The organism is Marseilla massiliensis (assembly GCF_016899955.1).
GTDB classification, from domain to species: Bacteria; Bacteroidota; Bacteroidia; order Bacteroidales; family Bacteroidaceae; genus Prevotella; species Prevotella intestinigallinarum.
The window spans coordinates 1-57,671 of the sequence record NZ_JACJJL010000004.1 but is presented as its reverse complement, the minus strand read 5'-3'; the positions used below and the strand labels follow the sequence as shown (position 1 = coordinate 57,671).

Below are 57,671 nucleotides of genomic sequence, written 5' to 3'. Positions count from 1 at the left end.
CGTATCATCGGCAGCGGGTCGTCGTATTCGCGGAACCGCTTGCCGTCGCTCACGAGCACCTCGTTGAATATCCCCCAGAAGCACACCGACGGGTGGTTCATCTTCTGGTAGACCATCTCGTGCAGCGTCTGGCGGGCGTTGTCGGCCACGTTGTTTACGTAGTCCGTATAGTCGTAGCCGCCGGGGCCGCACAGGGCTATCTCGCTCCACAGCACAATGCCCCGCTCGTCGCTCAGGTTGTAGATGGTTTCGCCCTGCGGATAGTGAGACAGCCTCACCATCGTGGCCCCGCTCTCCATGATGAGCTGCATGTCGGTTTCGTGCTGGCTGCGGCCCATGGCGCTGCCGTAGCCCTTGAAGTCTTCGTGGCGGTTGAAGCCGTAGAGGGGGTATGGCCGTCCGTTGAGCATGAAGCCGCGCTCTGCGTCGACGCTGAACGAGCGCAGCCCGGTGTGTTGCGTCACGCAGTCTATCACCTGCTGCCCGCGCATCAGCTCAACCCTGACATCGTATAGATACGGGTTTTCGCGGCCCTGCCACAGGTTGGGCCTGTCGACGGCCAGCCTCTGGCTCACGCTGCTGCCTGTTGCCGCCGTCTCGTCCCGGGCCACTGTGCGCCCGGCGGCGTCGGTGATGGTGGTGCTCAGGCGCAGGCTTGCGTCGCCGGTAGTTATCGACAGCATGGTGGTCACGGTCAGTTCGGCGCGCCCGGCGTCTGCCTTGTCCTGCCTGATGAGCACCCCGGGCGAGCCGTAGAACAGCGGCGAGATGCAGTCGGGGCCGGTGGTGATGAGCCTCATGGGCCGGTGTATGCCGCCATAGACGTTGAAGTCGCCGCTGATGGGCAGCACGTCGGAGCGCAGGGCGTTGCCCGCCCACACCTCAAGTTCGTTGTCGCCGGGGCCAACCATGCCCGTTATCTCTACGCAGAAAGCCGTGTAGCCGCCTTTGTGCGTGCACGCCGAGCGCCGGTTGACATATACGTCGGCCACCGAGTTCACCCCCTCGAAGTAAAGGAAAGCCTCCGCCCCTGCATCTGCGGGGTGACGTCGAGCTTGCGCCTGTACACCATTGTCTCGCGGTTGTAGTGCCGCTTGCCGTCGTCGTAGGCAGCCTTCCATGTGTGGGGCAGCGTCACAGGCGTGCGTTTTGCCTTCATGTTGGTCTCGGCAATGGGCGCCACGGTCCACCTCTCGTTGATTTCTGTGTCTGTGCGGGGCTGAGCCTGTGCCGTGGCGGCTGTAATGGCGGCAAGCAGCAGCATGGCTGCAGTGATGATGTTGCGTTTCATTTGATGTGCTATTTGATGGTTATCTTGCCCACGTCTTGCAGTGTCATCCTCATGGTGGGGGCCTTCACGTTGTCGAGGGTCAGGTTTTCTATTGGCTGCTCGGGCAGCCCCTTGGCGTTGATGAGCGTCTTGCACTCGTCGATGGTGACGTCCTTGAATGTCAGGTTGGCGAATTTCGGCGTGAGCTTTCCTATGGGCCTCGCCGGCAAACGGTCGGCCAGGTTGCCCACCCAGCGCCGCGAGCCGAGCATGTCGAAGTTGATTGCCGTGCCCGAACACGACTTTATGTGCAGCTTCTCAAGCCATATGTTGTCGCATCCGCCCCCTCTGGGCCGCCGTGTCTTGATGTATATTGGGAACTTCGGCGCCTCCATCGTCACGTCGGTGGCGTAGACATTGCGTACCATGCCCGCCGTCTCGCTGCCTATGGTGATACCGCCCACGCCGCGCTTCACGGTGCAGTGGCGTATGACCACGTTCTCGGTAGGGCGCGCTCGGTTCACCCCGTCGTTGCCCCTTCCGGCTTTCAGCGTGAAGCAGTCGTCGCCGCAGTCGAGCGTGGTGTACTCGATGAGCGAGTTGACCGACGAGTCTATGTCTATGCCGTCGGTGCGGCCGTGGCCGTGGCTGCTCACGGTGACACCCCTGATGATGGTGTTCTCGCAGTACACCGGCACGATGTTCCAGAATATGGAGCGCTCAAAGGTGACCCCCTCTACCAGGATGTTCCTGCAGTTGACGGGCCCGAAGAACACCGGCATGAATATGTCGGCCCCGTTGCTGCCGTCGAACACCCTGTCGGCGAGCGGCACTCGGCATATCGAGTCGCTTATTCCCTTGTCCATGCGGCGTGTCAGTTCGCAGTCGTATTCGGGCGCAATGAGCTTCCCCCCGCCTGTCACTGCAATGTTCTCGGCGCCGTTGGCGTAGACCATGGCCCCCATGGAGTAGAGGTCGATGCCCTCGTTGCGCGTGAGAACCGCCGGCTGGTAGTCGTCCACGTTGCCGCTGAAATGCAGTTCGGCGCCCCTTTCCACCCTCAGGTTCACATTGCTTTTCAGTTCTATGCGGCCCGTAAGCCATTTCCCTTCGGGCACAACGACAGTGCCCCCTCCCTGCCCGGCAATGCGGTCGATGGCTTTCTGTATGGCCTTGGTGGCCATCTTGCCCTGTCTGGCTCCGGTTTTCGATATGCTCAGCGAGCGGTCGGGAAACGAAGGGCGCACGGGCTGGGGCATGTCGAAAGGCGCTTCCACCGGTTCGATGGCCTCGGGCAGCTGTGCGCCGGCCTGCATGGTGACTATTGCCATGGCTGTGACGGCAAGCAGGCGTGTGGCTTTTAGTAGTTTCTTCATTGCGTTTGTTGTTGTTCGTTTGTTTATGGTTGTGGTTGCAAATATACGTCAATAAATGCCCATTGATTGTGTAATATCGTACAAAAACTTGCATTATCGTACGTTTGCCGCCCTTATGCCGGGCCGCCGTGGGCTTTTGGCGTGCGGCCGAAACATTGTTGCATGCACCCTGCCCAAGCCTGCGGGCGCATGGCCCGGGGGTAAACCGCAGCCCCGGCGGCACCAAGTGGTGGGCCTGTCCTTGCAGGGGGGCATTCCAATATCGGCCGTTCGGCGTTGCAATACAGGCCGTTCGGCAATGTAATACGGGCTGTTTCGCAACTCAAAACGGCCCGTATTGTAACGCATTGAGTGCCAGGGTGTTGGTGGCGTTGGGCGGTGCGGCGTCATGCCGGGTGCTGCCAGAGGGCATGGTGGATTGCGGCCGGGGGCGCCAGGGTGGCATCTATGTGGCCACAGCCTGCACATGCCGCCAGCCATGGCCGGCGGCGCTGGCTGCCGCCCGCCCCTTGGCCGACGGGCCGCTTGAGGCGTGGGCGTAGGCCGGGGCTGCATTTTTACAGTGTGCAATGGCTGCTGTTTGCCATATTTTTCGTAATTTTGCAGGCACATTCCGGAACGTAATATATTATAAGGTATACCATTTATGAATATTGAAGCAATGATTGCCGATGCCGTGAAAGCCGGCATCAAGGCCATATATGGGCAGGACGTGCCCGACAAGATGGTTCAGTTGCAGAAGACCAAGCGTGAGTTTGAAGGCAACCTGACACTGGTTGTGTTCCCATTCCTCAAGGTTTCAAAGAAGAAACCCGAAGAGACGGCCGAGGAGATTGGCCGTTACCTTGTTGACAATTGCACCGCAGTGGCATCCTACAACGTGGTCAAGGGCTTCCTCAACCTTGTAGTGTCAAAGGCGGCATGGGTGGAGCTGCTCAACGACATCGACGCCGACCCGGCATACGGAGAGCGCAAGGCCGCTGCCGACGCGCCCCTGGTGATGATAGAATACTCGTCGCCGAACACCAACAAGCCACTGCACCTGGGCCACGTGCGCAACAACCTGCTGGGCTGGAGCCTTGCCCAGATAATGCAGGCCAACGGCAACCGCGTGGTGAAGACAAACATCGTGAACGACCGAGGCATACATATCTGCAAGTCGATGCTGGCGTGGCTTAAGTGGGGAAACGGCGAAACGCCTGAGTCGAGCGGCAAGAAAGGCGACCATCTGATAGGCGATTACTATGTGGCCTTCGACAAACACTACCGCGAAGAGGTAAAGGAGCTTGCGGCAAAGTATGTGGCCGAGGGCATGGCGGCCGACGAAGCGGAGAAGAAAGCCAAGGAGGAGGCACCGCTGATAAAGGAGGCCCACGAGATGCTGGTGAAGTGGGAGCAGGGCGACGAGGACGTACGTGCGCTGTGGCGCAAGATGAACTCGTGGGTGTACGCCGGCTTCGACGAGACCTACAAGGCTCTCGGCGTTGGCTTCGACAAGATATATTATGAGTCGGACACTTACCTGAGGGGCAAGGCCAAGGTAGAGGAAGGGCTGGCAAAGGGCCTCTTCGAGCGTCACGAAGACGGCAGCGTGTGGGCCGACCTGGCCGCCGACGGGCTCGACCAGAAGCTGTTGCTGCGCTCAGACGGCACGTCTGTATATATGACACAGGACATAGGCACGGCCGAGATGCGCTTCAACGACTACCCGATAGACAAGATGATATATGTGGTTGGCAACGAACAGAACTACCATTTCCAGGTGCTCTCGATACTGCTCGACAGGCTTGGCTTCAAGTGGGGCAAGGAACTGGTGCACTTCTCCTACGGAATGGTGGAGCTGCCCAACGGAAAGATGAAGAGCCGCGAGGGCACCGTGGTCGATGCCGACGACCTGATTGCCGAGATGATTGCGCAGGCCCGCCGCACAAGCGAGGAGCTCGGCAAGTTTGACGACATCAGCGAGGAGGAGCGAAACGAGATTGCGCGCATCGTGGGCATGGGCGCGCTGAAGTATTTCATACTCAAGGTTGACGCCCGCAAGAACATGCTTTTCAACCCCGAAGAGTCGATAGACTTCAACGGAAACACCGGCCCGTTCATACAATACACCCATGCGCGCATACGCAGCATACTGCGCAAGGCCGAGGCCGAAGGCGTAGCTGTGCCCGAAAAGCTCGATGCCGCAGGGGCGGAGCTGGCAGACAAGGAAGTGGAACTGATACAGAAGCTCAACGAGTTTGGAGCTGCGGTGGAGCAGGCCGGCAAGGACTACAGCCCGAGCGGCATTGCCAACTACTGCTACGAGCTCACGAAAGAGTTCAACCAGTTCTATCACGACTACTCAATCCTTAAGGAACCCGATGCCGCAAAGAAGGTGTTGCGCCTCGTCCTGGCACGCAATGTGGCCAAGACCATAAAGAACGGCATGGCACTGCTCGGCATAGAGGTGCCCGAAAGAATGTGAGTCAAGGCATAATGCACAATTCATAATGCATGATTGGCTGCGCGGTAAGCTGCAGAGTAGCAAGCCGGCTGTTTGTCGTTAGGCGGTGAACAAAGCGCTTGAAGCCTTGCTCCGCACCATGGCGCCCGCATCATAGGCGTTGTCGTGGCAAGCGGTTGTGGCATGCTTAACCGCAAGGCACGTGGTTGTCACGCGCTGTCAGCAATCCAATTGCGCATTATGAATTGTGCATTATCAATTGCTCCATCGATAAACTGTGCATTGTGCATGGTGAATCATCAACTGCCCCGACCTTTAATTATGCATCGTGAATTGTGAATTATGAATTATCAGAATCCTCCGGACTACAGGACTGACACCGTGTTGCCGTTGCCGATGGAGGTGAGGGCCGACGCCTGGGCTGTCGATGCGGCTTGCAGCGGCAATCCGGGGCCCATGGAGTACCGTTGCGTCGACCTGGCCACAGGCGCCCAGGTGTTTCATTTCGGGCCTGTGTACGGCACTAACAACATCGGCGAGTTTCTCGCCATAGTGCATGCCCTTGCCCTCATGGACCGCCATAAGTTGCGAAAGGCCATCTATTCAGACAGCTACAACGCCATCCTTTGGGTGAATAAGCGGAAGTGCAAGACCAAGCTCGAGCGCACGCCACAAACCGCCCAGCTCTTTGATATCATAGCCAGGGCAGAGCATTGGCTGGCCACCCACGCCTACACAACGCCCATAATAAAGTGGGAAACGAAGAGGTGGGGCGAGGTGCCCGCCGACTTCGGTCGCAAGGGCTGACCGTCTTGTTTGTTTACAACTTGAGGCCGGCCGGGCCGTGCCGGCCAAATGGCGCTCCGAAACGGCCCGTTTCGCATTGCCGTATGGCCCGTTTGGCGCGTCAGTATGGCCCGTATTGCAAGGCATTCCGGCATGTCTGTTCAAGTGCTTGTGCCACAGCGCGTTGCCCGGGTGGGCGCGGCAGCCGTCGTGTAGGTAATGTTTGTTTACACCCGAGCCGTCTGGCCAAGCCGTCACAGGGCTTTTGCACCATGGCCGCGGCAGCATTCCGGGCAGCCATCGCAACATGCTTTGCGCAACGCCCGAAGCCCCGCCGCAGGTCATAAACCGCCCGGCAAAGGTTAAATAAATATAAAACAAAGGTCGCGCCGGCGTCCAATCACATTTTATTATGGAGAAAAATACTACCTTTGCAGACCGATTATTGCGGGGATAATCCTTAGAGTCCCCATAGGGCGGTGTGTTAATAGCCATGTCTTTGGCCAGGCCTGGCGGTTAGTGAATCGCCGTCCAACCCTGTGGCAACGCCGCAGGCGATAATGAACAAATGTTTTTTAGTAGTAAAATTAAAAGTTAAAATGAACACTTTAAGTTACAAGACTATTTCCGCTAACAAGGAAACAGCCAAGAAAGAGTGGGTTGTGCTCGACGCAAGCGACCAGATAGTGGGTCGCCTTTGCTCAAAGGTGGCAAAGCTGTTGCGTGGAAAGTATAAGCCCAACTTTACTCCTCACGTTGACTGTGGAGACAACGTTATCATCATCAACGCCGCTAAGGTGGTGTTCTCCGGCAAGAAAGAGACCGACAAGGTCTACACTCGCTACACTGGTTATCCCGGAGGCCAGCGCTTCAACTCGCCCGCCCAGCTGCGCAAGCAGAAGGACGGTGTGGAGAAAATCTTGCGCCATGCCGTGAAGGGAATGCTCCCCAAGGGCCCGTTAGGCCGCAGCCTGATGAACAACCTCTATATATATGAGGGCACAGAGCATAAGCACGAGGCTCAGAAGCCAAGGACAATAGATATTAACCAGTATAAATAAGCATTCAGATAATGGAAGTAGTTAACGCAATTGGCCGCCGCAAGGCCGCCGTGGCTCGTGTATATCTCACCGAAGGCACAGGCAAGATTACTATCAATAAGAAAGACTTAACTGAATATTTCCCCTCTGCCATACTCCAGTATGTGGTTAAGCAGCCCCTGCAGCTGCTCGAGGTTGAGGGCAAGTATGACATAAAGGCCAACCTCGACGGTGGCGGATTCACCGGACAGAGCCAGGCTCTGCGCCTCGGAATCGCACGCGCCCTCGTAAAGGTTAATGCCGAAGACAAGAAGAACCTCAAGGATCACGGATTCCTCACACGCGACTCTCGCGTTGTAGAGCGCAAGAAGCCGGGTCGTCCGAAGGCACGTCGTCGCTTCCAGTTCAGTAAGCGTTAATTCCTCGTTGGCGTCCCGCCTGGGTGCCACGGGCTGTGGGCAGTGCCGCATGCCGGGCCAAGCTGCCTGACAGACGGGCAACCGCCATGGCCGGGACAAGGAAAACTGGACATCGTTTAGTATCTAAACCTGCAGGACTCTGCTGCGGCCGGTCAGGCCAGACCATGCCCGCCGTCTGACAGGCTCACGCCGATGGGCAGGGCAGGGCAACCGCAACCGATTACCGGCAGGCTGATTCTAACCATAGAATAAAAAAGAAAGTAAACAACAAACAAAACATTTTAGAGAACAATGTCAAGAACAAACTTTGATATGCTGCTGCAGGCTGGCTGCCACTTCGGCCACTTGCACCGTAAGTGGAACCCCGCAATGGCTCCTTATATCTACACCGAGCGTAACGGAATCCACATCATAGACCTCCACAAGACGGTGGCTAAGATTGACGAGGCTGCCGATGCGCTGAAGCAGATTGCACGTTCAGGCAAGAAGATCCTGTTCGTAGCTACTAAAAAACAGATAAAGGACGTGATTGCCGAGAAGGCTACCAGCGTCAACATGCCTTATGTGATAGAGCGTTGGCCGGGCGGCATGCTCACCAACTTCCCCACAATCCGCAAGGCTGTAAAGAAGATGGCCAACATCGACAAGCTCATGAACGACGGCACATACGCCAACCTTTCAAAGCGTGAGTTGCTGCAGATTTCGCGCCAGCGCGCCAAGCTCGAGAAGAACCTCGGCTCTATCGCTGACCTGACCCGCCTGCCGTCGGCCATCTTCGTGGTCGACGTGCTCAAGGAAGCCATCGCTGTGAAGGAGGCCAACCGCCTCGGAATACCTGTGTTCGGCATCGTGGACACCAACTCTAACCCCAAGAACATCGACTTCGTGATACCGGCCAACGACGACGCCAAGGACAGCGTTGAGGTGATACTCAATGCTTGCTGCGCCGCCATCGCCGAGGGCTTGGAGGAGCGCAAGGCCGAGAAGGCCGACGAGGCTGCCGCACAGGCACAGGCTGAGGCCGGCGAGGACAAGCCCAAACGTGCCCGCAAGGCCCGCAAGGATGCCCCCAAGGCTGCCCAGGACGCTCCCGCCACTGCCGCTCCCGCCGAGGAGGAGGCTGCCGAGGAAGCTCCCGCCGAGGCTTGACGAGAGTCTTTGCTGCAGGCCGCCGCTGGCTGTCCTGACGGCGCAGGGGCCACCCTTGAGTCGGGGAACGGCGCTCACGGCCTGTTGCTTACAACAAAAGCAAATAACAACAAACCATTAATCAACGAATAATTATGGCTGTTTCAATAGCAGATATACAGAAACTCCGCAAGATGACCGGTGCCGGTCTGTCTGATTGCAAGAAGGCCCTGACCGATTCTGAGGGCGACTTCGACAAGGCAATGGAGATAATCCGCGAGAAGGGTCAGGCCATCGCAGCCAAGCGCAGCGACCGCGAGACCTCCAACGGATGCGTGCTCGTAAAGGCAAGCGAGGGCTTTGCCGCCATCATCGCCTTGAAGTGCGAGACCGACTTTGTTGCAAATGGCGCTGATTACATCAAGCTGACACAAGACATACTTGATGCTGCCGTGGCTGCCAAGGCCAAGTCGCTCGACGAGGTAAAGGAACTTACCATTGCTGACGGCACAAAGGTTCAGGACGCCGTTATCGCTCGCTCAGGCATCACCGGCGAGAAGATGGAGCTCGATGGCTACAACTTCATCGAGGGTGACAACGTTTCGGTTTACGACCACATGAACAAGCACTTGCTCTGCACCATGGTTCAGACAAACAAACCCGCCGAGGAGCAGGCTCACGCCGTTGCCATGCAGGTGGCTGCAATGAATCCCGTGGCTCTCGACGAGGCCAGCGTACCCCAGGAAGTGAAGGACACTGAGCTGAAGGTGGCCATCGAGAAGACAAAGGAAGAGCAGGTGCAGAAGGCTGTTGAGGCCGCTCTGAAGAAGGCCGGGTTCAACCTTTACATCGCTGAGAACGAGGAACACCTGGCCGAAGGCATCCAGAAGGGCAACATCACCGAGGCTCAGGCCGAAGAGATTCGCCAGCTCAAGAAGACTACAGCTGAGCAGAAGGCTGCCAACCTGCCCGAGCAGATGGTGATGAACATCGCAAAGGGCCGTATGGCTAAGTTCTACAAGGACTCTTGCCTGCTCAACCAGGAGTTTATACAGGACAGCAAGCTGAGCGTTTCAGACTACCTGAAGGCTGCCGACAAGGACCTGACTGTGGTTGCGTTCAAGCGTTTCACACTCCGCGCCGAGTAAGGACTGTAATTTTTTTCATAACATATCTTCCACGGGCAGGGGCTTTCGTAAACCCTGCCCGTGGTTTTGTTTTCCAATCGCAGTGGCATGGCGCGCAGTGTAAATTGCGTATGCCGGCTTGTACCCGACTTTGTTTTGGCGGCCAAACTAATGCCTGCCTCCACCCGACGGGCGTGGGGCAGCCTGCACGCCATGGGGCGGTGTGGCGTAAAGGGATGTAAGAATATTTTGCCGCATGGTGTGTCTCGCCCAATGGCTTGTGATGCTGAGTGTTGTAAAACGGGCTGTTTTGTTGTCCGGAAAGGCCCGTTCTGCAAGGCCGGACGGGCAGTTTTGCAGACCAGTATGTGCCGTTTGGCCTGTGCGTATGCATGTTTGTGCAATCTGTGTCCGTTATTTTCAAATTGCGGGGCAGTGGCCATTGCAAGGCATGATTGACCGTATTGTTTTAGCGAATTGTTGCTCTGCGGGTTTGTTTGTAGTCTGTTCGCAATGCCGTCAGGCAGTTTTGCCATTGGGCAGTGTCGTATTTTGCAAGGTCGCCTAATTCCGGCGGCCCTGCCCACCAATTGCCACTGCACATCAGTGGTAGGACGGCTGTAGCGATGGCGGCATTAAAAAACATTGCCGTTTGTTGTCACTTTCTCGGAAATTTTAAATAACTTTGGCCCGGCGTTGGCCCAGCCGGCGCAAAGGTATTGTACTCAGATGATGACTATATGAAGATTTTTGCTTTGTCAATGAACTATCCCCAACACAATATCGGGGCTGAAACAGCGTTATATAATAATGTAGAACCGGTGGTGTTCACCAAGGCCGATTCGGCGTTGCTTAAGGACAGGAAGCCCTTCTTCGTGCCCGACTGGTGCGAGCGGGTGGATTTCGAGGCCGAACTCGTGGTCAGGATATGCCGCCTCGGCAAGTGCATTCCCGAGAGGTTTGCCCATCGTTACTATGATGCCGTGACCGTCGGGGTAGGCTTTACTGCCCGCGACGTGCTCGAGAGGCTGCGCGCCGGTGGCATGCCGTGGGAACTGGCCACGGGCTTCGACGGCTCTGCAGCCATAGGGCAGTGGGTTGACAAGGCGGCATTCCTCGATGTGGCGTCGCTCTGTTTCCGCCTCGACGTCAATGGCAAGACGGCACAGGAGGGTTACACCGGCGACATGCTTTGCCCCATCGATGGCCTGATTGCTTACATAAGCCGCTTTTTCACGCTGAAGACGGGCGACATGATATTTACCGGCGCGCCCGCCAAGGCCACACCGGTGAGCATCGACGACCACCTTGAGGGATACATTGCCGACCGCAAGGTGCTTGAATTTAATTGTAAATGATGTGATGAATAGATTCTGTTTCCTGTTGTTTGCCGCTCTTGTGTGGTGTTCGGGCCATGCCGCCGCGCAGGGTTTCTTCGACTTGACTGCCGAGCAAGTCAAGATCGATACGCTCTTGCCGCGCTTTGCTTATTCGCATAAGATTGGCTGCAACTACAGAGATTCGATTTATGACGTAACAATAGAATATCCCGAATTTGTAGACATGACCGAAGCCGACGTGCGGCGCTACAAGGCAATCACGTCTGATTCGCTGCCGGCCATGCCCGTGGTGACTTCCAAGATAGGCGTTGAGCGCAAGCAGGGCTCGCTCGACGTGTCGTTCATACCGCTCGTGTTCCGCGACGGTAAATACCAGAAGCTGGTGAGTTTTAAGCTGAACATCGTTGCGAAAGCAGCCAATACGACTATGAAACGTGCCACTTCGCGCGCTTCGGTGGCTTCTGCGGTCTCTCGATATGCCGAGCATTCAGTATTGAACAGCGGTAGGTGGGCCAAGATTCGCGTTCCTTCGAGCGGCGTATATCAGCTTACCGACGAGCTTGTCAGGCGCGCGGGGTTCTCTTCGCTTGAGCGTGTCAGGATATACGGGTATGGCGGCGAACTGCAGCCCGAGGCGCTCACGGGCGATTATCTCACCGAGACCGACGACCTCAAGCAGCTGCCTACGTGCACTGTTGGCGGACGCCGGCTGTTCTATGCGCGCGGCCCTGTGAGCTGGTCGTCATCAAACGACCGTGTGCGAAACTATTATTCTGATTACGGCTATTACTTCCTTACAGAGAGCGATGAGCCTGCCGCCACGCTCGACAGCGCGGCATTCGCAAGCTCTTTCTATCCTTCGGGCGACGACTACAACACCCTTTACGAGGTTGACGACTATGCTTGGTATCAAGGCGGGCGCAACCTTTACGACTCACAGGTGCTGCCCCTGGGCACAGCCTGCGACTACCAGCTGTCGAGCCCATCCACTTCGGGGCGCGGTTCGGTGCGCGTCGTGCTGTCGGCCTATGGCGCATCGTCGGCCACGGTGAGCGTCAACGACAGTGTTGTGGGCACAATCAACATATCGTCTTCCGGCGAATACGATGCCATGCGGGTGAGCTCGGGGCAGTACAGCGTGTCAAACCTCACCTCGTCTAACAAAATTACCATCACCGAGACCTCGGGCGGAACCATGCGCCTCGACTATATCGCTCTTCACAGCAATGAGCCCAAAGAGGCCCCGAGGCTGTCGTCGGCGTCGTTCCCGGTGCCAGAGTATGTCTATAACATCACCAACCAGGACCTGCATGCCCATGGGCCGGCCGACATGTTGATAATCATCTCTACGTCGCAACACTTGCGCGAGCAGGCCGAAAGGTTGGCCGCATTGCATGAGCAGGCCGATTCTATGCGGGTGAGGATAGTGCCTGCCGACGAGATTTTCAACGAGTTTTCGAGCGGAACGCCTGATGCCACTGCCTACAGGCGCTATATGAAGATGCTGTACGACCGTGCCGAGACAGAGGCCGACATGCCCAAGTATCTCGTTTTGTTCGGCGATGGCGCCTGGGACAACCGCATGGTCACACAGGGATGGCGGGGATACTCGCCCGACGACTTCCTGCTCTGTTTCGAGAGTGACAACTCTTACAACCACATAGACTGCTATGTGTCTGACGATTTCTATTGCATGCTCGACGATGGCGAGACCATCCAGGACGGCAACAGCCGCTATTCGTGCTACGGAAAGCCCGACGTGGCTGTCGGCCGCTTCCCCGTCAGGACGGCAACCGAGGCCGGCATAATGCTCGACAAGCTCGAGCAGTATATGAGCAATGCCAATGCAGGGGCGTGGCAGAACACTATTGTGCTCATGGGCGACGACGGAAACAACAATGTGCACATGGTCACGGCCGACAGGGTGGCCAACATGGTGATGGCAGACCATCCGCAGTACAATGTGAGGAAGATAATGTGGGATGCCTACAACCGTGAGGTCACTTCTACGGGCAACAGTTATCCCGATGTGGTGAGGCTGGTAAAGCAGTACATGACCAACGGGGCGCTGGTGATGAACTACAACGGACATGGCTCAGCCAACAGCATTTCTCACGAGCATGTGCTTGTGCTGAGCGACTTCCAGAGCGCTGTCTCGTCCAACCTTCCGCTCTGGGTGACCGCCGCATGCGACATCCTGCCCTACGACGGGCTTGAAGACAACATCGGAGAAGCTGCCGTCCTCAACCCGAGAGGTGGCGCCGTGGCATTCTACGGAACCACCCGCACTGTATTCACAAGCTACAACGAGAACATGAACATGGCCTTCATGCGCGAGCTGCTCGACGATTCGGAGGGTTTGGTCTCTGTCGGCGAGGCGGCGCGCAGGGCCAAGGTGTATCTCGTCGAGGCCCAGTCGGGGGGCGACGTTACCGTAAACAAATTGCAGTTTACGCTGCTCGGCGACCCAGCGATGAAGCTGGCCATGCCCACTCTGGGTGCTGTGGTCGACAGCATCGGTGGCGTTGCCGTTGGCGAAGGCGGCACTGTGCGCCTCGGGGCCGGCTCGGAGGTTGTGGTAAGGGGGCGCATCCTCGACGGCAATGCCACCGCTTCGGGCTTCAACGGCACCCTGACGGCAACGGTGAGCGATGCGGAGCAAGAGGTCGTATGCAAGCTGAACAACACCGATCCGAACGACGGCTCTGACGAGGCGTTTGTGTTTACCGACCGTTCAAGCGTGGTTTTCAAAGGTTCAAACACTGTGTCGGACGGCCAATTCGAGTTTTCTTTCGTCGTGCCAAAGGACATTATGTATAGCGACGGCAACGGTCTGATAAACATCTATGCCGTAAACGACGACTGCACCAAGACTGCCGCCGGCGCAAGCTCAGCCATTACGTTCAACGGCTCGGCCGAGCTCAGCCCCGACTCCGTCGGCCCGGCGATATACTGTTACCTCAATTCGTCGTCGTTCACAAACGGGTCGTACGTCAATCCCACGCCGTATTTCGTCGCTGAGGTGTCTGACGAAGACGGAATCAACGCTTCCGGCGGTGGCGTGGGCCATGATTTGCAGCTCATCATCGACGGCGACATGTCGCAGACTTACGTGCTCAACGATTACTTCTCGTTTGATTTCGGCAGTTACAAGAGCGGAACGATAGGCTTCAGCATACCAACCCTGTCGGAAGGGGAGCACAGGTTGCAGTTCAGGGCGTGGGATGTGCTGAACAACTCTTCGACCTCCGAGCTTACGTTCAGGGTGGCGCGAGGCGTCGAACCGTCCATCATCGATGTTGAATGCACCGAGAATCCCGCCGTCACGGCCACGACATTCCGCATCATCCACGACCGCATCGGCAGCGAGCTTGACGTAGTGCTCGACTTGTTCGACATGAGCGGGCGCCACCTGTGGTCTTATTCAGAGACCGACGTGCCCACCGACAACGTGCTGACCATCGACTGGGACCTCACCGTGGGCGGCGGCCGTCGCCTCGGCACTGGCGTTTACCTGTATCGGGTGCGCGCAAGTTGCGATGGCAGCAGCTATACGTCGAAGACCAAGAAACTGATAATAATAAGCAATAAATGATGACAATGAGCAATAAAAGGGCCCATGGTGGCGTTTTATGTTTAGTGTTCACCAAATAAAAAGTAATTTCACCAACATTCAATGAAGCATAATCCGAGAATATACGCTGCGCTGTTGTGCGTGTCGATGGCCCTTGCCGGTCATGCGCAAGACAAGCTGAGCGAGTTTAATCCTGTTGATCATGCGGTCATATCGCAGACCATTGCGCCCGACGCAAGGGCTGCGGGAATGGGCGATGTGGGTGTTGCCACCGACCCGGATGTCAATTCGCAGTACTGGAACCCGGCCAAATATCCTTTTTGCATCAGCCGGGCGGGCGTGTCGCTCAACTACACCCCGTGGCTCCGCCAGCTCGTCAACGACATCGACCTGGCTTACGTTGCCGGCTATTACCGCATAGGCGACTACAGCGCCGTGTCGGGTTCGCTGCGTTACTTCTCGCTCGGCGAGGTCATGACCTCGACCGAGGAGAACGCCATGAGCGTCAAACCCTATGAGATGTCCATCGATGTGGCTTACTCGCTCATGCTCAGCGACTACTTCTCTATTGCCGCGGCGATACGCTGGATATACTCCGACCTGCGCTACGACTACACCGAAGAATCGTCGCCGGCCTCGGCTTTCGCCGCCGACCTGGCGCTTTATTACAACAATTACTTCACCATGGGCAGCCGCGAGTGCCAGATTGGACTCGGAATGAACATAAGCAACGTGGGCAGCAAGATAACTTATTACGGCGACAACCGCAGTCAGTTCCTGCCGGCCAACCTCCGCATAGGTGCCTCGTTGATGGTGCCAATCGACGAGTACAACCGTTTCTCGATATCGGCCGACGCCAACAAGTTGCTTGTGCCCACCGTTCCGTTGCAGAACGAGGGCGAGTCGGCCACCGACTACAGGAACCGCGTCATTGAGGAATACAACGACGTAAGCTCCATCTCGGGCATTTTCAAGAGCTTTGGCGATGCTCCCGGAGGGTTCAAGGAAGAGCTTGAGGAGATACAATGGAGCGTTGGAGCCGAGTATGTCTACCATGACCAGTTCTCGTTGCGTGCAGGCTACCACCACGAAAGCGAGAACAAGGGCAACCGCAAGTACTTTACCGTGGGCGGCGGCTTCCGCATGAGCGTGTTCTCGCTTGACGTGGGCTACGTCATATCTACGGCGCAGAGCAACCCGCTCGACCAGACGCTGCGCTTCTCGCTGGCGTTTGACATGGACGGGATAAAAGACCTGTTCCGCAGGTGATGCCACCGGGTATGGCACCTGTTGCCCTCGGCGAGGCATGGCCTGGTGCCGGGACGGTGCGGCAAGGTGGCTTCGGGCTGCTTGCCGTGCCGTTCCGGCAATTTTTTTGAGTTACATACATTCATCAATACTATAAGGAATATGAAGATAAGAGTAGGGTTCGGATATGATGTCCATCGCCTGGTGGAAGGCCGCGAGCTTTGGATTGGCGGAATAAAGATAGCCCACAGTCTCGGATTGCTGGGGCATAGTGACGCCGATGTGCTTATCCATGCCATCTGCGACGCGCTGCTTGGCGCTGCCAACATGCGCGACATAGGCTATCATTTCCCCGACACGGCGGCCGAGACCGACGGCATTGACAGCAAGGTGCTGTTGCGCAAGACAGTGGAACTGATAGCCACGAAGGGTTACTCCGTGGGCAACATCGATGCCACGATATGCGCCGAAAGGCCCAAGATGAACCCGCACATACCCGAGATGAAGCGTTGCATGGCCGCCATCATAGGCATTGACGAGGATGACGTGTCGATAAAGGCCACAACAACCGAGCGCCTTGGGTTTACCGGGCGTGAGGAAGGCATCAGCGCCTACGCCACAGTGCTGATAGAGAAAGCATGAAATGCAGTGTCGCCCGTGGGCCGCAGGCTATGCCGTGAGGCAGCCCCGGCGCGCGGGCGGCACAAAAAAAACGTCACCACCCATCAACGGGCAGCGACGTCCAAGCCTATGTTTAACTAAAAATCCTTGTCATTTTTGTTACTCCGGCTTTATTAGCCAGAGTCCCGCTGCCATTAAATAATAATGGCAAGCAGGAATCATAACTAATACTAATACTAACCTTTTGAAAGTTAAGAGCGTCTCACGACGACCTTTGTTATCACACTTGAAACTTTCTTTCTACCAATAACTAAAAACCTAAAACTATAAATATTATTACTAACCTAAAACAATCTATTAACCTTTTGACGTTGCAAAGGTACTGCCTTTTTGCGGATTGGCCAACACTTTGAAGCGGAAAGTGTTGGTTAATTGCGTTATTCTTGACGTAAATCAATATTTTGTGTGCGCAAACAGGATAAGAATGGAAGTTTGATGTAGTTCAGCCCAGAAGGCGGCATGGATGGCGTGGCCTTCAAAAGGCATATTGATGCCCTTTTCGGCCTACCGCGCCTCCGTTGTAGCGTGGTCATGGGCTTGCGGTATAAAAGGTTTCGGTGGTGTTTTCCAGATATAATATAATGTGCTTGCATGGCCCTTGTGTCATTATGCCATGCAAAGGCCCGACCCCGGGGTGAAAGCCTCCGGGCCGGGCCAAATGTCAGTATTCGCGTTTGTCGTCTTTCTCCTTCCACATCTCGAAAGCCCGCTTGGCCTCTTCGGGCAAGAATATTTCCGACGGTTTATGGCGCTCGGCCGGTTTCAGTTCCAGTTCTTTGTAAATGAAATCGTCGTCGAATCCTATGCCGGCAGCATCCTTCCTGTCGTTGGCATAGTAAATCTTGTCGAGGTGAGCCCAGTATATGGCCCCGAGGCACATGGGGCATGGTTCGCACGATGTGAATATCTCGCATCCGCTCAGGTCGTAGCTGCCGGTGTTGCGTGCAGCCATCCTTATTGCGTTCACCTCGGCATGGGCCGTCGGGTCGCAGTCGGGCGTAACGCTGTTTGAGGCTTCAGCCACAATCTCGCCGTTGCGCGCTATCACTGCGCCGAACGGTCCGCCACCGTTTCTTACGCTTTCTTCCGAGAGCCTGATGGCCCTCATCATCAGTTCTTTCTTGTCCATTTTGTCTCGTTTTTGTTTTGTTCGTCCGCCCGTTCCGCCGTCGTAGCCTTGGCCTGGTGTTGTCGAGGCGAGCCGTGGCGCTGTCGTTACTGTTTTGTTGCCGCTGTTCCCGCCATGCCAAGTCATGGCAGCGACGTGCCCGGTTTGCTCATTTTGGCAGTTGGACCGCCCTTTTCCGGGCAATCCAGCCCGTTTGTTGCCACTTGCATTCTATCTTGTTTAAATGTAATGCGTGCGGTAGCAATGTGGGCTTGCCAGCCTATTGCCGGGCGCGGCTTGGCTTATGCAAAGATAATGCAAGCGAGAGGAAAGCAAGCGGGCTTGCAATTTCCCGAGCGCAGCTTATCTTATGCAAAGGTAGCACAAACCGTTGTAATTTCAAAATGTTTTCTTCAAACAATCGTTTCGAGCCATTGCCGGGCTGCGGCAGCCGTTGGGTAGCGGTTTGGCGGCATGGCCATGGCAAGCAGGCAATAATGGTGAAATATGCTTACAGAGGGCCGGTCTTGTTGGCGTCGATGCCGTTTTGCATTGCCAAACGGCCCTTTTCACCGGCCAATACCTGCCGTTCTGCATGCCGGTAGGGGCCGTTTGGCAAGTCGTTTCCTGCTGTATTGCAATTCGCTGTGAATCTGAGGTTTGCCGCAAATGGCCAGGGTGGTAAACCGATTTTACACCGGTGCACTGTCGCGAGGCCTATGGTGGCATGGCGTGTCTGGCGGTTGGCGGTTGTTACCAGCCTGTTTTGTGAGCTGCTGCCTGTGTGCGGATATGTGCTCTCGGCCTTGCCGCTATGCCATGTGTTGGCGTTGGCTTCGGCGTCGTGCACCAGCTTTTTGGTGTTGCCACTTCTAAAAATGGCCAAACATTTGGTTGACGCAATAAAATGTTGTATCTTTGCATAAGATAAGCTGCGCTCGGGAAATAGCAAGCCCGCTTGCTTTCCTCTCGCTTGCATTATCTTTGCATAAGATAAGCTGCGCTCGGGAAATAGCAAGTCAGTTTGCTTTCCTCTCGCTTGCATTATCTTTGCATAAGATAAGCCGCGCTCGGGAAATAGCAAGTCAGTTTGCTTTCCTCTTGCTTGCGTTGTCTTTTAATAAGGCAATCTGCGCTCGGCCCGACGAAGGTAGGGCGGTCTTGTCAGCGCATTGGCCGCCGCAGCCACGGCCGCGCGCAATCCGGCGGGTCGCATCCATGCCGTCCGCCACTCGTAGCATTGAAACATTTTATATATATAAAGGCATGATACTTTTTTTCAGAACTCCGCAACAGAGCGTGATTGCAACAGAGACTGACCATCAGTTGGGTCAGGACGAAATCAAAGAATTGTGTTGGCTTTATGGCGGGGCCGCCCTCGAGAGCGCCTCAAGTCTTGAAGGCTTCTTCGTCGGACCGCGCCGCGAGATGGTCACTCCGTGGAGTACCAATGCCGTGGAGATAACGCAGAACATGAACCTCCATGGCATATCCCGCATCGAAGAGTATTTCCCCGTGTCGGGCAAGGATGCCGACCACGACCCGATGTTGCAGCGGATGTACGACGGGCTCGACCAGACCGTATTCACCGTCAACCATGAGCCGGAGCCGATAAAGCACGTCGAAAACCTTGAAGAGTACAACGAGCAGGAGGGCCTGGCCCTTTCGAAGGAAGAAATTGAGTATCTGCACAAGATTGAAGGCGAGCTGGGGCGCCCGCTTACCGACTCCGAGATATTCGGCTTCGCCCAAATCAACTCGGAGCACTGCCGCCACAAGATATTCGGCGGCACGTTTATCATAGACGGCAAGGAGATGGAGTCGAGCCTCTTTGCCCTTATCAAGAAGACAACCAAGGAAAACCCAAACAAGATTCTCTCTGCTTATAAAGACAACGTTGCCTTTGCCGGCGGGCCCGTGGTGGAGCAATTTGCACCCCGCGACCAGTCGACGAGCGACTATTTTGCTGTGAAAGACATCGAGAGCGTCATCTCGCTGAAGGCCGAGACCCACAATTTCCCGACAACCGTCGAGCCGTTCAACGGCGCCGCCACGGGCACGGGAGGCGAGATTCGCGACCGCATGGGCGGTGGCGTGGGCTCGTGGCCCATAGCAGGCACGGCTGTCTACATGACGGCCTACCCCAGGCTGGCCGACGGCGGCGACCGCTCGTGGGAGTCGATACTGCCGGTGCGCAAGTGGCTTTACCAGACACCTGAGCAGATTCTGATAAAGGCGTCGAACGGAGCGAGCGACTTCGGCAACAAGTTTGGGCAGCCGCTCATCTGCGGTAGCGTGCTCACGTTTGAGCACAAGGAGGGCGATGAGCGCTACGCTTACGACAAAGTGATAATGCTCGCCGGCGGCGTGGGCTACGGCACGCGGCGCGACTGCCTGAAGAAAGAGCCGCAGGCAGGCAACAAGATTGTTGTGGTGGGTGGCGACAACTACCGCATCGGGCTCGGAGGCGGGTCGGTGTCGTCGGTAGACACTGGCCGCTACTCCAACGGCATCGAGCTCAACGCCGTGCAACGGGCCAACCCCGAGATGCAGAAACGGGCCTACAACCTGGTCAGGGCGCTATGCGAGGAAGACGTGAACCCCGTGGTGAGCATCCACGACCATGGCTCGGCAGGCCACCTCAACTGCCTCTCGGAGCTCGTAGAGGAATGCGGCGGCCGCATAGACATGACCAAGTTGCCCATCGGCGACAAGACTCTGAGCTCGAAAGAAATAATTGCCAACGAGAGCCAGGAGCGCATGGGACTGCTCATCGACGAGAAGCACATCGACCACGTACGCCGCATTGCCGAGCGCGAACGCGCCCCGATGTATGTCGTTGGCGAGACCACCGGCGACGCACACTTCTCGTTTGTGCAGGGCGACGGCGTCAAGCCGTTCGACCTCGACGTGGCCCAGATGTTCGGACATTCGCCAAAGACGGTGATGGTCGACGAAACCGTAGAGCGCCATTATGCCGACGTTGAATATAAAAAGCAGAATGCCAGCGGCGCCGACATAGAGAGTTACCTCGACGGTGTGCTCCAGCTTGAGGCCGTGGCTTGCAAAGACTGGCTCACCAACAAGGTCGACCGGTCGGTCACCGGCAAGATTGCGCGCCAGCAATGCCAGGGCGAACTGCAGCTGCCGCTTAGCGACTGCGGCGTCGTAGCGCTCGACTACCGCGGCCGCAGCGGCATAGCCACCGCACTGGGCCACGCCCCGCAGGCCGGGCTCGCATCGCCCGAGGCGGGCAGTGTGCTCTCTGTGGCCGAGGCACTTACCAACATCGTGTGGGCGCCTTTGGCCGACGGGATGCAGAGCCTCAGCCTTTCGGCCAACTGGATGTGGCCCTGCCGTTCGCAGAAGGGTGAGGACGCGCGCCTCTATTCGGCCGTAAAGGCCTTGTCAGACTTCTGCTGCGCCATCCACGTCAACGTGCCCACGGGCAAAGACTCGCTATCCATGAGCCAGCAATATCCCGACGGCACCAAGGTGATAGCACCCGGAACGGTCATCGTATCGGCCGGAGGCGAGGTCAGTGACGTGCGAAAGGTGGTGTCGCCCGTTCTTGTCAACGACAAGAACGCGTCGCTTTATCACATCGACTTCTCCTTTGACAGGCAGCGGCTCGGCGGCAGCGCCTTCGCACAAAGCCTGGGCCGGGTGGGCGACGACGTGCCCACGGTGCAGAACCCCGACTACTTCTGCGATGCGTTCAACGCCGTGCAGGAGCTGATAAGGCGCGGATGGGTGATGGCCGGCCATGACATCTCGGCCGGAGGACTTGTCACCACGCTGCTCGAGATGTGCTTCGCAAACACCAACGGCGGCCTGCACATCAACCTGCACGACCTTTGCACCGACGGCGACGTGGTCAAGGCGCTCTTCGCCGAGAACCCCGGCGTGGTCATCGAGGTGTCCGACGAGCACAAGTTTGAGTTCCGCGACTTCATGGAAGACATGGGGGTTGGGTATGCCAAGATTGGTTACCCGATGCCGAAGGAGCGCAAGCTGACAGTTGTCTGCGGCGACTTTGAGCACGATTTCGACATCGACGCCCTGCGTGACGTGTGGTACAAGACGTCATACCTGCTCGACCGCGACCAGAGCATGAACGGTTGTGCCGACCGGCGTTACGCCAACTACAAGAAGCAACCGCTGCAGTTGCGCTTCAACCACAGCTTCACCGGACTCATGTCGACGTATGGCATCAGCCCCGACCGACGCACGCCGACCGGCGTCAAGGCTGCCATCATACGCGAGAAAGGCACCAACGGCGAGCGCGAGATGGCCTATTCGCTTTACCTTGCGGGCTTCGACGTCAAGGATGTGATGATGACCGACCTCATCAGCGGCCGCGAAACGCTCGACGACATCAGCATGATTGTGTTCTGCGGAGGCTTCTCCAACAGCGATGTGCTGGGCTCGGCCAAGGGCTGGGCGGGCGCTTTCCTCTTCAACCCCAAGGCAAAGGAGGCTCTCGACAGGTTCTATGCGCGCCCCGACACACTGTCGCTCGGTGTGTGCAACGGCTGCCAGCTGATGATGGAACTGGGCCTGATAACGCCCGACGACGACAAGAAGGGCAGGATGCTGCACAACGATTCGCACAAGTTTGAGTCGGCTTTCCTCGGCGTAGACGTGCCCCGCAACGACAGCGTCATGTTCGGTTCGCTCAGCGGTTCGAAGCTCGGCATCTGGGTGGCCCACGGAGAAGGCAAGTTCTCGCTGCCCTATCCCGAAGACCATTACAACGTGGTGCTGAAATATGCCTACAGCGAATATCCGGGCAACCCCAACGGTTCAGACTACAGCGTGGCCGGCATAGCATCTAAGGACGGTCGCCACCTGGCCATGATGCCCCACCTGGAGCGTGCCTGCTTCCCCTGGAACAACGCCTACTATCCGCTCAACCGCCGCGGCCGCGACGAGGTGACGCCTTGGATTGAGGCATTCGTCAATGCCCGTAAGTGGGTGGAGAGCCACAGGGGGTGAGGCATACAATATGGTGGCCTTCGTGACATGAATGTCTGCGGAGGCCGTTGAAACCATGTGGCACCCGGGGCTTTGTCATGCCCCGGGTGGCCCGTGGCTTCAGCGTTTGCTTAAATTCACTTAGCCAATGCGCAACATTTACATCGAGAGTTTTGCCACTTTCTTCAAGATAGGGATGTTTACCCTGGGCGGAGGCTACGCCATGATACCGCTCATAGAGCAGGAGGTGGTGGCCCGCCGCGGCTGGGTGACCAAGGAAGAGATGATAGACCTCATAGCCATCTCCCAGAGTTGCCCCGGCGTTTTTGCCATCAACCTGAGCACGTTCATAGGTTACAGGCTGCGCAAGACGCGCGGAGCGCTGTGCACATCGATAGGCACAGCCATGCCGTCGTTTCTTTGCATACTGCTCATAGCCATGTTTTTCCATCAGTTTGACGACAATCCCGTAGTGGCCGCCATATTCCGCGGCATACGCCCGGCGGTGGTTGCGCTCATTGCCGTGCCCACTTTCGACTTGGCGCGCAGCGCCAAGGTGGGCTGGGCCAACTGTTGGATACCCATCGCCGGGGCGCTGGCGATATGGGCATTCGGCGTTTCGCCCATCCTGATCATTATCCTGGCCGGTCTTGGCGGCTATGTTTACGGCAAGTATATCAAACCCACTGAATGATGATATTCGTCAATTTGTTTGTCACTTTTTTCTTCATTGGCCTCTTTGGCTTTGGCGGAGGCTATGGCATGCTGTCGCTCATACAGGGCGAGGTGGTGCATCACTGGCATTGGATGACCACGAGCGAGTTTACCGACATAGTGGCCATAAGCCAGATGACGCCCGGCCCGATAGGCATCAACAGCGCCACCTATTGTGGCTTCACGGCCGTCCACAACGCCGGCTACGGCTATTCCATGTCGGTTGTGGGCAGCGCCTTGGCCACCTTTGCGCTCATGTTGCCATCCATAATACTGATGATTCTCATCAGCCGGCTGTTCATCAAGTATATGAACACGCAGGCCGTGCAGTCGGTTTTTGCCGGTCTGCGCCCCGCGGTGGTGGGCTTGCTCGGCGCGGCAACGCTGTTGCTGATGACCCGCGAAAACTTCTCGTCGCCCGACGAGAACCCTTGGCAGTTCTGGATCAGCGTCGCCCTCTTTGCCGCCACGTTCATAGGGACAAAGATTCTCAAGATAAACCCGATACGGATGATACTCTACAGTGCCGTTGCCGGACTTGTCTTGCTGTATTGACACGCTGTGGCCTCAATACCGTACAGCCGTGGCCGGGGGCTCGTCGGCGGCCGGTCGTGCCCTGACGCGCCCGGGATGCTGTTGTGCCGATGGCCTTGCGGGCATCCGATGTTGCCCTGCCTTTTCTATAGACCATATTTAAACCAAACCGTACATTATACCGAATGATGTTTGTTCCGACATCTGCATTATGCCCTCAAAGCGATAGCGGCCCATTGCCGGCATCTTGCCTGCAGCCTCGCCCCGACCTGGCCGACGACGACTCGGGCAATGGCGGCAGGCCATCTGCACGCCAATCGGGTGCCATTGTGCCGGGGGCAGGCGGTATGTATGGTGCAAAACAAAAAACTGTTTCATGCGAAATACATTGATAGCAATGCTTGCGCTGGCCTCTGTTGCGGCCGTGGCTCAAGACCGTAAGCCGCACGGGCGGCACTCATTCACCACAGACACGCTAATGGTACACGACCCCGTGATGGCCGTTGAAGACGGCGTTTATCACGTGTTCAGCACTGGCAACGGCCTGCAGCACGCCACTTCGGCCGACAGGCGCACATGGACGGTGCACGCTGAGCCTGTGCTCGACAGCATACCGCGGTGGACGCACGACTCCGTGCCGGGCTTCCGCCGCCATGTGTGGGCACCCGACGTCATACGCTACCGTGGGCGCTGGTGGATGGCCTACAGCTGCTCAACGTTTGGCAAGCGCACCTCGGCCATAGGGCTGGCGTCGTCGACAACGCTTGCCGTGGGGGCACGGTGGCGCGACGAGGGGCCGCTGGTGTGCTCGCGTGAGGGCCGTGACAACTGGAATGCCATCGACCCGAATTTCGTCATCGATGAGAATGGCCGGCCGTGGCTTGCCTACGGCTCATTCTGGGGAGGCATACAGCTCGTCGGGCTCGACTCTACGATGCACGTGGCTGCAGGGGCCAGGCCGCAAACCATAGCGCGCCGCACCACCACGGGGCGCGCCAACCCCATCGAGGCCCCGTTTATCTTCCGCCACGGCGACTATTTCTACCTTTTCGTGTCGTGGGATTACTGTTGCCGCGGCATGGAGAGCACATACCGGGTGGCCGTGGGCCGCAGCAAGACCGTGGCCGGGCCGTATCTCGACAAAGACGGTCGCGATATGCGCGATGGCGGCGGCACGCTGGTGTTCGAGGGCGACAAGAGGGAGTTTGAGGCTGCCGGCCACAGCGCAGCCTACCGTTTCGGCGATTCCGACATATTCATCTGCCACGGCTATAGCATACCCCGCGGTGGCGCCTCGATACTTGTGCAGCGCCCGATGGCATGGACGGAAGACGGGTGGCCGAAGATTTTTTAGAATTAAGAGTTAAGGATTAAGGGTTAGGAAAACATGCCCGGAAGTACTCTGTGGCGGCAATTTTGAATTTTGCATTGTGCATTGTGAGTTATCCATTGTGCATTGTGAGTTATCCATTGTGTATTGTGGATTATCCTTTTCAATAGAGTCGTCTTTTCAAGTAGTCTTAGCTCTTACTCCTTAATCATCTGCTGGAATCTCTACAATGCGCTTGTTGCACAAGATTTTTGTATGAATTGCTAATCCGTTGATTGCCAGTGGTTCCCCGTGCAGTGTGCCTTGACGTGCAAAACGGCACGTTACGACCTGCCGTATGGCCCTTTTGGCACAACAAAAAGGGCCATTTCATAGCTTGAAATGACCCTTAATGAGATATACCCTGATTATCATCAAGAAATATTATAACAAAGAGAGTTTATTCATAAAACACAATTTGCTAATTCATAATGCACAATGCAAAATTCAAAATTGCCGCCACAGAGTACTTCCGGGCATGTTTTCTTAACTCTTAACTCTCAATTCTTAATTCAGAATCGTTTCGTTTGAGTACGTCCGTGCATGTTTTCTTAATTCTTAATTCTTAATTTTTAATTCATATAGCAACCGTCGGTGTTGAGCACCAGGTGCGCTTTCTCCATGGTGAGGAACGCCCCTTTGGCCCCGGCGGGCAGTCCGCTGACGGTGTATGTGTATGTATACGTCTTGCCGGCGGCTGTGGTTGTTATCGCCGTCATGTCCATCTTGCCATCCTTGATGCCCAGCGTAAGGTCGACCTTTGCGCCGTCCATGTCGTCGTTGAACGTAGTCCAGTCGTAGTCGTTGGCCATGCCCGCCTTGCGTTGCGCGTCGTTGGCAAAGTCGCCCCATCCGTAGGCGTCGGCCCGAATCACGGCATACTCCTTGTAGTCTTTGGCCGCCCGCTCCTTGCCGTTGGTGATTACGAGAATCCAGTTGTTCCATGCCTCGGCCCGGTCGGTATGGTTTGTGAAGTCAAAGTGGAACGTGCAGTCGCCCGAGTCGTCCCTGTAATACGGCGAGAACGCCGTCCAGAACGCCGCCGTATTGTCGGTTGCGCCATACGTAGTATGCTTTTGCGACTTCTTGCCCCACAGCGTCCGCTTGCCGTCAAGGCCGGCATACACCAGCGTGGCGCGCCTCGGCGCAGTCTCCCAGTCGGCCTCGCGCGCCACATATAGCTTCGTGCTGCCCACGGTGAGCACATTGCCCCTGGCGTCGAAACTCCATCGCTGCCCGTCCATGGGTGCCCCGCCAACGGTGTGGTCGGCTCTCAGCGTGATGGCCGTCGCCACATCCTGGTGCTGATAACCATAGTCGAGGGCAATGTTTTCCCACTGCCCCACCAGCTCGCTTTCGTCGATGGCGGCCTGTGGCACGGCCCCGTAGCATTCGGGCAGCACCACCGGCCATCCCTCTTCGGTCCATATCAGTCGTCGCACCTGCCCCATCATGATGGCGTTGCTGTAGGCGTCGCCGTAGACATTGGCCGGCAGGCGGCCCTGCGACGAGTAAAACCAGTTGCCTTCGCCGTCGTCGAACACCGCGCAATGGCTTATCCCGACCCATCCGCAGCTCTCGGAGAAACTGTAGGGGTGGGTCACTATCGGGTAGGCCTCGCCCCCGTGGTTGGTCACGTCGGTGCCGTCGATGCCCACATAGGGCCCTGTGATGTTGCGCGAGCGCACCACCCGCGTGTTGTAAGCCACGCTCAGTTCGTCGTAAGCCATGAAAAGGTAGTAGTAGCCGTCGTGGTATACCACCTCGGGAGCCTCTGACGCCTGCCATCGGTTGCCCATCTGCCGCGTGCTCACCATCTGTCCGTAGGCCGAAATGTCGCCTCCCCACGGGTTGCCCTGCTCCTTCTGCGGCTTGCCGGTGTCGGGGTCAATCTGCAGGGCGGCAAATCCCGAGTGCCATGAGCCGTATATCAGCCAGTGCTCCCCTTCGGGTGTGATGATGTACGAGGGATCGATGGCGTTCCACTTGAAGTAGCATTGTGCCCAGTTGTCGGCCTTGACGTGGTAGTTCAGGCCCCTGTCCGATGCGTTGGTCACCACATATCCCTTGTCCACCCAGCTGTTCACGTCGCCTGGCGTAGCCGTCTCCATCAGTCCTATGAAGGCCCGTTCGGTCCATGTACCGTCGCCGTCGATGGTGCCGGGGCATGTGATGGCATAGTACATGCGGTAGAGCCCGCTTTTCACTTTGCGCACACAGGGCGCCCAGAAGCCAAACTGAGTGTCGTCGCCGAAGTCGGCCGTGCTCTTGCCCAGGCCCATGGCGGCGCGTATCTCGTTCAGTTTTGGCTCCACCCACGACGGCAGTGAGGGCATGGTGGTGCCCATGAACTCCCAGTCGACGAGGTTTCTCGAGCGGCGGCACATGAAGTGCCCGTGCCCGTGGTGTACGTTGCCGAAGCTGGCATCGGTGGTGTACATGTAGTAATACCCGTCGTCGGCCCTCACCACCGAGGGGTCGTGCACGTTGGCCAGGTTCCATTTGTCGCGTTGCTCCCATGACGATATGGCCCTGTAATAGTCGGCGTAGTCGGGCGCCGAGTAGTTGCCCAGCCTTTCTGACAGCGGTGTTATGCTTATCGATTTGATGTCGCTGATGTCTGTCCCGCCTATTGTCCACTCGTCGGCGTCGCCTTTTTGAGTTATCGTCAGGTTGTTGCCGCCCATCGTCACCGTCTCGCCGTTGTTCTTCTCGGCCACGAACTGGGCGCTCACCGATGCCGCCATGCATGTCATCGCGGCTGCCAAGAGTATGGCTTTCCTTGTCATACGCCTTCCTCCCGATTATTTTTTGATGAACTTTACCGCCGTGTCGCCGGCCTTGAGCACATATATTCCCGGTGTGAGCCGGCTCACGTCGATGTCGGTCCTGCCTCCGCCGGTCACGCAGCCAGATGCCTTGCGCCCCGCCGCGTCGTATATGCCGACCGCCGTGCCGGCCTTGCAGCCGGTCAGGGTGAGCGTTCCCGTGGCGCTGATGGCCACTTGCGGGGTGGCGCCCGTGCCGGTCACGCCATTAATCCCCGATGGCTCGGCCTTGACCACGTTCACCTTTTCTGCGCCGGCCACCACCGTTCCGTCCTTGCATACGATGGCAAACGTGTCCTGCCAGTCGGATGCCAGCAAGAAACTAACGTCGCCCATGAGCACGGTCGTGCCGCTCTTGGGCTCTTCCAGGGCCCACTTGAGATTGTTGTCCTGGGCTTGGCTGCCTGTGGCACACAAGACAGCCAAAGACAATAATGTCATTTTCATTTTCGTTTGGTTAGTTGGTTATACTTCCTTGGTTGTTGCATGGCAAAGTTACTCAAATCGTTGTAAAGCACAAAACAAATCGGGCCGAATGTTGGTATTTTTCATGCCATGGCCCAACTTTGTCTGCTCTGCGTTGCTGGTTGCGGAATATTATTCGTAAATTTGCGGCATGAGGCAGCCCAGTCTGCCGGTTGTCGTTATGAGGAAATTCTTGTTTTTTCTTTTGTCGTTGGTCAGTCTGGCAGCCCGTCCGTCCGACGACGAGATTGTGGGCGTGCGCATCACGAGGGCGCAGGGCGGCTTGCCCGACAACAATGTGAGGGAGATATACCAGGATTCCGTGGGGTTCATGTATTTCTTCACGCATTATTCATCTTACCGTTACGACGGTTATTCATTCAGCTATGTGCCCGACTCGGTGGTGCAACCATTGCGGCTGGCGGCGGCCAGGCAGCGCAAGTCGTTCGGCAGGGGCTATTTCAGCGACAACCGGGGCAACGGCATCACCGTGTCGCCTGACGGGATGCTCGAGTATGTAGACCGCGCCGGCTCCGGGCGCATCAGGATGAAGGTGTTCGATGCCTCGCTCCTTGGCGAGACCGACAACATAAAGTGCAAGGTTGTGACCGATGGCGACGGGCGCATCTGGGTTTCTGTCAATGGCAACGGGGTGTTTGTCTACGACAAGGCAAGCCGCCGAATGACGCACATCACCCGTGAAAGCCTTGGCGGACTGCTCGGGAGCGACTACGTGGTCTACATGATGGAAGACCGCGACGGCAACATTTGGCTTGCCGTACGCAACAACGGGCTTGTATGCATGCGTGCCGTGCGCCGTCAGTATGCCGCCGTCGGCCTTGGCGCGGGCGCCGAAGAGTGGGCCCTCGACATAAGGATGGTGAGCCGCTTGCCTGGCGGGAGCATACTGGTGGCCAACAAGAGGCAGCTTTTCGAGGCCGCTCCCGACTTGCGCTCACTGCGCGAGCGCGGCCCGGCCTTGGGCGGGGTGCTCTCGGCGGGCACCGACGGGCAGGGCCGTTTGTGGCTCGGCACGCGCTTCGACGGGGTGTATGTCGATGGCGTGCGCCACGGCTCGGGGCGCGTCGACTGCCTGACGGCCGACAGCCGCGGCCGAATATGGAAGTGCGGCATACACGGGGCTGTGGCCATGGCGGCGCTGACGGCCGGCGGCGAGTACTCGGAGCGCACATTCCTGTTGGGAAACAGCGGGCTCACCCCACACACCATGCTCCTCGGCAAAGACGGGAGCATGCTTGTAGGCGCCGAGACCGGCCTCTACCGCTTTGTGCCCGACAGCCTGCTGGCCGACACCTCGGCCTACCAAAGGCTGCTGCCTTATCCCGTATACAGCCTTTTCGCCGACAGCAAGGGCCGACTGTGGATAGGCACCCACGGCCATGGCGTGCTCACGACCGATGCCCGCGGCCGATACATACGGCTTACTGCTAAAGACGGTTTGCCCAGCGACGTGGTGCAGTCGGTGGGCGAAGACCGCCACGGACGGATATGCATAACCACCCAAGACGGCGCCGTCTACTATTCGCCATCTACCCGCAAGATGGAATACCTGTACTTCCACAACGACCCCAAGCTCAACTTCTTCAGCGAAAACTGTGCTTTGCGCCTGGCCGACGGGCGCATGCTGTTCGGCACCCTGGGCGGGCTTGTGGTGGTAGACCGCGACTTCAGGCCCGCGACGAGGGTGCCGCAGCAAGTTGACGTGACCGAGGTGTCGGTCGACGGTGTGCCGTCGTGGACGCTGCCCCGGACGGGCCGTGCCGGCGCCGACGGCGGCGGGCGGGCCCTGGTGGTGGGCCACGACGAGAGCTCGGTGGTATTCCGTTTTTCCAATTTCAACTACCTGCGCCTGCAGCCCACGCATTACTCATATATGCTGGAGGGCTGCGACAAGGGCTGGAGCGCGGCCACCGAGCTCAACTTCGCTTCCTACAACGACCTGCCGCCGGGCAAATACGTGTTCAGGGTGCGCTGTCTCGGCGACGACGGCACGTGGACCGAGCCACGGGCCGCGTTTGCCCTCACCGTGCTACCGCCGTGGTGGGCCTCGCCGGCGGCTTTCGCCGTCTACTGCGTGGTGCTGTTTCTGGCAGCCATGGTGGCCTACCGCTACCTTCACACCGTCTACCGCTTGCGGCGCGACATAGCCGTCGAGAAGCGCCTGACGCAGTTTAAGCTCGACTTTTTCACCAACATCTCCCACGAGTTCCGCACACCGCTCACACTGATAGCCGGCAGCATGGAGCGCATAAGGCAGGTGGGCGGCAGCATAGGCGACCTGCGCATGCCCATCGACAGGATGCAGCGCAGTGTCGACCGCATGCTGAGGCTCGTCAACCAGCTGCTTGAATTCAGGCGCATGCAGGAAGACCGGCTGCACCTGTCGCTCGAGCTGACAGAGGTGGTGGGCTTCCTTCGCGGCATTGCCGACTCCTTTCACGACGTGGCCCAGGGCAAGGGCGTGGCGTTGCGCTTCGCCCCACAGTGCAAGAGATGGGAGGTGTTTGTAGACCGCGGGTTTCTCGACAAGATAGTGTATGAACTGCTCAACAACGCCATCAAGTATACCCCGGCCGGCGGCAGCGTCGACCTGAGGCTGCGCAACGATGGCGGAAGCATGGTGGTGATGGTGGCCGACACTGGCGTAGGGGTGCCTGCCGACAAGCGGGCAGGCATATTCGACCGATACAGCACGGGCAACCAAAGCCGCGGCAGCCTCGGCATTGGGCTCAACCTGGTGGCCGGGCTCGTGGCAGCCCACCACGGAGTGATAAGCCTCGACGACAATGCCGGGGGCGGGAGCGTGTTTACCGTGAGCCTGCCTGTGGCGAGAGAAGCCTACGCCGAAGGCGATTTCATGGCGGCCGACGGGGTGGCCCCGGGCCCGGCAAACGCCGGCAAGGCTTTTGTGGAGCCTGTGGCCGAGCTGCAGATGCCGCCGATGAACGACAAGACGGTGCTTGTGGTAGACGACGATGCCGACGTGCGCGGGTATCTTGCCCACGAGCTCGGGCGCTACTTCACGGTGGTGGCCGCAGCCGACGGGCAGGAGGCCATGGTGCGCCTCGGGCTGGATGGCGGCGGCGGACACTACAGCGGGGCCGGCAAGGCCGTCGACCTGGTTGTCAGCGATGTCAGGATGCCGCGCATGGGCGGCATGGAACTGTGCCGCCACATACGCTCATGCAGCCGCACAAGGGGGCTGCCGGTGATACTGCTTACGGCCCTCGGCGATGTGGGCACGCAGGCAAAGGGCTACGATGTGGGTGCCGATGCCTATGTGACCAAGCCTTTCAGCCTTCGGCTGCTGGTGGCCCAGTGCCGGCGGCTGATGGAGCGCGGCATGGCAGGCGGGGCCAACGCTGGTGGGCAAGGGGCTCCCCCGGCCGGGCAGCCGGCAGCGGCAGTGGTAACCGACGAGCGCGACCACAGGTTGAAAGAGCAGATAGTGGCTTACGCCGAGGCCCACATTGCCGACGCAGAGTTTTCGGCCGACCGCTTTGCCGACGGCATGGGCATGGGCCGTTCGGCCTTTTTCGCCAAGTTCAAGTCGCTCACCGGCAAGTCGCCCAATGAGTACCTGCGCGAGCTGAGGCTCAGTCGTGCAGCCGAGTTGCTGTCGGCCGGGCCCGTAACTGCTGCCGAGGTGGCATACCAGGTGGGAATGAAGACACCCCAGTATTTCTCTACCTGCTTCAAGAAACGCTTCGGGGTGACCCCGGCCCAGTGGCAGGCCGGCATGCGCTCTGCGGCCGACAGCCATGCCGCCGGCTGACGGTGGCTGTGGCCGCCGGTGGCCGTGGCAGCGTGGTGGCTGCAGCCCCGGATGGCGGTGGGCCTCAAGAGGAATGGCGGTTGCGGCCGTTGTGCATAGCAAGGAGAGCCTTTGGGCATAAGGAAACGTGCCGTTTCGCAAGGCGAAACGGCACGTTTTGTAAGCTGTTGGAATACAGGCGGTTTGCTCTTCGCTTTGACAGCGGGCTGCAGCCCGGCTCACTTTACTGCAAACTTGCGTCCGTTGCAGATGTAGATGCCTTTGGGCAGGCCTGCGGCCTGCGTGCCCACAAACTGTCCGTTAAGGTTGTAAATCCGGCCGTCTGCGTTGTCGCCAGTCATTATTTCGCTGATGGCGTCGGCCACATTCGCGGCGTATGTAATGCCTATGTAAGATATGCGCATTGTCGATGCCGACGAGCCGAGGTAAATGTCGAGTGTGCCGTCGGCCGTCATGTTGAACGTATAGCGCGCCTTGCCGCCCAGTCCGTCGGCGTTGAGCGAGTTGTCCAGCTGGTTGGCGCCCACCTTGCCGCCGCTTTCAAGCTGCTTCTTGTTGCCGGCGGCATCGTAATACCATGCGTTGGCCGAGGTTACATATACGCTGTGGCCGCTGTTGCCCATGCTGTAGTCTATGGTCACTTGGTCGCCTTCCTTGAGGTTGAGCACCGACATCACCGTAGAGTTCTTGCTCGGGTAGCTCACGCTCAGGCCATGGTTGGGGTCGAGTGCGGGCTGCGCCTTCTCGCTGAAGGCTATGCGTCCGCTAAGGTCGTTGCCGGCGAACAGGGCCGTCTCGGCATACATCGTGGCTCCGGAGCTCGTGGTGAGCGGGTTGCCCCAGTCGGGGGTCGGCGTATATGAGGCCCCTTCTTTTTGGGCCCAGCTGAGCCAGATGTATTTTTCGTCGGCGTGGATGTTGGCAACCACAAACCTGTTGACGCCCTCTTTCAGGGCCTTGCCCTGCTCGGCTATGGCCAGGTCGGTCTCTTCCGAATGCTCGGTGGTGAGCCCTTCGGCGAAAGCCTTGGCTTGGCTTATGGCCTGCTGCAGGGCGTCGCGCCCCTCTGTGTATGCGGGGTCTGACAGCTGGGCCTCGGCGTTGGCGATGTCGCCCACCAGAGCCGTGTATGCCTTGTTGATGTCTTTGAAGTGGGTCATGGCACTGTCGAGGTCGGCCTTGGCAGCCACCAGCGTCTCGGTGTCGGCGGCCGTGTCGTGGGCCTGTTGCGCCGCGGCTATGCTGTCGCGCAGGTTGTCTTTGCCATAGAGGTATAGCTCAGAGCCGAGCAGTTGGCCCGCGGTGCCGATGGCCTCGGCCAGTTGCTGCCTTGCGGCCTGCGTTTCGCGCTGGGCAAAGTAGTCGTCGATGTCCTCCTGTGTGGCCCCGATGATGCGCAAGTCGGCGTTGTCGAGGTCTACCCGGTTGCAAACGCTGTCGGGGATGTATATGCCTATGGTCACCGTCCCGGGGTGGTCGAGCTTGTGGAAGGCCGAGTAGGTGGTGAGCCTTTCGGTGTGTATGGGGTGCATCTCTACCGAGTCTTCGTTGATGAAAATCTTGAGTCCGCGCAAGTCGCAGTCGTAGTCGATGTCGTTGTTCTTGTTCTTGTATTTTGCCGCGCGCACTTTCAGGCTGAACATGTATTGGCCCGCAGGCATGTTTTCCATCACCTGGTACAGTCCTCCCTGCTCAAGTATGTACTTGCCGTCAATCTCTCGCTTCATCCAGATGGATGTGAACGGGGCCGTGATGTCGCGTTGCGTCCACCGTCCGCCCCACGCCTGCCATCCGTCGGGCCCGCCAACGTTGGTCACATCCTTGCCCAGGCTTACCGAAGTCTCGTCGAAGTCGGGGCACTTCACGTGTCCGGTGATGTTCACCGAGTTCTCGTCGAGGAACAGCGCCACGCATTCGTCGAGGAATCCCAGCATTCCGTTGTAGCTGTCGAGGTCGTTTTGCTCTACATACAGCCTCAGGTCGCCGATGAACCCTTCCAGTATGTCGTGGCCGTTGGGCAGCAGCGGGTTGCTCAGGTAGCCGTTGAGGCTCTCGATGATGGCGTTGGCCTCGCGGTCGTCTACGGCCTTGTTGGCGGCCAGCACCTTGAAGTCGTCGAACGTCGTGCCCACGTAAGAGCCGTAGAAGTGGAACACCACGTAGCCGTTTTCGGGCGCGGTGAAAGAGTATTCAATCTTGGTCCAGTCGAGCCCGTAGCTTTTGGATGTGGCTATGGGCTGTTGCGGCGTGGCCGAACCGTCGGTGTTGAAGAAAATGTTCTGGTAGTTTTTCACCCCGCTGCCGCCCGTTGTCGTGGTGGTCACCTCTTCGCCGGCCGCCACGCTGTAGGTGATGTAGTACGTGCGGCCCTGTTTCACTTCGACCTTCTGCATCAGCGAGCAGCCCGTCCCGGGGCCGTTGTCTTTCTTGTTGGCCACCAGGCAGGGGCCTCCGTCGGGCCCCAGGTTGTCTACATAGAACGTGTCGGGGTTGAGCGGCGTCTGGCCGTCGGTGGTCCAGTGTTGCGTGCCCTGCCCGAAGTCGCCGTTTTGCAGCATGTTTACGCCGTCTGTAATCTTGAAGCGCCCGTCTTTCGTATATACGAAGTCGCCGGCGTCTTGTGCGTGCGAGCCCATTGCGCAGGCCAGCACGGTCAATGTAAGTAATAGCTTGTTCATGTTTATGGATGTTTTTAGGTTGTTGTTGGTAGTCCCGGCCGCCGTCGGCCCGTCGCTCCGCCGGTCGGCCGGGTGTTGTGGTAGGTGGCTGCCACAGCCCAAGCCGGGCCGCAGCGTCACAGGTCGTAGGCGTGGTAGAAGGGCATGAACGTGGGTATCTCACCGTCGGGCTGCCCGAAAATGGCCCTCGTCGCCTCGTTCCACCGGCCTGTCAGCGGTATGATGTCGAAGCTGCCCTTCATCCTCAGCCCGTCGGTCTCTGTCATTCCGGCAGGCCATTCATACTTGTTGTATGCCGAGGCCACGTGGGTGTTTATCCCCACCACGATGCCCCGGTCGTGGTTTTCGACGGCAATGTCGGCGTCGTCGGCCACAATGGCGAATCCGTTGCCGTCATCGTCGGTGAACAGGGCGATGTCAACGTGCTGCCTGTTGCCCGGGTAATAAAGGTCGCCCGAGGTGATGCTCCACAGTCCGTACTCGCTCAGCATGTCGCGTCCGGGGTAGGCCGCGTATGGGCCGTTGCCCATGTAGCGCATGTTGGTGAGCTCTTTGGGCAGCATCAGGGCGGCCCCCGCCTCGACGGTCTCGCCATTGCCGTGGGCCGTGAGGTCGAAAGTGTAGCCTATGATGCCGCCGGGCTTGTGCTCGATGGCCACCGTGCCGTCGATGTATCGCGTGGAGTCGCAGTCAAACCTCACCCTGGCGGTGCAGCCCTTGCGGTTGTTGGCCTCGACGGTGGTGACGGTCTTGCCGGGCATGTAGGCAGGCCACAGGCTGTGAAGCTTTGACGAACGCCTCGATGCCTGGGTGGCCGTTGAGGCCAGAGTGGGCTTGCGGCCTATGCGGGCCAAGGCCATGTCACTGATTATTTCCACCCCTTCGGCGTTCTTGAGCGACAGGGTGTTGCCGTCGAAGGTGTATCCCGGCGCAGTGACCACGCCCTTCTTCACCTTTGTGCGGCCTTCGGGCTCACCGCCAATGCGTTGGGCCAAGCCTGGTGCACCGTCAGGGCAGAGCCTTACCGACTTCTCGTATATCTGACGCCCCTGCCTGTCTTTGGCCGTGATGCTTATCCAGTACTTGCTTGCCGAGAGCGGCTGCGGAACCCGGGGCGACAGCGACAGCAGCGTGGAGTCGTGGGGGGCGCATTCCACATCGAGCTTACCCGAGGCAAGCTCCTTGCCGTCGCCCATCAGTTGCCAGCCGAAGTCGATGTCCGACAGGTTGGTGAAGTCAAACCTGTTGAGCACCCTCAGCGGAGCCTCGCGTATGATGATGTTCGAGTAAACCTTGCGTGCCTGGTAGTAATCGGTCTGCGGTGTCCTGTCGGCATACGTCATGCCGTCGGTTCCCTGGTTGCCCGACGTGTCGTAGTAAGAGCCGGGCGTGGGCCACACATAGTCGGCAAACTTGCTTCCGGGGGTAGGTTTCTTGTCGGTATCGACGAGTATTCCCTGGTCGAAAAACTCCCATACCGACCCGCCGAGTATGCCCGGTGTCGTGGCCATCACCTCGTAGATGTCTTGCATCTGGCCGAAGTCGGTGCCCAAAGCGTGGGCATATTCGGTGGCTACCATGGGGCGGTCGTACATCTTGGCGAACGCCGCCACTTCCGACGGGCGAGGGTAGTGGGGTGAGACAATGTATGGAGTGTTCCGGCTGTTGAATCCGTTGGCGCGGTCGAAAGCCTTGTGCCCCTCGGCCCAATCCTTGTAGACGGAGGGCGTCATGGGGAATGTGAATGGCCTTGTGCTGTCGAGCGACGCCACGTAGAGCCCCGTCTTGAGCCCTATGTCGGTCACGGGGTTCTCGTTGCCAACGCTCCATACCACTACCGAGGGGTGGTTTTTGTCGCGTCGCAATGTCAGGCGGGCCCTGTTCTTAAGGTCGTCGAGGAATGTAGAGTCTTTCAGGTTGCTTTCGCCGAAGCCGAAAGGAACCTCGCACATCACGTACATGCCGATGGAGTCGCAAAGCTCCAGCAGTCTCGGGGCAGGCGGATAGTGGGATGTGCGCAGGAAGTTCATATTGGCATCCTTCATCATCTGCAGGTCGCGCTTCATCTCCTCGTCGGTGATGCTGCGCCCGTGGACGGGCGAAAGGTCGTGGTGTGTGGCCCCGTGAAACTTCACCGGGCGGCCGTTGATGCGGTAAATGCCTCCGTCCCAGGCTATTTCGCGTATCCCGACCTTGCCGTTGTAGGTCTGCACCGTCTGCCCGTTGAGCTTCAGCCTCAGGCTCACGGTGTACAGATAGGGCGTCTCGGCCGTCCACAGGTGCGGTTGCGGCACACCGGCTGCAGCCCTGTGGCGGGCAGAGGTGGTGGCGGCTGACGCCAGCGAAGCCACCCTGTTGCCTTCGGCATCGGTTATTTCGCCTTCAATCACGGTCTTGTCTTTCTTGCCTTTTCCGGCAACCAGTGCCTCGATGTCCACCCGGCCGTCCATCGACGTGTTTATCGTTATGTCGTCGATGTGTACCTTTGGCAGGGCGAAGAGCAGCACGTCGCGCGATATGCCAGACAGCGACCAGTCGTCGTTTGTGTCAAACTCAAAGCCCCTTGGGCGGGTGTCTACCCTCACTGCCAGCGTATGTGTGTGGCCGGGTTGTGCAAACCGGGTGATGTCAAACGTCTGCCGGTTGTACGAACTGTTGAAAGAGCCGGCCTCATGCCCGTCGACATAGAGCGTATATCCGAAGTTGACGCCTTCGAGGCACAGGTATATGCCGCGCCCGTCCCACTCGGCCGGTATGTCGATTGTGCGCCTGTACAGTCCCAGTCCGGCCCTTACTTTCTTGCCGTAGGTCATGCCAGCAAACCCCTGCAGTTCCCAGTTGCCCGGCACTTTGATGGTTTTCCACGCGCCGGTGTCGTATTCCGGCATGAAGAACAGCGAGTCGCTGCCGGCAGAGCTGCCTGCAATGTACTTGAAATCCCATTGCCCCGACAGCGACCTTGTGTACGTTGCCTTCTCTGTTGTGGGCAGGGTCACTTGCGCCGAGGCCGTAGTCGAGGCCATCAGGAGCACCATGCCCAAGATGTTTCTGTCCATTTTCGTCATGTGTTTATTTGGTTGTAGTCTTTAAGTATTTGCCGTTTTTCCTTATGATATACACATTGCCCGGCCTCAGGTCCGTCGCCGGCTGTCCGCCGATGGTGTATGTCTGCCCTCGGTCGCCGTGGCCTTCGTCCTGCCATGCGGCATCGATGGCGTCGGCTTGGGTTACGTTTATGCGTATGGTGTCGGTGATGTTTGTTCCGTCGAAGCTGCCCGTAGTGCGTATGGCAAACTCATACAGCCCGGCTTTCTGCGGCGTTCCGTTGAGTGTGAACAGCCTTGTCTTGCTGTCTTGTTCGTAGCTGAAGCCTTCTGGAACGGAAAAAGAGCTTATGCGTTTGCCGTTGAGGAACGTTTGGAATGGCATGGCCCCGGTGCAGTTCTTGAGCCTGCAAGTCACTGCTTTCATAGCGTTGCCCAGTTCTACAGTCTGTTCTTTCAGGCCATCGACGGCAATGATTCCGGCTGCCACCGAGTCGGGCAGGTAGTAGCCCAGGTGGGGCGGTTGGTTGTAAGCCACGTTTTGCCATGCCACACTCATGCGGTACACGTGGTCGTGCATCAGCGTTGGCACCCTCAGGGCCGTCTCGGTTGTTGTCGATGCGATGTTGATGGTGGCCGAGTCGGTGGCGCAGCACCATACCACCTCCTCCCTCCAGTCGCCGAAAAGGTCGGCCGCCAGCAGCGGGTATGCCTTTGTCCCGTTCTTCATCGAGTGGTTGGGGGCTTGGTAAATGCGCGTGCTGCGTCCGTTGTTCCACTTCGTTATGTTTACTCCGTCGAGCAGTTCGTCGTATGCATCGCCATCCCAGAATATGCGGAAGCAATATGCCGGGCGTGCTTCCTCGCCCGAAGCCACCACTTGGTCGTTGATGTCGTAGACGTCGTAGTTGGCCGCCGACCAGAACAGTCCGCCCCTGTGTTGCGGCGATATGACGGCAGCCATGCCCCGTCCGTTGTCGCCAGCCGAGCTGTGGCGTATCAGCAGTTCACCCGTGGCGGCGTCGCGCACGTGCCATCCGTATGGTGTGTCTTCATGGGGCATCATGAACTGCAGCCCTTGTCGGTCGGGCATGAACACTCCCAGGTGGTGGGCGTCGCCATGGCCGAGGCCGGTTGAGTATAGCAGCCGGCCGTCGTTGTCTATTGCCGCGGCCCCGTACATTATCTCGTCGCAGCCGTCGCCGTCGACATCGCCAACCGCAATGCTGTGGCACCCTTGTCCGTAGGCAGTGTAGCTGTCGCCTGTGCCCGATGTGTTTGAGCTGTAGTTGTAGATGCTTTTGTTGTCGTTGGCATCGCTTACCTCCACCCTTTGCTTCGAGCGCGAGGCGTGGAGCCATTTCTGCCGCAGCTTCATGCCGTCGAAATCCACGGCCCACAAGTATGCCTGGGTGTAGTATCCGCGGCACATCACGGCGCTCGGGTTCTTGTCGGCACCGTCGAGATAGGCCACGCAAGCCAGGAAACGCTCGCCCCGGTTGCCGTAATCGTCGCCCCAGGCACCATATCCGCTCGTGCGCCCGCAGGTGAAGCCGCGGTTAGGGTTGTACCATATTGTGTGCACGGCCCGCCCGCTCTGTCCGTCGAAAACGGTCAGGAACTCCGGCCCGTCGAGTATGTGGCCGCTGGCGTTGCGGTAGTCTGCCAGGTTGTCGGTGGCCCTTATGCCCTCGTCGTCGGCTGCCTCGGTCACGTAGCGGCCCGTGCCGTCGGTGGTGCCGGGGCCGGTCTTGCATATCAGTTCGGCCCTGCCGTCGCCGTCGAAGTCGAAAAACATCGGTTGCGAATAGTGCGAACCGGCCCTTATGTTTTTGCCCAAGTCAATGCGCCACAAGCGTTGCGGGGCAGGCTCGTCGGCCGTTCCGGGCTCTATGTGGTAGCAGTCGTAGTAGACGTTGCCGGTAAACCCGCTGGCGGAATTGTCCTTGGCATTCGACGGGGCCCACTTTACGAGCAGTTCATACTTGCCATCTCCGTCGACGTCGGCCACGCTTCCCTCCTGCGCATAGTAGGCGTAGCAGTCCGTACTGTCGTTTTCGGCGTAATGGAAACTGCCTCCCTGCGGGCGCTCAAGCCTCATAGTCTTGTACTCCTTGCCCCATGCTGTGGCCGGCTCTGATGTCTCTCCGGCCTCGCCGCCGGCATCGTTGTAATTGGTGGCGTAAACGTCGCGCGCTATTGTCTGCCCGTCTCTGATTACGTCGAACGTTACGTTTTCGCCCTCGTCGCCGAGCAGTCGCCAGCCGACAAAGTTGCCCCCGTCGTGGTGTATGGCCACCGTGCCGCGCCCGAGCCTTTCCATCTGGCTACGTGGGGTGGCGTTCTGTGCCGTTGCGGTTGTCGTCACCTGTGCCGCCGTTGCCGCAATGAGGCATAAAAGGTGTAATAATCTGTTTATGTTCATGTCGAGGTTGGTTATTGGTTTGTTCTTGCCGCAAAGTTAATTTGCTTGCAAGAGAGAGGCATTACACTTTCGTACGATTGATTACAAATATGTGCATGGCGTTGTGTTTCAGGCATGTGCCGGCCTCGCCGCATGGGCGTGTCGCCTCGTGGCGGGCCGGCCTTGGCCGTTTGTGGGCAGCTGCTGTTGTGTCTTTCGTTGTGTTTTTCCTTTGGGTGATTGTGTGTTGCCGCGTCGTGCGGCTGTGTCTTGTCTGTCAATCATGGATTGCCGTGCCGGTGGCGCTGTCGGCCTTGGGCGTCGCCGACGTCTTTTCGGCAAACGTCTCGGGGCTCACCTTCATGGCCCTGAGTGTGCGCGAGACGGGGAATTTGCTGAAGAACTCATCGTCGGAAGCAAGCCATTGGTGCGAGAGAATGGCGTTGCACCGCTTCACCTGCTTTTCGATTGCGTCGAAATACCTGCCGTTGATCACGGCCAGGTAGTGCTTGCCGTCGTGCGTCCTGAATGCGAGCACGAGCCGCCTTTTGCCTTTCCGCTTGTCGTTGGCGGCCCATTGGCGTGTGTCAACCCTCACCTTTATGTTCCAGCCGTGGCGGGAGTTCAGCTCGTTCATCATGGCCCTGAACACCTGCCCGTGGGCCGACGTGTCTTTTATGCGCTGGTATGCAATGTAGTAGTGAATCATCTCGTGCAGCAGCACGTTCTGGTATTCACGTTCGGGCAAGTCGTAGTATTTTGTCACCTTGATGGTGAAATGGTCTAATTTCTGCCGTCTCAGTATTGCCGAACGCCTGCTTCTGCAGCAAAACTGACCAAGGATGGTGCGTGCGTTGCTGACGACAAACTCCGGTTCTGGCAGTTTTCCGCCGAAATAAGCATTGTTGAATGTGCCGAACTGCTCTCTGAGGTATTCTTGTGTGGGCGTCATAGCTTTTTGCCAGCGATAGTGCGAGCGAGAGTAAAGCAAGCCGTCTTGCCATATCCCGAGTGCCGCTTATCTTTGGCAAAGTTAATACAAAAGGCGGGCGGAAGCAACAGAAGGCTAAAAAAATATGTTTATATTGCAATAAATTCCGGAAAAAAGGCTTATGATGTTATAAAATCGGCATTTCGGGTTGGTTGGTGTGATAATTTGGAGTAACTTTGCAGCCGAGATAACAAACAACAGATTGATATGATGATAAGGAATGGTTATGTGCTGTTGGCCGCAGCCACGCTGGCTTTGGCGTCGGGGGTGGCCTCATGCGGCAACGACGATCCGCCCACCGGCGATGGCATTGACTATACAGAGAAGGTGGTCACGGGCTACAGGATGCAGTATAACATGAAGTTGGCCGACCCCAATGTGCGCGAGGTGGCCGACGTGCTTGTTACATACATCGACGCCGAAGGCAAGGAGGTTGAAGACACTATGGACGGCCAGGAGTGGCAGAAGACGGTGGTGATGCCCAGCGGCAAGGAGCAGACATACGGCCTTGCAGCCCGCTTCGCGTCGAAGCAGAGCCCCGTGATGAGCCAAGACGAGTACGACTTTGCCGTCGACCTGACCTCGGGCATTTACACATTGTATTCAAATGGCAGCGCCATGATGCTGGCGTGGGCTACAAACCGCGAGAGCCAGGGCATACTGAAAGCCGACGCCGACGGCGAATACCGCACCACGCGCTCGGCCTCATATCTGGTCACGCCGCAGGCCCGAGAGGACATGGACACCACGTTCACCTACTTCAACTTTACAAACAGGAGGCTGGAGTCGGGGCGTGACACCATCATTTTCAATAAGTTTGATTTCAAGAAATAGCCTTTTGCCGCGCCGGAGGCGGGGCTGCCTCATAGCACCGGCATCCGAGGCGTAGCGTGTCAGCGCCCGCCGTCACCCCTGTTGGGTTGATGGCGGGCGCTGTGCATTGTGGCGCGGCCATGTCTGCCGCGTTTGGCCTGCTCACTGGATAAATCTATGGGGCTTTTTAGGAGTTAAGGAGTTAGGAAGTTAAGAAGTTAAGACAATAGTATTTGGCTATCTTCCTGCAACACTTTCCCCATGCTGCCAGAGCTCCCATGTTTCCATAACTATTGTCTGTACTCCTGTCTCCCGCCTCCCAAATAAACCCCAACAATTGTCTTAACTCCTTAACTTCCTAACTCCTTAACTCCTAAAACAATTCCTTGAATAATGCCATTGTCCTCTAACTCCATAACTCCCTGTACGTTTAAGCCCCCTGTGTTTGTCGGGTGGCCCGCTTGGCTTGCGTGCCCTCGCCGGGGCGTTCAGCCTTCCTGCCGCCTGCCGCTTCCGTCTATCAGCGCCCTGAGCGAAGCGTTGAACTGCTGGTCTTGCGCCATGTCTTCTATGTCCAGGTGCATGCGGTAGCGCCAGTAGTGGTGCGGGTTGGCCGGAATGTTTATGCGTTCGGCGCCGGCGTCGGCCAGCCTCAGCTTCTCGTCGGTGGCCAGCCAGTCTTGCAGCGTGAGTATGCACAGTGCCGAGGGGCTCATCAGCTGGCGCTCAACGATGTCCTTGGCGAGCCATCCCGGCATCGGGTGGGGGGCCGTTCCGTCGTGGTGCAGCATCGTTGTGAAGTAGTCTTGGGCTCGCTCGTGGTCCTCGTCCCACCATGCCCGCATCGTGGGTGTGTCGTGGGTGGACATGGTGCACACCGACAGGTAAGGGTAGTGCGACAGATGGGCGAAGCGGGTGCCGCTCTCTTTGGGCATGGTCTGGATTTCCAGGCTCAGGATGTTCAGCCTGTTCATCACCCACGGCACGCATTCGGGCACCATGCCCAGGTCTTCGGCGCACATCAGCATGCGCGTGGCGCGGCCCAGCAGCGGCAGTTTGCGCATGGCCTCGTTGTACCAGAACTGGTTGTGGCGGCGGTAGAAGTAATCGTCGTAGAGGCGGTTGAACGCCGTCTTGTCTCTGTCGCTGAGCGCAGCGTAGGCCATGTCGGTCTGTGCGGCTATGCGCGGGTGCAGCTTGTTGGCGTCGGTGCGGTCGGCCACGAAGAGCACATTGCTTATCAGCGCATACAGGCCGTCGCGCAGGCGGGTGTCGGCTTCCGATGGTTTTTCGCCGAAGGCGGCCTCCACCTTGCGCTGCGTGTCGTATTCGGGCCTCATGGCGTAGCCGTCGTCCAGGGGGCATACATAGGTGGAGCGCACCTCGTCGGCCCTTTCGCCGAATAGCGCCTCGATCACGCTGTCGGTGATGTAGGGCTTTGTCAGCCGGCCGGTGTCGGCCTGCAGTCCGTAGGCAGCAATCTCCTCGCGGGTCATGCCGAGTGCAGGCACAAACTGGCCCAGCAGTCCGTGGACGGCATCTGCCGGTATCTCCCATATTCGGAAGAAGCCCAGAATGTGGTCTATGCGGTATGCGTCGAAGTATTCGGCCATCTTCCCCAGGCGCTGCGTCCACCATAGGCAGCCGTCGGCCATCATTTCGTTCCAGTTGTATGTGGGGAAGCCCCAGTTCTGCCCGTTGGCCGAGAAGGCGTCGGGCGGGGCGCCGGCCTGCCCGTCCAGGTTGAAATAGCGGGGCTGCGTCCATGTCTCAACGCTCGTGCGGCTCACCCCGATGGGTATGTCGCCCTTGAGTATCACCTTCATGTCGCGTGCCAGTTCGTGCACCTCGCGCATCTGCATGTCAAGGTTGTACTGCACGTAATACCAGAAAGCCACCTCCTTGTATAGCTTTGTCTGCGGGTTGGCCATGGCCTTCAGCTCGCCGTCGTCGGGCCTTTCGTGGCCTGTCCAGCGGCTGAAGTCGGGTGTGCCGTGCTTGTCGCGGTAGTGGCAGAAGGCGGCATACGGCACGAGCCACTGCCTGTTGGCCTCGAAAAACCGCTTGTAAGTAACCCTTCGGCTCACCGCCTGCCACTCTTGCGCGAACAGTTCGCGCAGGTATCCGGTCTTGGCTGCATTCACCCTTTCGTAGTCCACCTGTGGCAGCGCGTTGAGTTCTTGGCGCAGCCTTTCGTAGTGCTCCCGGCGTTTGGCGTCCTTGAGCGGCGCCAGCTGCCTCAGGTCGGTGTATTGCGGGTGCAGGGCGTATGTGCTGATGGCGCTGTACGGGTAGGAGTCGCGCCATGTGTGGGTGGCCGTGGTGTCGTTGACGGGCAGCACCTGCAGCGCGTGCTGTGCTGTCGAGGCTGCCCAGCGCACCATGGCTTTCAGGTCGCCGAAGTCGCCAACGCCGTAGCTTCCGCCGGAGCGCAGCGCAAACACCGGCACCACCGTGCCGGCCCCGCGCCACAGGCTTATGCCGAACTCGGCCTGCAGCAGCTCGTAGGTCACCACGTCGCCGGCCTTCATGTCGGGCAGCGTGACCGTGCGGTTGGCGCCGTCTTCCCACATTATTATATTGTCGTTGTCGTTGCCTGCGATGACAAACTTAAACTCCATGAACGGGCGGTCTATCTTCGATGCGTCGAGGCTCACCACCCACTCGTTGGGCGTGTGCTCGGCCATGCGCAGCCCCGCCGGTTTGAGCCAGTTGCCAAGGTATGGGCCGCTGCCGGCCAGGGCCAGCCTCTGGCCCGCGCGCAGTTGCGGGGCCCGCACTTTCAGGCGTATCATCTTGCCGAAGTCGGCCACGGCGCTCAGCTCACGCTTGCGCCTTGCAACGCACTCGGTGAAGGCCGAGCTGTAGAGCAGGGCGTCGGAGGGCATGTCAATCCACTTGTCGTACATCACGTGGCACGCGCTGCGCGAGTTGGCAAACTCCAGGCGGTGGGGCATGGCGTCCCATTCGCGCCTGGCCTCGCTGCCTCGCCGTTCCACACTGTAGTAATAGTCTATGTATGTTGCAGGCTTCACCGTCCTCGACAGGCTGCACGTCCAGCTTCGTCCGTCGAGCGTTTCCATGGGGTGGCGCTCTGCCTTTGCGGTGGCTTCGCCACTGATGATGTTGAGCACCAGTGCCTCGCCGTATGCGGTCAGGTAGTCAATGTTGAATGTAAGCTTCATTGGTTTCGGTTGTCTTTGATGTTATTGGTGGCGTAAAGTTAATAATAAAATGTGGAAAACCAACAAAACTTCACTGCTTTTTCGCATGTTTTTTATCCGTTGGGGGCTGTTGGCCACTTGCTCTGCCGCGCCGTGTTTCAATGGTGCCGGTCGGTTGGTGTAACAACTTGTATACCAGAGTGTTGCCGTTGATGCCGAATGGCGGCGCAAAACAGGCTGTATGGCAGCGCGAAAAGGGCCGCCTGGCAGCTCGAAACGGGCTGTGCGGTGTATGGGCCCGGGGCGCATGCGGCCTTTCCGCCCGCTGGCGACGGCTGCAGTCTTGCCCCGCCGCCCGTTCACCTTATGTTTATGGCCACGTCAAACCCGCGCCCGTTGAAAGCCACGGCCACACCCTTGTCTTTCAGCAACTTGCCGCCCACAAAGTAGCACAGCTCTGTCGACAGTATGCCTATGGCGGCCCCGGCGGCCACGTCGTACCAGTGGTGGCGGTCGCGCATCACCCTGTCGGCCGCCGTCAGCGTGGCCACGGAATACCCCGCCACGCTTATCCACGGCGAAACCTTGCCAAACTCCTTGTGCAGCACGGTGGCGCCGGCGAAGGCGATGGTGGCGTGGCCCGACGGAAACGAATGGTCGTCGCTGCCGTCGGGGCGCTGCTCGCTGACGGTGTGCTTAAGGGTGTAGGCCACCCCTGCCGAAACGGCCATCGACGCCGCTGCCGTTGCTGCCAGCCTGGGCCACTCGTGACGGCTGTCTATGCCGCTTGCCTTGAGGGCTATCACTGCTGCCCATGGCGTGAGTTGCAGCACGTCGTCTGTCGTTTCGCCGCCTATGCCCCCGGCGAGGGCAGGCGCGGGGGCGGCCATCAGTGCCGCCATGATCATAGTTTTTGTGTTCATGGCTGCAAAGTTAAGCATATTTTTCGGGCCGCGGGCATGTAGACATCGGAAAGATTTGGCCTGCCGTCATTGCCTTTCCGATTTTTTGCAGTAAATTTGTGGTCTGAACGGGCTGTCCCGGGCAGGCGGATGCTACGGCTGTCGCTGCTGTTGCCTGGGTTGCCAATGCCCGGAATGTGTGTATAGGCAGTGCCGGCTTGTTCCGGGCGCCATGCCGCGCGACGTGCCGTGCAGGCCGTGGGGGCCCTCGGCCTGCCATTGTAACAATGTAAAACAAAGCTCAATGATATGAAAAGACGGATTGTGATGGCGGCCGCCGCGCTGGCGGCCATTGTCGTGCTGGCCCTTGCGGGCGGCAGCTTCTATATGCTCGGCTATTCGCTCGACCCCGACCCGAACCGCGCCGACACCGACAGCGCCTACGCCCAACTGTACAGCCGGATGCCCGACATGAGGCCGTGGGCCGACAGCCTGCGCCGCTGCGGACTGCTGCGCGACACGTTTGTGGCAATGCCCGGTGGCGAGCGGCACCATGCCCTGTGGCTCCGGGCCGACTCGGCATGCGGCCGCACGGCCGTCATAGTGCACGGCTACAAGGATTGCGCTGTCAAGTTTCTGTACCTGGGGCGCATGTACCACCGCGACCTGGGGTACAACATACTGCTTCCCGACCTGCATGCCCACGGGCTGAGCGACGGCGGGAGCATAGGCATGGGGTGGAACGACAGGCTCGACGTGATGCGTTGGGCTGAGGTGGCCGAGCGCATGTTCCGCGTGGCGGGCCATGAGTCGAGGGTCGTTGTGCACGGTGTGTCGATGGGTGCCGCCACGGTCATGTGCATGTCGGGCGAGCCATTGCCGGCTTACATAAAGTGCTTTGTCGAAGACTGCGGCTACACTTCGGTTTGGGATGAGTTTGCCTGCCAGTTGCGCGAGCAGTTCGGCCTGCCGCCGTTTCCGCTGATGTATACCACGAGCGCGCTGTGCGGCGCCGTCAACGGGTGGCGTTTCGGCGAGGCGTCGCCCCTGGCCCAGGTGGCCAGGTGCCGCAGGCCCATGCTCTTCATCCATGGCGATGCCGACAGGTTTGTGCCCACAGAGATGGTCTACAGCCTCTATGCGGCCAAGCCGGGGCCCAAGCAGCTGTGGATAGGGCGCGGTTCGGCGCATGCCATGTCGTATGCCGACCACCCCGTGGAGTATACGCGGGTGGTGGCCGACTTCGTTGGCCGCTGACGCTGTGGCCGCCCTGTGCCCCGGGGCCACGGGCGGCAGCCGGCCGCGCCTCCTCAACGGCGCTGTCGGCCGGCGTGGGGCCTTAATCGGCGCAGTAGCTCCCTCACCACAAACCAAGCGTGCATAATGGCGGTCGGGGCCACCCCGTAGTGGCAGGCCATCACGCTGAAGCGCTCGCGCAGCGACTCGCGGTGGTGGAGCGTGGTCTGCCCCTCCTGCGTGTAGCATGCTATGGTGGCGCGGGCGTTGGCCAGCGGCAGCCTTTGGCGGGCGGCTTCTTTCATCACCCTGATGCACCAGTCGACGTCGGCCGAGTATTTGTACTTCAAGTCGTAGGGCGTGCGGCGGGCAATGTCGGTGCGGGCGTAGAAGGCTTGGTGGCACACCAGCATGCCATGGCGGAACGAACGCCACGACAGGTTGCGCGGCGGGCGCAGGCGGCGGGGGCCGAGGTAGCGGCCAGCGTCGTCTACTATGTCGGTGTCGCCGTAGATCACGGCAGGCAGTCCGCCCCCGGCGTCCATGGCCGACGCGGCGGTGCGGGCCAGCAGCCCTATGGTGTCGGTAGCGGGCAGGTAGTCGCCTGCGTTGAGAAAGCACACGTAGTCGCCCGTGGCCCGGGCCAGCCCTTTGTTCATGGCGTCGTAAAGTCCGCGGTCGGGCTCGGAGCTTATGGCCACGGCATGGCCGTTGGCGGCGCTGTCTGAGCGCCTCTTGTAGTCGTAGGCCACGCCCAGCGTGCCGTCTGCCGACGCCCCGTCGACAATCAGGTGCTCTATTGCCGGGTAGCCTTGGCGCAGCACGCTCTCGAGGGTTCGGGGCAAGGCGCCCTCGGCATTGAACGTTATTGTCACTATGCTGAACTTGATCATAGGCTGTAGCGTTTGTAAGCCACGGCTTGGTTGTACACCTCTATGTACTTGATGGCCACGCTTTGCTGTGAGTAAGACACCGAGACCTTGTGGACGGCGTTGCGCCCCAGCTCTTCGGCATCGGCGTCGGCCAGGGCCCAGCGTATGCCTGCCGCCAGGTCGGCGGCGTCTTTGTAGGCAGCTACATACCCGTTGCGCCTGTGGTCTATCATCTCGGGTATGCCGCCGGTGTTGAACCCCACGCACGGCACACCGCAGGCCATGGCTTCCATTATCGTGTTTGGCAGGTTTTCAGACAGCGACGGCATGACAAACAGGTCGGCGGCGCGGTAGGCCGCCACAATCCTCTCTGTGTCCGACACATAGCCCAGCGGATAGGCCGGTATGGCAAACTGACCTGCCAGTTCGATGCCGCTGCCGCCCAGCATCACTATGCCCATGTTGGCGGCAATGTCGGGGTGGCGCTCGTAAAGCAGTTTGCAGGCTTCAATGAGGTAGGCGGCGCCCTTGTTGCCGCTCGACACCCGCTGGGCCACAAACAGCATGAGGCGGCGCCCTTCGGGCAGCCCGAGCATCCGGCGGGCCTCGGCCTTGTCGCCCGGGCAGAACACGCGGCGGTCTATTGGGTTGGGTATCGACACCACGCTCTTGCCCTCGAGCAGCTTGCTCTGCCTGGCCTCAGAGGCCAGCCACTTGCTGCAGGCCACGAAGATAAGCCTGCCGCCGCCTTTGAGCAGCCGCTGCTTCTTGCGCCATACGTGGCGGGCAGTGTCGCCAAACAGCCCGGCCGGCAGCAGGGGACACGCCGAGCAGCCTGTGGTAAACTTGCGGCAGCCCAGCGTGAGGTGGCATATGGCCGTGGCGGGCCACATGTCGTGCATGGTCCAGACCACGGGCTTGCCGCTGTCGAGTATCTTCCTGATGTCTGACAGCGACAGCATTCCCTGGTTGACCCAGTGCAGGTGTATTACATCGGCCTCCTTAAACTCGCGCAGGCCGGTTATGTCGGCACCGGCGTTGGCTATGTCTATCTCGAAGAGATGCTTGCGCGAGAAGTGTGTATGGAGGAATATGACGAGGCGCTCCCACAGAAACCGCCACTGCATGAGCAGCTGGTGTGGCGTGGCCACGACGGTTATCAGGTCTGTCTCCTTGTCGCGCACCAGCATCTTGGCCTTTACCCCGTTGTTTTTCAGGGCTTCCATCAGGCGGTTGGCAGCCACGGCTGCACCGCCCGTCTTCTCGCTTGTGTTTACTATAAGAACTCTCATGGCTGTGTGGTAATGTGGCTCGCGGGCGGCCGGCGCATGCCGAGGCCGTGCCGGCGTCGGGGTCGGAGGCCGCCCGTTGTTGATGCAAATGTAATTAAAATTTCTGAATCCGAAGCCCCATGTGACTATTATTTTCACCATTTTTAAGTAGGTGTTCAAAATCATTTGCCGTCAAATAGCACACAAGATGGTGGCAAAGATAATGGAAGACACCTGTAAGGTCTATTGTATCGGTTAATTTTGAACAGCTATTTATGCCTGAATGCTGTCTTTCGGCAACTGCGGTGGCGGGTTGCCTGCCGCTGTTGGGGCTGGGATTGCACGCCGCTGTGGGGCGGCATCCTGCCCGTCGGCTTTCCGGCGGGCAGCCCGTGCCGCAGCGGTGTCGCCCGTGCTGCCTGCATGCCGGTTGGGGGGTGCACATACGGGGCTGTTTGTACCGTTTTTAAGGCGCGTCTCGTTGATTTTTGTTTACGCTGCTTTAATAGTGTTAATTTGATGCAAATAATGCTCCTTTTGGTAACAATGTATTCCTAAATTTACTATCTTTGTGATTGAAAGAGAGACTAATTCATCCATTCATTAATTCTTAAAATACAGGGCTTATGACTAATTATCTTAGCTTCAACGTAGGTGCTATATTCAGTGATCTGGATGATTACATGCTTAGCACGGGAAGATTGGAGATAGACGCGATCGAAGCCAATCGAGAGTTGGATCGCAAAGGCCTGTTAAAGGATGACCAGACGCATCCTGGTAAACCATTGGAGTTGCTGCTTGGCAGGCTGCGCGACATGAATCTGTTGCCACAAGGCGTTCGTCAGCTGTATGGAACCTGGAAAATCAAGCATTCCAAGACAATCGCTAAGGTACGCATGATATTCCAGTATTGAGCTGATTGAGCTTGGGGATTATGGCTCACGGGGTGGGGCAGAGTCCGAGGGCACAAGTGGAACAGCCTGCGCAGATGGTCTTGATAGATGGCCATCTGCGCAGGTTTTTTTTCTGAAATAACATCAAAGACGGCCGATATGGGTTAAAATAACTTAACCCGATGTCACTTTCGGCGGCGTTATGTGTCATATAGATAACTTTGCACGGAATATCAATTAAACAGAAAGAATATGAAGAAAAATTTAGTAATGTTTTCAGTGATTGCCGGCTGTGTGCTTATGAGCAGCTGCGTGAGCAAGAAGTCGTTGGAAAACTGTCAGGCGGAAAACCAGAAACTGTCGGAGAATTTCCGCGACATGGCCAAGAACTACCAGGACGCCAAGGAGCAACTGGCTGCCAGCACGGCCCGCATGACAAGCCTGGAAGACCAACTGGCACAGCAGAAAAAAGACTATGCCGCGCTGCAGGGCTCGCTCGACAAGAGTCTTGCCAACGCCGGGCAGAACAACATCAGCATCGATAAGCTGGTTGACCAGATCAACGAGTCGAACCAGTATATCCGCCATCTCGTAGAGGTGAAGAGCAAGAGCGACTCGCTCAACCTTGTGCTTACCAACAACCTGACCCGCTCGCTGAGCAAGGAGGAGCTCAAGGAGGTAGACGTACAGGTGCTCAAGGGCGTGGTTTACATCTCGCTGGCCGACAACATGCTCTACAAGAGCGGCAGCTATGAAATCAACGACAGGGCTGCAGAGACGCTCAGCAAGATTGCCAAGATCATTAAGGACTACAAGGACTATGACGTGCTCATAGAGGGAAATACCGACAATGTGCCCGTGAACGCATCGGCTGCGTCGATGAAGAACATCCGCAACAACTGGGACTTGTCGTGCCTCAGGGCTTCGAGCGTGGTGCAGGCACTGCAAAATCAGTATGGCGTCGACCCGAAGAGGCTCACTGCCGGAGGCCGTGGCGAATACAACCCTGTGACGTCTAATGACACAGAGGTGGGCAAGCAGCGCAACCGCCGCACGCAGATTATCATCACACCGAAACTCGACCAGTTCATGGACCTTATAGGGCAGGCTCCCGAGACGGAGTGATATTTGTCTGTACCGATATGTCTGCGGGCCGCCAACCGGGTGGGGCGCGAAGCCTATGGCTTCTGCTCTGCACTGTGGGCGGCCCGCAGTGTGTTTTCCGGGGGGTATGGGTGTGGCGGCGGCTTGCCTTGTCGTTGCCTTTCGTTTTCTTCGTTTTATCGGCGGGCAAAGTGTTTTCCGCCTTGCCAATGTGGCATTTCGGTAGAAAATAAGTGTGCTTCAGTAGGATATGAAGACCTTGACGGCACAGTAGACTATATCAACCGGTTTACCCTTGAGGGCGGCAACCCGTTTCTGAAGCACGAGAAAATACATTCGCTGGAGCTGATGGGAGCATGGCGCCAGTTCTTCGCCCAGGTTGCATATACATATAAGAAAGACCCGATAATGTACATTGCACGCCCTTATGGCAATGATGGCGAGGTGAAACTCGTTACGAAAGACAATCTTCCTGAGGTCCAGGGGCTGCAGGCTTTTGTAGGCGGGCAGTTCAAGGCCGGTATATGGCAGCCGAGGGTAAACGTGGGGATAATGAAGCAGTGGCTCACCATCGACTATTCAGACGCACGCAAGAGCATGGGCAAGCCTGTCGCCCTTGTGCAATTGCAGAATGCCATCCACTTGCCTTATGACATCTGGATGAATGTAGACAGGCAATGGATGAGCGCCCGCAACGACGACAACACGTATCAGGAGCAGTCGTCATATCTAAACGCAAAGCTGTACAAGGCGTTTTTCAACAACCGTTTCAGCCTTACCCTTGAGGCCAATGACATATTCAACAAAGGCAACCGCGACGTGAGGGTGATGAGCAAAGACGTCACCATACAGAGGTTCAGTACAATCAGCAACCGCACTTTCATGCTCACCCTGCAATATACCTTCAACGCCACGCGCGACAGGTATCGCGGCCAAGGGGCAGGTAAAAACGAGCTGAACCGTTTTTGACCCTAACCGGAAGCTGGCCCCTGCAATGGCGGGCCGGCAAAAAAAGACAGCCGCCTGGATTCCGGGCGGCTGTCTTTGCGTCTGCTCATAAGTTGCTGTTTAAAATTTTTTGTCATCAGATTGTGCGCAGTTCCGTGCATGTTTTTCAACGTCCGAGGTGGAAGTGTAGCGGGCTATACTACCGATGAGGCGTTGGGAAACAACGCGGAAGAGCGTGCAAGATGATGGTAAAGATTAGATAACCATCTAAATTGGTTTGGTTTCCGTTAATTTTCAACAGCTACTTAATCGTCTGAAAATGAATATATGGTTATTTACACTTGGTTGAGCGGTAATGCGTCATTCTGTCGAATGGACTATTTCACCAATATTTTCTCTACCTTGACATTGCCGTTGGCGTCTGTCACCTTCCTTATGTTAATGCCTTTCGCGGGCTTCTCTACGCGCATGCCGGAAAGTGTCGTGTATTCGGTGCGCGTTTGGCTGTCGGCCCCAACGCCGGCAATGGAGGCCGGTGTCGGTTGCCATACGATGGGAGAGGCATGCTCCTCGCCGCCGCCTTTGTACACGGTGCGTATGCCAACCTTCTGCATCTCGGAGTCATAGATGTAGAATTTCACTTGTCCGTAATTGAAGATGAAGTCGTAGTTGTTGTCGGAGTAAGCATAGGGCACCTGCGTCATCGCAGAGTCCAGGCGGTGGTACGGGCCGCCCTCTTCCTCCGGCACAAACCGTATGGGCTCGGTGTTGTCGTCTACATATACTTCATAGAACAGCTTGTCGGGGTCGATAAACTTGCCGTCGGTGCTCTCCAACTCCATTGTGAATATTATCTCTGCACCGTAATCCTCGATGTACCTACCCACTTTCTCTATCTTGGGTGCCACCGGTTCGGCTGCTACTTCATTGTATGGTATCAGTACCGGGTTGTCTATGATGCCAACGGGGTTTATCTTGGTGGTTGACAGGCTGCTCAGCAGCGACACGTTGCCTACGCTTGTCAGCATGCCGTCGGTGCCGGAAGGGCGCATCACCAGTTCGTCCATGTAGGTGTAGTCGTTGTAATTGCCGTATTCATCGCTCTTGACCACGTAGCTGGCGGGCATCTGGAACTGGTGCGAAATGAACCTCTCGTTCACTCCCATATACTCTTTGGCTGCAAAGTGGTAGTTGCCCTCTGCGTCCTTGGTGCCTTTCAGCCATAGTCCGGGCGTCGACGGGTCGTTGATGAACAGGGCGTCGTCGGTGAGGCGTGCGCTTACCACGAGGCGCCTGTTGAGCGAGTACTTCTGGTCGCGGGCCCCTTCAGGCACAGTCACGGCTTTGTAGGGGTTCTTGGTAAAGACGTGCCCGTATTCAACGGCGTACCAAGACTCCGACTCGTCGATGAAGCCCAGCGGCGTCTCTCGTGTGTCGTCGAGGGCTTTCAGCGTGTCGTTGCGCAGCACGAAGTACATGTTTTGGTCTGCGTTAAGCGTCCAGTTGTCCTGGCCGTCCTGCTTCATCTTTGCCACAAAACTGTTGCCGTAGCTTTCTGCCACCACGATTTGTGGCAGGCGTGCCACCAGCGTGTCGCCGTTGTACGGGTCAAGCTTCATGTAAGTGTTGCTCACCATATACGATATGGGGTTGAGCATGTACACCGTTCCGTCGCTCCCGGTCACATAGCTGCCCACGGCCTCCGTGTTGTCGTATTCGTTCAGGTCGTAGTAGCTGTCATAAAAACCGTGTGCGGCCCTGATGCAGTTGTCGTGCCTCTGGCCTTCCGGTGTGCGTATCACATCGGGAATCGTTGAGATTATCACTTTGGGGGCGGCGGTCAACTTGTGTTTGACTGGCAGCGTCTGTGGGCTCACCGGGGCTTGCTGGCCATGGGCTGGCAAGGCCAGGGCGGCAAGCATAAAGCCTTGTAGAAATGAGTAATGAATTAGTTGCATAGCTTTTTCTTTTTATTAAGTGAATGATATGGTTCTGCATCTATGCTGCGGAAGTTCTCAATGCCGCTGCAAATATCTTTGTCTATGCCTGCAAATATATATAATATATGTCAAACCCCTGTGTTCCACATAACTATAAAAACAGTCGCTTTGTCTGTTTTTTTGCCATTTTGGGGCCATTGTCGGGCAACAATCGCATGCTGTTGCCGTTCGTGTTGATTGCCGTCATTGCCTGATGGGCGGCTGTTTGCGTCGGCGCAAGGTGCCTCGGTGGGCCTGTTGGCCTGTGGGTTGCATGGCGCCAGGCGGCTTTACGGGCACAGGGCGGTCTTGTTGCCGGTTGGGGCATGGTTGCCGGCGTGGGCGTTCCCGTCTCTCCTCCCTTATTGCCTGCCCCTGGAAAATACTTGCCGCGCCGTGCACTACGCACGGCGCGGCAAGCGGTAATCCACGTTCAATGTGTTTGTGGTGCAAGGCTGTCAGCCTGCATGATGTTTATTTGCGGGGTGCCACTTTCCATGTGTTTCCGCCTTGGCGTATTATTGTCACGCCGTCATGGTCGGCATTTGTTGTTTTCCTGCCGTCGATGGTGTATGTCTCGTATGGTTCCGACGGGTCGAAAGCCGCCTTTCCGGTTGATGGCGCCGATATGTCGCTTGGCAGTCTTTCGCCGCTTACCGTCATCGACTTTATCTCCCAAGTGCCGGCCTCTTGGCTGGTGCTGGTATAGTGGAATGCAATCTTTATCTTCTTGCCGGCGAAGGCGTTGAGGCTTATGTCGCCCGACTCGTTGAATGCCCAGCTGTTGCCGCGTGGCCAGTTGATGCCGTTGAGCGGCGTGGCCACTCCGTCGCAGATGACCTCGACCGCCAGAGCGTCGGCCGGCGAAGCGAAGAAGTTGGCTGCATGGCTGAAGGTGAGCGTGGCGGTGGCATATCCGGTCAGGTCCAGCTCGGGTGTCACCACCGATGCGTCGGCTGCATTGTTGGTGTTGTTAGCGAAGGCTGTGCCCTTCCAGCCGTATTTGTTGTCAAGCCTCCAAACCTCGAAGCCGTCTTGTGGCACCTCCTTGTTGCTTATTGTGCATCCGCCTGTGCCGTCTGTGAATATGGCGGTGTAAATGGTGCCTTGTTCCGGTGCTTCGCCGCCGGGTGTATATTCCGATGTGCACAGCGTCGTCCCGGGGTCGAAGGCATAGTCGGTGCTGTCGCCCCAGATGTATTCCATCAGGTTTGGGAAGTCTACAAAGGGGTTGCGGTTGCCCTGTATGCGGCTTACGGCCTCGTTGCGCGATGTCTCCGTCTCGTCGGGGGCGTCGGTCTTGGCCCAGCTTATATACAGTTTGTATGCCCATGGCTGCAGGGTGGGGTAGTCGCCCTTTTGAAGTATCTGCAAGGCTTGCGTGCCTTTCCACGTGAAGTCCTGGTAAGTGGTGGCCATGTACATGTAGGCCCGGGCAAAGTCACCTTTCCATTTGTCGGCCGGTTCCCATAGCTTGTAGCCTTTGCTGCCGGTTCCCACCTTCGTGCAGCCGTTGTCTGTTGTGGCCTTGCTTACCTCGCCCATCGGGTAGTTCGATTTGGCCGAGTTTATTTTCTGCTCGCTCGGCATCAGGTTGTAAAGGTCTTTGTAGGCCTGGTTTTCTGAGCCTCCCCACCAGCTCTTCGGAAACGAGTGCTCTATGTTCATTCCGCCCACCGAGCTTCCCTTTGAGCCGAAGTACCTCGTGTCGTTGCTGTATCTGTCAATCACTTGGTTGTCGGCTGTGCGGTCGGTGGTGTAGAATCCCTCCCAAGTGTGGCCCTTGCCCTTGCCGTAGTCGAGCACGTTGGCGTCTTTTATTGTTTCGTGCACGGCATTCTTAAGCTCAGCCCCGCTTTTCCCTTTCAGGTTGTCGTAATACCCGGCCGGTATCTGTGCCGCCGAAGGAGCTGTGTTCATGGCCACCGCAATGGCTGCGATGGCTCTGGAAATGGTAGTTTTCTTCATTAGTAAATATGTTGTTATGTAATGTCCGTTTGATATATTTTGCAAAGATAGTCATTTTTATCCATGTGGCAATGCTTTGTGTCGACATAACGCGGGTACGCCCGCGATTGGGGTGTTGCCGGTTGGTGATGTGTTTTGGTGTGCGTCTTTTCCATTGTTAAGTAGGTGTTCAAAATTAATTGCCATCAAATTGTGCGCTATTTCGTAGATGCATGCCAAAGTCCGAAGAGGGAGCGTAGCGGGCTACGCGACCGATGAGACTTTGGCATTCGGCCCGAAAGAGCACACAAGATGGTGGCAAAGATATAGAGGACACCTGCAAGGTCTATTGTATCGGTTAATTTTGAACAGCTACTTATATGCCGGCGGTTGTTGGCGCATCTGTATGATGTGGTGCTGAATGTTCCCTTGGCCCAAGCCCGGGCCATGCGCGCCCGGCCGATGGCGCCCTTGCGGCAGTGGTTGGGCTTCTGCCTGCGGCCGCCGCGGCAAGCCGTGGCCGAGGCGTTTAAATGTTGTTTGGCCGCATTGTGGCGTAAAATCCGGGTGATGTTTGCAGGGCAGCGGCGCGTGTCTGTAAGTCATTGTCTGTCAGCGGGGTTGCCCTATATGCCATTTCGGCTTGCAAGAGGGCGCGTATGGCGCGGCGTTATGTGCCGTTTCGCCACGCTATACGGCCTGCATCGCGCCCCACGGCTTCTTATGCCTGCATCCCGCCGTGTCTTTGGCCCATGCCGGTCGTTATATGTCAAAGTGGTTTGGCTCTGTGGTCGGCCGGCAGGATGCCCGCAGCATGGCGAAGCCCAAGGTAAGCCTGCATAGGCAACCTTGGCGCATGCCCGGCGGGTCTGGTTGCCGTTTTTTGAAAATTCGTGCCAGCCTGGTGCCGCAACTGCTTGTTGTTGGTTTCAACAAAAGCCGCGCATCGATGCACAGCGCATGCTGGAGCGTAGTTGTATGTGTTGCCTGGTTCGTCTGACTCGCATTTATATTATAATGTGTGCGCACACATTTGCTTGATGTAACGCTGGTTAAATGCAAACGAAAGTTAAATACATGAAGATTTCTTTGCCAATTCTTTGTTGGTGTCAGAAAAATGCCTACCTTTGCATCCGCTTTCAGGGAACAACCTGATGAGCACCAAAAGAAAGAGTTCTTTGAGAAACTGAGATACAGAG

36 protein-coding genes and 1 pseudogene (1 of these 37 running past the window's edge) are annotated in these 57,671 nt (G+C 57.9%); 20 read left to right on the top strand and 17 right to left on the bottom strand.

Going from position 1 to position 57,671, the window contains the following annotated elements; genetic code table 11:
• The 3 genes in view from H6B30_RS16290 to H6B30_RS03395 are tightly spaced (at most 8 nt apart) and all read right to left on the bottom strand, a layout consistent with a single transcriptional unit that may run on beyond the window.
• Positions 1 to 1,001, bottom strand: partial view of a glycoside hydrolase family 2 protein gene (locus H6B30_RS16290; protein ID WP_338088936.1) — the 5' portion only. The gene continues 763 nt to the left of window position 1, outside the view; 1,001 of the gene's 1,764 nt are visible here — the first part of the coding sequence; the start codon lies at positions 999 to 1,001; its stop codon lies off the left edge, out of view.
• Positions 998 to 1,291 (bottom strand): hypothetical protein, encoded by a 294-nt coding sequence (locus tag H6B30_RS16280; RefSeq protein WP_239483501.1) that lies wholly within the window; start codon positions 1,289 to 1,291, stop codon positions 998 to 1,000. The genes H6B30_RS16290 and H6B30_RS16280 overlap by 4 nt, the downstream gene beginning before the upstream one ends.
• 8 nt (positions 1,292 to 1,299) lie before the next feature.
• On the bottom strand, positions 1,300 to 2,646 hold the full coding sequence (locus tag H6B30_RS03395) for a glycoside hydrolase family 28 protein (protein ID WP_239483499.1): 1,347 nt from the start codon (positions 2,644 to 2,646) through the stop codon (positions 1,300 to 1,302).
• A gap of 646 nt (positions 2,647 to 3,292) precedes the next feature.
• Between H6B30_RS03395 and argS the strand changes: the two genes are divergently transcribed.
• From argS to ispF, 10 genes are all read left to right on the top strand, one after another.
• On the top strand, positions 3,293 to 5,113 hold the full coding sequence (gene argS, locus H6B30_RS03390; RefSeq protein ID WP_205107935.1) for an arginine--tRNA ligase: 1,821 nt from the start codon (positions 3,293 to 3,295) through the stop codon (positions 5,111 to 5,113).
• Positions 5,114 to 5,434: 321 nt separating this feature from the next.
• Positions 5,435 to 5,899 carry an RNase H family protein gene (locus H6B30_RS03385; protein WP_205107933.1) on the top strand — a complete coding sequence of 155 codons (465 nt, stop codon included), beginning with the start codon at positions 5,435 to 5,437 and terminating at the stop codon, positions 5,897 to 5,899.
• Positions 5,900 to 6,477: 578 nt separating this feature from the next.
• On the top strand, positions 6,478 to 6,939 hold the full coding sequence (gene rplM, locus H6B30_RS03380; RefSeq protein ID WP_205107931.1) for a 50S ribosomal protein L13: 462 nt from the start codon (positions 6,478 to 6,480) through the stop codon (positions 6,937 to 6,939).
• A gap of 11 nt (positions 6,940 to 6,950) precedes the next feature.
• Positions 6,951 to 7,337, top strand: coding sequence for a 30S ribosomal protein S9 (rpsI, locus tag H6B30_RS03375; RefSeq protein WP_205107929.1), 387 nt, complete (start codon positions 6,951 to 6,953; stop codon positions 7,335 to 7,337).
• 291 nt (positions 7,338 to 7,628) lie between these two features.
• A complete protein-coding gene (rpsB, locus tag H6B30_RS03370; RefSeq protein WP_205107926.1) occupies positions 7,629 to 8,486 on the top strand; it encodes a 30S ribosomal protein S2 in 858 nt (285 codons plus the stop codon).
• 134 nt (positions 8,487 to 8,620) lie between these two features.
• Positions 8,621 to 9,613, top strand: a complete 993-nt coding sequence (tsf, locus tag H6B30_RS03365) for a translation elongation factor Ts (RefSeq protein ID WP_205107924.1) — start codon at positions 8,621 to 8,623, stop codon at positions 9,611 to 9,613.
• A 719-nt stretch (positions 9,614 to 10,332) separates the two neighbouring features.
• A complete protein-coding gene (locus H6B30_RS03360) occupies positions 10,333 to 10,950 on the top strand; it encodes a fumarylacetoacetate hydrolase family protein (protein WP_205107922.1) in 618 nt (205 codons plus the stop codon).
• A gap of 4 nt (positions 10,951 to 10,954) precedes the next feature.
• Positions 10,955 to 14,527 carry a type IX secretion system sortase PorU gene (porU, locus tag H6B30_RS03355; RefSeq protein ID WP_205107920.1) on the top strand — a complete coding sequence of 1,191 codons (3,573 nt, stop codon included), beginning with the start codon at positions 10,955 to 10,957 and terminating at the stop codon, positions 14,525 to 14,527.
• A gap of 126 nt (positions 14,528 to 14,653) precedes the next feature.
• Complete coding sequence (gene porV / locus H6B30_RS03350; protein WP_239483527.1) at positions 14,654 to 15,775, top strand: type IX secretion system outer membrane channel protein PorV; 1,122 nt, start codon at positions 14,654 to 14,656, stop codon at positions 15,773 to 15,775.
• A 141-nt stretch (positions 15,776 to 15,916) separates the two neighbouring features.
• Entirely contained in the window at positions 15,917 to 16,396 is a 480-nt protein-coding gene (gene ispF, locus H6B30_RS03345) for a 2-C-methyl-D-erythritol 2,4-cyclodiphosphate synthase (protein WP_205107916.1), read from the top strand.
• A 700-nt stretch (positions 16,397 to 17,096) separates the two neighbouring features.
• Here ispF and H6B30_RS03340 read toward each other — a convergent pair.
• Positions 17,097 to 17,564 (bottom strand): nucleoside deaminase, encoded by a 468-nt coding sequence (locus H6B30_RS03340; RefSeq protein WP_205107914.1) that lies wholly within the window; start codon positions 17,562 to 17,564, stop codon positions 17,097 to 17,099.
• Positions 17,565 to 18,054: 490 nt separating this feature from the next.
• On the bottom strand, positions 18,055 to 18,588 hold the full coding sequence (locus tag H6B30_RS03335) for a hypothetical protein (protein WP_205107912.1): 534 nt from the start codon (positions 18,586 to 18,588) through the stop codon (positions 18,055 to 18,057).
• A 221-nt stretch (positions 18,589 to 18,809) separates the two neighbouring features.
• Here H6B30_RS03335 and purL point away from each other — a divergent pair, with 221 nt between their 5' ends.
• From purL to H6B30_RS03315, 4 genes are all read left to right on the top strand, one after another.
• The gene (gene purL / locus H6B30_RS03330) at positions 18,810 to 22,541 is read left to right on the top strand and encodes a phosphoribosylformylglycinamidine synthase (RefSeq protein WP_205107910.1); all 3,732 of its coding nucleotides are present in this window, start codon (positions 18,810 to 18,812) and stop codon (positions 22,539 to 22,541) included.
• 127 nt (positions 22,542 to 22,668) lie between these two features.
• Positions 22,669 to 23,214, top strand: a complete 546-nt coding sequence (locus H6B30_RS03325; protein WP_205107908.1) for a chromate transporter — start codon at positions 22,669 to 22,671, stop codon at positions 23,212 to 23,214.
• Positions 23,214 to 23,789, top strand: a complete 576-nt coding sequence (locus H6B30_RS03320; protein ID WP_205108173.1) for a chromate transporter — start codon at positions 23,214 to 23,216, stop codon at positions 23,787 to 23,789. Before H6B30_RS03325 ends, H6B30_RS03320 begins: the two co-directional genes overlap by 1 nt.
• A 355-nt stretch (positions 23,790 to 24,144) precedes the next feature.
• Complete coding sequence (locus H6B30_RS03315) at positions 24,145 to 25,122, top strand: family 43 glycosylhydrolase (RefSeq protein ID WP_205107905.1); 978 nt, start codon at positions 24,145 to 24,147, stop codon at positions 25,120 to 25,122.
• 1,091 nt (positions 25,123 to 26,213) lie between these two features.
• Here H6B30_RS03315 and H6B30_RS03310 read toward each other — a convergent pair.
• Positions 26,214 to 27,824 (bottom strand): annotated as a pseudogene (locus tag H6B30_RS03310) (arabinan endo-1,5-alpha-L-arabinosidase); the annotation flags it as partial.
• 117 nt (positions 27,825 to 27,941) lie between these two features.
• Positions 27,942 to 28,412 carry a T9SS type A sorting domain-containing protein gene (locus tag H6B30_RS03305; protein WP_205107902.1) on the bottom strand — a complete coding sequence of 157 codons (471 nt, stop codon included), beginning with the start codon at positions 28,410 to 28,412 and terminating at the stop codon, positions 27,942 to 27,944.
• Between the two features lie 199 nt (positions 28,413 to 28,611).
• Between H6B30_RS03305 and H6B30_RS03300 the strand changes: the two genes are divergently transcribed.
• Complete coding sequence (locus H6B30_RS03300) at positions 28,612 to 32,226, top strand: hybrid sensor histidine kinase/response regulator transcription factor (RefSeq protein ID WP_205107900.1); 3,615 nt, start codon at positions 28,612 to 28,614, stop codon at positions 32,224 to 32,226.
• Positions 32,227 to 32,444: 218 nt separating this feature from the next.
• Here H6B30_RS03300 and H6B30_RS16275 read toward each other — a convergent pair whose 3' ends face one another.
• The 4 genes from H6B30_RS16275 to H6B30_RS03280 form a co-directional block, all read right to left on the bottom strand.
• Positions 32,445 to 34,904: a carbohydrate binding domain-containing protein gene (locus tag H6B30_RS16275; RefSeq protein ID WP_239483497.1), complete on the bottom strand. Its 2,460-nt coding sequence runs from the start codon at positions 34,902 to 34,904 to the stop codon at positions 32,445 to 32,447.
• A gap of 116 nt (positions 34,905 to 35,020) precedes the next feature.
• Entirely contained in the window at positions 35,021 to 37,960 is a 2,940-nt protein-coding gene (locus H6B30_RS03290; RefSeq protein ID WP_205107897.1) for a glycoside hydrolase family 2 TIM barrel-domain containing protein, read from the bottom strand.
• Positions 37,961 to 37,973: 13 nt separating this feature from the next.
• Positions 37,974 to 40,373, bottom strand: a complete 2,400-nt coding sequence (locus H6B30_RS03285; protein WP_205107895.1) for a rhamnogalacturonan lyase — start codon at positions 40,371 to 40,373, stop codon at positions 37,974 to 37,976.
• A 256-nt stretch (positions 40,374 to 40,629) separates the two neighbouring features.
• Positions 40,630 to 41,304, bottom strand: a complete 675-nt coding sequence (locus H6B30_RS03280) for a SprT-like domain-containing protein (RefSeq protein ID WP_205107893.1) — start codon at positions 41,302 to 41,304, stop codon at positions 40,630 to 40,632.
• A 246-nt stretch (positions 41,305 to 41,550) separates the two neighbouring features.
• Between H6B30_RS03280 and H6B30_RS03275 the strand changes: the two genes are divergently transcribed.
• On the top strand, positions 41,551 to 42,177 hold the full coding sequence (locus H6B30_RS03275) for a hypothetical protein (RefSeq protein ID WP_205107890.1): 627 nt from the start codon (positions 41,551 to 41,553) through the stop codon (positions 42,175 to 42,177).
• Between the two features lie 467 nt (positions 42,178 to 42,644).
• Here H6B30_RS03275 and H6B30_RS03270 read toward each other — a convergent pair whose 3' ends face one another.
• Both H6B30_RS03270 and H6B30_RS03265 read right to left on the bottom strand, forming a co-directional pair.
• On the bottom strand, positions 42,645 to 45,341 hold the full coding sequence (locus H6B30_RS03270; protein WP_205107888.1) for a 4-alpha-glucanotransferase: 2,697 nt from the start codon (positions 45,339 to 45,341) through the stop codon (positions 42,645 to 42,647).
• A 338-nt stretch (positions 45,342 to 45,679) separates the two neighbouring features.
• The gene (locus H6B30_RS03265) at positions 45,680 to 46,243 is read right to left on the bottom strand and encodes a phosphatase PAP2 family protein (protein WP_205107886.1); all 564 of its coding nucleotides are present in this window, start codon (positions 46,241 to 46,243) and stop codon (positions 45,680 to 45,682) included.
• 288 nt (positions 46,244 to 46,531) lie between these two features.
• On the opposite strand from H6B30_RS03265, the gene H6B30_RS03260 reads away from it, so the two are divergent.
• Positions 46,532 to 47,479, top strand: a complete 948-nt coding sequence (locus H6B30_RS03260; RefSeq protein ID WP_205107884.1) for an alpha/beta hydrolase — start codon at positions 46,532 to 46,534, stop codon at positions 47,477 to 47,479.
• A 53-nt stretch (positions 47,480 to 47,532) separates the two neighbouring features.
• On the opposite strand, the gene H6B30_RS03255 is transcribed toward H6B30_RS03260, so the two are convergent.
• Both H6B30_RS03255 and H6B30_RS03250 read right to left on the bottom strand, forming a co-directional pair.
• Positions 47,533 to 48,351, bottom strand: a complete 819-nt coding sequence (locus H6B30_RS03255; protein WP_205107882.1) for a glycosyltransferase family 2 protein — start codon at positions 48,349 to 48,351, stop codon at positions 47,533 to 47,535.
• A complete protein-coding gene (locus H6B30_RS03250; protein ID WP_205107880.1) occupies positions 48,348 to 49,622 on the bottom strand; it encodes a glycosyltransferase family 4 protein in 1,275 nt (424 codons plus the stop codon). The genes H6B30_RS03255 and H6B30_RS03250 overlap by 4 nt, the downstream gene beginning before the upstream one ends.
• 605 nt (positions 49,623 to 50,227) lie before the next feature.
• On the opposite strand from H6B30_RS03250, the gene H6B30_RS03245 reads away from it, so the two are divergent.
• The 3 genes from H6B30_RS03245 (at position 50,228) to H6B30_RS03235 (ending at position 52,567) form a co-directional block, all read left to right on the top strand.
• Positions 50,228 to 50,515, top strand: coding sequence for a hypothetical protein (locus H6B30_RS03245; RefSeq protein WP_205107878.1), 288 nt, complete (start codon positions 50,228 to 50,230; stop codon positions 50,513 to 50,515).
• Between the two features lie 231 nt (positions 50,516 to 50,746).
• Positions 50,747 to 51,619 carry an OmpA family protein gene (locus H6B30_RS03240; protein ID WP_205107876.1) on the top strand — a complete coding sequence of 291 codons (873 nt, stop codon included), beginning with the start codon at positions 50,747 to 50,749 and terminating at the stop codon, positions 51,617 to 51,619.
• A 39-nt stretch (positions 51,620 to 51,658) separates the two neighbouring features.
• Positions 51,659 to 52,567, top strand: a complete 909-nt coding sequence (locus tag H6B30_RS03235; RefSeq protein WP_338088937.1) for an outer membrane beta-barrel protein — start codon at positions 51,659 to 51,661, stop codon at positions 52,565 to 52,567.
• Between the two features lie 356 nt (positions 52,568 to 52,923).
• Here H6B30_RS03235 and H6B30_RS03230 read toward each other — a convergent pair whose 3' ends face one another.
• Both H6B30_RS03230 and H6B30_RS03225 read right to left on the bottom strand, forming a co-directional pair.
• The gene (locus tag H6B30_RS03230; protein WP_205107872.1) at positions 52,924 to 54,504 is read right to left on the bottom strand and encodes a hypothetical protein; all 1,581 of its coding nucleotides are present in this window, start codon (positions 54,502 to 54,504) and stop codon (positions 52,924 to 52,926) included.
• 495 nt (positions 54,505 to 54,999) lie between these two features.
• A complete protein-coding gene (locus tag H6B30_RS03225; RefSeq protein ID WP_205107870.1) occupies positions 55,000 to 56,493 on the bottom strand; it encodes an endonuclease in 1,494 nt (497 codons plus the stop codon).
• Between the last annotated feature and the right edge of the window lie 1,178 nt (positions 56,494 to 57,671).

Coding starts and splice junctions, on each gene's coding strand:
- H6B30_RS03305 (WP_205107902.1), bottom strand. CDS start 28,412: ATGAAAATGACATTATTGTCTTTGGCTGTCTTGTGTGCCACAGGCAGC.
- porU (WP_205107920.1), top strand. CDS start 10,955: ATGAATAGATTCTGTTTCCTGTTGTTTGCCGCTCTTGTGTGGTGTTCG.
- H6B30_RS03260 (WP_205107884.1), top strand. CDS start 46,532: ATGAAAAGACGGATTGTGATGGCGGCCGCCGCGCTGGCGGCCATTGTC.
- H6B30_RS03275 (WP_205107890.1), top strand. CDS start 41,551: ATGATGATAAGGAATGGTTATGTGCTGTTGGCCGCAGCCACGCTGGCT.
- H6B30_RS16275 (WP_239483497.1), bottom strand. CDS start 34,904: ATGAACAAGCTATTACTTACATTGACCGTGCTGGCCTGCGCAATGGGC.
- H6B30_RS03395 (WP_239483499.1), bottom strand. CDS start 2,646: ATGAAGAAACTACTAAAAGCCACACGCCTGCTTGCCGTCACAGCCATG.
- H6B30_RS03280 (WP_205107893.1), bottom strand. CDS start 41,304: ATGACGCCCACACAAGAATACCTCAGAGAGCAGTTCGGCACATTCAAC.
- H6B30_RS03325 (WP_205107908.1), top strand. CDS start 22,669: ATGCGCAACATTTACATCGAGAGTTTTGCCACTTTCTTCAAGATAGGG.
- H6B30_RS03255 (WP_205107882.1), bottom strand. CDS start 48,351: ATGATCAAGTTCAGCATAGTGACAATAACGTTCAATGCCGAGGGCGCC.
- H6B30_RS03250 (WP_205107880.1), bottom strand. CDS start 49,622: ATGAGAGTTCTTATAGTAAACACAAGCGAGAAGACGGGCGGTGCAGCC.
- H6B30_RS03230 (WP_205107872.1), bottom strand. CDS start 54,504: ATGCAACTAATTCATTACTCATTTCTACAAGGCTTTATGCTTGCCGCC.
- H6B30_RS03315 (WP_205107905.1), top strand. CDS start 24,145: ATGCGAAATACATTGATAGCAATGCTTGCGCTGGCCTCTGTTGCGGCC.
- H6B30_RS03320 (WP_205108173.1), top strand. CDS start 23,214: ATGATATTCGTCAATTTGTTTGTCACTTTTTTCTTCATTGGCCTCTTT.
- H6B30_RS03265 (WP_205107886.1), bottom strand. CDS start 46,243: ATGAACACAAAAACTATGATCATGGCGGCACTGATGGCCGCCCCCGCG.
- H6B30_RS03300 (WP_205107900.1), top strand. CDS start 28,612: ATGAGGAAATTCTTGTTTTTTCTTTTGTCGTTGGTCAGTCTGGCAGCC.
- H6B30_RS03360 (WP_205107922.1), top strand. CDS start 10,333: ATGAAGATTTTTGCTTTGTCAATGAACTATCCCCAACACAATATCGGG.
- rplM (WP_205107931.1), top strand. CDS start 6,478: ATGAACACTTTAAGTTACAAGACTATTTCCGCTAACAAGGAAACAGCC.
- H6B30_RS03240 (WP_205107876.1), top strand. CDS start 50,747: ATGAAGAAAAATTTAGTAATGTTTTCAGTGATTGCCGGCTGTGTGCTT.
- H6B30_RS03245 (WP_205107878.1), top strand. CDS start 50,228: ATGACTAATTATCTTAGCTTCAACGTAGGTGCTATATTCAGTGATCTG.
- H6B30_RS03340 (WP_205107914.1), bottom strand. CDS start 17,564: ATGGACAAGAAAGAACTGATGATGAGGGCCATCAGGCTCTCGGAAGAA.
- H6B30_RS03385 (WP_205107933.1), top strand. CDS start 5,435: ATGAATTATCAGAATCCTCCGGACTACAGGACTGACACCGTGTTGCCG.
- ispF (WP_205107916.1), top strand. CDS start 15,917: ATGAAGATAAGAGTAGGGTTCGGATATGATGTCCATCGCCTGGTGGAA.
- H6B30_RS03335 (WP_205107912.1), bottom strand. CDS start 18,588: ATGCAAGCGAGAGGAAAGCAAACTGACTTGCTATTTCCCGAGCGCAGC.
- purL (WP_205107910.1), top strand. CDS start 18,810: ATGATACTTTTTTTCAGAACTCCGCAACAGAGCGTGATTGCAACAGAG.
- H6B30_RS03285 (WP_205107895.1), bottom strand. CDS start 40,373: ATGAACATAAACAGATTATTACACCTTTTATGCCTCATTGCGGCAACG.
- argS (WP_205107935.1), top strand. CDS start 3,293: ATGAATATTGAAGCAATGATTGCCGATGCCGTGAAAGCCGGCATCAAG.
- porV (WP_239483527.1), top strand. CDS start 14,654: ATGGCCCTTGCCGGTCATGCGCAAGACAAGCTGAGCGAGTTTAATCCT.
- H6B30_RS03270 (WP_205107888.1), bottom strand. CDS start 45,341: ATGAAGCTTACATTCAACATTGACTACCTGACCGCATACGGCGAGGCA.
- rpsI (WP_205107929.1), top strand. CDS start 6,951: ATGGAAGTAGTTAACGCAATTGGCCGCCGCAAGGCCGCCGTGGCTCGT.
- H6B30_RS03290 (WP_205107897.1), bottom strand. CDS start 37,960: ATGGACAGAAACATCTTGGGCATGGTGCTCCTGATGGCCTCGACTACG.
- H6B30_RS03225 (WP_205107870.1), bottom strand. CDS start 56,493: ATGAAGAAAACTACCATTTCCAGAGCCATCGCAGCCATTGCGGTGGCC.
- H6B30_RS16280 (WP_239483501.1), bottom strand. CDS start 1,291: ATGAAACGCAACATCATCACTGCAGCCATGCTGCTGCTTGCCGCCATT.
- rpsB (WP_205107926.1), top strand. CDS start 7,629: ATGTCAAGAACAAACTTTGATATGCTGCTGCAGGCTGGCTGCCACTTC.
- tsf (WP_205107924.1), top strand. CDS start 8,621: ATGGCTGTTTCAATAGCAGATATACAGAAACTCCGCAAGATGACCGGT.